This window comes from Pseudomonas sp. No.21 (assembly GCF_054558415.1).
The window spans coordinates 567,642-621,908 of record NZ_BAAJNO010000002.1 but is presented as its reverse complement, the minus strand read 5'-3'; the positions used below and the strand labels follow the sequence as shown (position 1 = coordinate 621,908).

Sequence of the window (54,267 nt, the reverse complement as noted above, 5' to 3'; positions counted from 1 at the left end):
TCAAGCGCCGCGTACTGCTCTTGCGTGAGGACATCAGCGAAGAACAGCGCCGTAATGAAGCCTTCAATGGATGCGGAAGCCTGCGAGCGGTAGCGCGATTCGCAGGTGCGCAGCGAACAGAGGCGGACGAACAGGTACCGCACAGCCATGGAGAAATTCACAGGTCGCCCTCCTTTTCCAGCATCTGCTGAGTCAGCAGCGCGACGTTGACCATCACGTACTTGCCGACCTTGTGGGACGGCACGTAGCCGTTGCGAATCCAGCCCCACACCACGTCGTGTTCGTCGCCCATGCGGATCCAGTTGGCGAACTGGCGCCACGGCATCAGGGGCGGAGGGGTCAGAAAGAATTCACGATCCATGACCTAGCGATCCTTCACAGAGGGAGATTGATGGCGGGCCAGAACATTGGCCCGGGCCCGGTGGAGCGCTTCGCGGGTGCCCAGGTACAGGGCGTTATCCACAAGCGCGGTGAGGCGGGAGGCTTGCGCGGCATCGAGGCGGCCGGCGACGCGGAACAGCAACAGCAGTTGGCGGAACCTCACCACGGCAGAAAGGGCATCGCGGGGCGAGGCGTAGCGGATGACCTTGAGCAGGCGGCACAGAAGTGCGGCGAGTGAGGGGTTGGGGTGAGCCGTCGAGAAATAGGGAGAGCTAGTAACGCTGGGCGTTAGGTTGATTCCTTCCACATCCTTGGCCTTTGCTGCACTATGTTGGACTTTGCGGGAATATCATCTGGACTATGTCCAGTAATATGTACCGACTATTGCACATGGACTATGTCCAGGCAATATTCCATGCGATGATTTAAGTGAATCAAATGAGCATCTCAGATAGAGCGCGCCTATTAATTGAGCTAACGAACCTGAACACCCTCACTCGAGCTGGTGAAACCAACTACGACAGGTGGACAAGCATTCGGAGAGGAAAGGCCCGAGTAGGCGCAGACGAGATAGAAATTCTTGGGAAGGTTTACCCGGCCTACCGCTGGTGGCTAACGACAGGGGAAGTGATGCCAGAGGTCGGGCAGACGAGCCCCGAATACGACGAAGCGCATTCCAACTTGGCCAAACCAGACGCGGTATAGAAGTCACGGCCAAAGCAGCGGCTCGCTGGTTCTCCCGGCGAGCCCGCCCGCAGCAACAGCTCGAAGAAGAAGTGATTACGGAGGAAACGCCAGCTCCTCCACGATGAGCATCCCACCCGGCGCCCTCACCGCCAGCTTCACAGCCCCTTCCCGCACCTCCAGCACCTCGACCTCGATCCCCTGAGTCAGGAGCAGCCGCATCACCCGCTCATCCGGCTCCCCATCGAGAATGTTGATCGACACTACGTCGCCTGGGCGGCAGACGCCTTCATGGGATTGCATGTGATGTACCTCACATTTTTGACGAAGTGAGAAAACCACATCGGATGGTTTCGGCGCGAGAGCAATTAGGCGGCTTCAGACGTTTCTGAAGAATCTAGAGCGCCGAGCTACCACAGAACGCACAGGAACTCAGATGAGGAGCCGAGGGAGCAACGCAGTAACCGAGGTCATACCAAAGCTAAATTGACGGATCACGCGATCAACGCCAATTTATGTCAACCTGCCTACGAAGCAGCAGAAAGGATTCTGCCAATGAAATTTCCCACCACTTCACTAGGGTTTGCTCTTTTGGCACTGACAACGATCAGCGCAGCCGAGCCCCAAGACCCAACCAAAAATGACGCGATAGATTCCGCAGGCACGGCTATCACAGACTTCATCATCAACCGATGAGCCAAGAACTCAGTGACCGGTTGATGCGTAGCTTTGCGGAAAGCGAAGACGTAATGGCCCCAGCCGCCTTCTCAAAAATCCAAAGCCAAACCAATACCAAGAACAATCAACCAATTCATTGCCCCATGCGGAACATACCAGGGTGGTAGATTTTCTCAAACTCCACCAAATCAATATTCCTACCTTCCTCAATCAAAGCATCAACCTTATCATCGATTTCAGAAAGATATTTTAGATATGATTCATGCACCTGAGTCATAAGAGACAAATCAGGCAACTTGGCGTTATCCAGATGAAAAAGAACATGCCACCTAAGAGAGGCAGCGTTTTTGTACTCCGCTCTTACTCTGTCCCCCCACTCCTCTAACCAGGGAACGGTGCTAGAGGCCAACTCTCCTCGCTGATGCGCCTTATGAACCGCCGTAAGAATGTCTCTAATCTCATCGAGCCCCTCATTGAGGTTTCTGACCAGCAAATGAATAAGTTGGTATGAGACCCTTTGATGCTGATTCAAATATAGAAGAGCGTCCTTATAATAATTAGAAAAAACAAAGTTAGAGACACCAGTACTGACCGAGTTATCAATACCTTTGGCACCATAAATCTGCAAATCTCTAGAAAGAGAAATGAGCAACCGATCGACCTCTACATCTATATCAGCTAACTCATTGAGCAGCATAGACTTAATTTTTCTTGCCCGTAACCAGTCCTTCATAAGACTCGTCACTTGCGCAAGCAACCAGCCGGTGATAGCTGCAGCAATACCTATAATTAACTTAAGAGAATTTTCTTCAAAATCCATTGACTCGCTCCACTCACTCCACTTGAAGACACACAAAGAGTAGAAGACACAAAAACAATATCTTATAAGCCTAAAAACTTATCTCGCTCTTTGATTTTGTTTTTGCAAATTTTTACTGAATCGAGAGCTATATTTCTCACTTCTACAGCTTGTCCATTAAGATTCTCCAACCTATTTTTTAACTCCTCGTGTGAGTCAGCACTCTCAAGTGCTAGAACCTGCTCTTTGAGAGACGCAAGGGAGCGACTAACTATCAACACATCTAAAGAAAGCTGCCACTCGGGTATATCAAAAACAGGCAAAGCCATTAGAGCATGATGAGTATCTTCCATAAGCGGCGGCGAGATCTGATCAATATCACTTTGGCTCTGAGACTCATAGGCCCTACAAATATCCTCAGCCAATCCATGAGAGCGAGCCATAAGTGCCATAACAACTTGAAGCTTTTGCCTCTCTAATTTAGCTTGCTTATAGTCTTCAAGCTCTCTTGCGTGATTACTTTGACGCTGAGCAATCCAAGCAGCGGCTATAATTGCAAGAATGCTACCTACAGCCTGAATCCAAGCTGGCGCTGAGTTTTCTAAAAACCCAAGCTCCTGACCTTTAAAGAATACACTCCAGCACAACAAGCAAAATAGTAGAAAGCTTGCTATTGCAGAGATAGATACTGGAACATGCCGAAGAATTTTTTCCATAACACCTAAACAGCCAAAATCTGGATAATAAAAAAGGAGGCCTAAGCCTCCTTTTATTTAAAAAATAATTAAGCAGCAATGACTCCACGGCGACGCTTCATTGCAACAGCAATAGACCGCAAGACATCATCAGCAGCGTTAATTATTTTGATGTGTTTGATAACGAAATCAAAGCCTTTTTCCAACACTAGAACGCCGAAAAGTTCGTCTGCGAAGGATTCGGATATTGACTCAACCCCAGTCAAGTCAATAACGACTTGTCCATGGTCTTTCAATTTATGGTACAGCGCGCTCCGTTCCTTCGAGGCGAGATTCCGGGAAGCTAGGTCACTGTGCCCTAAGGCAAATGTTTCCATCATTACCCCCTGAGAAGATTCATAATGTCATTTACATCTTCCGCCTCATCAGCTTTAGCGGCCATGAGGCAAGATTCCTTAATGGAAAGAGAAATCGCTACCCCTTTCCATGGGTGGGTCAAGGTTCGGAAGCGAGGTTCTCGCCCCTGACTCATGACCATCAGGCAATCGCCCGAAGCAATATTCAGCACACCAGCATAGGATTTAGCTAGCTCTACAAGCTTGGCAAGACCCAACCCCTGGTGGTGGTTACCATTTCGACCGACGGCGATCCGAGCAGCGGTGAAGGGCGCCCTCCCGACAAAGTCATCTGGCACCGCCTGAGCCCACTCATCCTCTGCCTCGGCAAGCTTAGATGAGTTTCCCTCCTGCAAACACCACTGAAGCGCCTCTCTGTGCGTCCGAATCTGGTGAATCCTAGCGATACGAGAGGTAGTGAGCTCGGCTAGAAACCCCATTCCGCAGTCCGCGAGAGAAAACTCAATGATGTGGTCATCACGTTTGCCCGAGAGTTTCTGCTTCTGGGCGACAGAAAATCCCATGTTCAGTCCATGAGACCACACGTTGTCATGCATTTCTCCAACAACATGCGTCAGCTCCTTGAACGCCGGGCTCAGGCTGTAGTTGGCGGGTCCATTCGAAGCATAGTCCCTCAAGCAACCGTTGATCTGAGCAGTCGCTTGGTCGACATCATCCTGAGAGGCTAGGCAGGTGAGCATCGCATAATTCACGCCAGCATTTCGGCGTTGGTACTGATAGTCGTCAACCCCCCAGACAGCCTTTCCCAGCCCCAGCGCTGAGAAATACCCCTCATGTTGCGGATTCTCAAAGACAAGAGACTCTCTAGGAACACCTTTGAGCGTCAAATAAGCAGCGAACGCAGCGATAAATCCAGGCGAGTAGTACTTAGAGGGGACTCTGTGCTCAGCAGCGGCATCCAGGTCGCCGTAATGCCTGGGTAGCCAATCAAGCGCGTCAACTAGGGTAGCCAAATCAGTTCCTTTGAGCAGTGCTTTGCCTACGAGCATGGTGCCATTACGATGGCATTACATCAATCAACGGAACAGATGGTGCAGTGGCACTCCCTGCACGTTAGCAAGGGTAAGAGACTGTCGAAAAAACGTCGAAACCACAGACCGCCAATGACCAGCAGAGTCCAGATCGCTTGCCTTGGGAGGCCCGGATTAACTGACATTGGCAGGCGATGACCAGCAAAGGCCCCGAGCTAAAACGGGTTCAAATCCCCCCGGCTCCACCAAACGCAAAGCCCCTGAAGATCGCGAGATCTCCAGGGGCTTTTTCTTTGGGTGTCGAAAAGCCACCAACAGCGGCAGCAAGAAGGCACGGCTACGAAGGAAAGCCCAACTCCTCCACAATCAGCATCCCGCTTGGCGCTCTCACCGCCAGCCTCACCGAATCGCCCCGCACCTCCAGCACCTCGACCTCGATTCCCTGGGTCAGCAACAGCCGCATCACCTGTGTAACCAGCTTCCCATCGAGAAGGTTGATCGACACCACATCGCCCGTCCGGCAGACACCTTCATGCAGTTGCACGTGATGCACCTCCGATTTTTACCGAGTAGAGGACAACACAGAGGACGTGCCAGGGCGAGAGCGCGAGGATGGCTTCGGAGAGTTCCCTGGCAGCAAAGAAGGCAGCGCCATGCCCGGGTACATAGGCGAAAGCGCCTGGTGCAGCTCGTGCTGGTATTTCAGCGAGCCTCTCTCTGGCCCTCTCCTTCACTCCTCCTGTGCCCCCTGCATCTCCAGGAACCGCGAAAAATCTTCGAGATTGCTACGCGACAGTTGCACCACCGCCTCCATCAGCGCCCCCTCCCGGTACTCGCCGAACCAGGGCCCGGGGAAGCCTTCCCGAAACGCAGCGTTATCCAGGATGATCTCGGCGATCACCTGAACCGTATGCAACCTCGACTCCAACCGCTCGCGCAGTTCGCGAAGGCGACGTTGTTGAGGGGTCAGTGAAAGCAGATCGGAATCGTTCATGGCAGCACCTCTCTAACATGGCCATATCTCTGCAGCAGTACTTCCAGCCTAGAAAATAACCCATTTTGGGATAAACCTGAAATAGGTTTATTCAGACCACCGGCCCTCGTTCCGGTGACCCCCCATGAAAACCATCAACTCCCCGCCCTACCAACGCCTGCTCGAATTGCTCATCGCAACGCGCAATGAGTCGGGTATGACCCAACAGCAGCTGTCAGAGAAGCTGCTGCGCCCTCAGTCCTACGTATCCAAATATGAACGCGGTGAAAGGCGGCTCGATGTGGTCGAGTTCCTGCTGGTCGTGCAGAGCCTCGGTGCGGAGCCTTTCGCGCTCCTGCGGGAGATTCAGCCTCTGCTCAAACAGCTCGGTAGGAACCCGAAAAACAATGTCGGAGATGACCAATGACGAGAAGCGTTGAACAGATATTCGATGAAGTGAGAACCGTACCTGACTGGTTCGAGCACCCCATTGCCTCCGTCCACGACAGAAATGGCTACGGCGATACGCCTCTGCACATCGTCGCCAATTGGGGCGACTGCGAAGCGATAAAGACGCTCATCGAAGCCGGCGCCGATATCAACGCCAAGGGAGAAGCCGGTTTGACGCCGCTGCATTGTGCCGTCGAGCAAGAGAGGCCCGAGGCTATCGTGTTGCTTCTGGCCATGGGTGCCGAAATCATCCCCGACTCGGATGGCTATACGCCTATGCAACTGGCTGAATTGCTGGGGCACAACGAGTTAATCAAGCTCTTCAAAGACCCGACGAACCAGCCAGCAGGTCTGCATGAGGACCTCGAGTCATCTGGTACTCGATAGCGTCAACAACAGTTCGCTGATACTTCTTCGGAGCTCCAGATCAGAAGAGCCCCGTGCTGCATCGTTAGCCTGAATCGCAAACGCCAAGGCCTTGGATGTATCACCCTGCTCCAGATGGGCCTCGGCCATTGCCAGGCAGATTGACGATATGTACTCATCCAGCCCTGCAGCCTGAGCCTTGCACAGCGCACGCTTATAGAATCCGATTGCTTTCGTTCGATCTGGGGTGAAGTCACCTAGGGTTTCCCATTGAAAAGGATGTTCATCCCCGTCCTTCTCACTGAGTTCACACAGGCTTTCGAGCCTTTGATGAGCTTCCCACTCAGCCCGCCTGTCGCCCGTATGCGATGCATGGATGATGTCCAGCACGATCTCGTGAACAGCGCCATGGAGCTTGGGTTTCATACGAAGAACTCTCGACTAAGGAGCACAGGTGGAAAGCTTGAAATGCCTCCACTCACCTGTCCATGTGTGAATCAGTGAAGAGTCCCGACCTGAGCTCACCTGAAGCGAACCAGGCGGCAAACAGGTAGGTTGGCGCCGAGCGTAGCGAGGTCCAACGGAGCGGCCTCAACCTCTGGACGTTGGGCTTCGCAAGCTCAGCACCAACCTACGATCCTCTGCGCACCAAGCGTGAACCCCCAACATAAAAAAGCGGGAGCCCCCCAAAAGGCTCCCGCTTTTCATTCCAGGCCCAGCTTCAGCCCATCACTTGTTGCCGGTCAGCGCCGCGTAGCTGGTCATCAGGTTGCGGTAGTCCGGGATATGGTTGGAGCACAGGGCAGCCAGGCCTTCCACGTCGTTGCGCCAGTCGCGGTGCAGCTCGCAGGCCACGCCGAACCAGTTCATCAGCTGCGCACCGGCCTGGCTCATGCGGTTCCACGCCGCATCGCGGGTGATTTCGTTGAAGGTGCCGGAGGCGTCGGTCACCACGAACACTTCGAAGCCTTCCTCCAGGGCGGAGAGGGCCGGGAAGGCCACGCAGACCTCGGTCACCACGCCGGCGATGATCAGCTGCTTCTTGCCGGTGGCCTTGATCGCCCTGACGAAGTCCTCGTTGTCCCAGGCGTTGATCTGGCCGGGGCGGGCGATGTAGGGCGCGTCCGGGAACAGCGCCTTCAGTTCCGGCACCAGCGGGCCGTTGGGGCCGGTTTCGAAGCTGGTGGTGAGGATGGTCGGCAGCTTGAAGAACTTGGCGAGGTCGGCCAGGGCCAGGACGTTGTTCTTGAACTTGTCCGGCTCGATGTCGCGGACCAGGGACAGCAGGCCAGCCTGGTGGTCGACCAGCAGGACGACGGCGTTGTCTTTATCGAGACGGTTGTAGGTGAAGTGGGTCATGGTGCGTTCCTCGCTTTTCGATAATGGGTGCCGGTTCGGCGTGGGTGTTCTCTGCTTCGTTGCAGTGGCTGACTGCATGGAGGAAAGATTAAATTTGGCACCCTTGATCCGCCAGACTGCGAAAATTGCCTCTAGCGTTCTATTTAAGGAACGCCCTCCCCCTTCAAACCTCGCCACCCTGCCAGGCAAGGCCGGCATACAATTGCGTGCCGGAAACAGCGATATCCGCCCCCAGCCTTGCCTGCCGATCACGAATTGAGGCCGTCATGAAAGCCACCTCCGATGAACTCCAGCACTTCGTCAGCGTCGTCGAATGCGGCTCCATCAGCGCGGCGGCCGAGCAGTTGGGCCTCACGCCCTCGGCGGTGAGCCGCACGCTGTCGCGGCTGGAGGAGAAGCTCGCCACCACGCTGCTGAACCGCACCACGCGGCGCATGGAGCTGACCGAGGAAGGCCGCTTCTTCTTCGACAACGCCAAGGAGATCCTCCAGCAGATGGAGGCCCTGGAAGAGCGCCTGGCCCTGCGCCAGCAGAAGCCCGCCGGGCGGCTGCGCATCAACGCCGCCTCGCCCTTCATGCTGCATGCGGTGGTGCCGCATATCGGTGACTTCCGTGCGCTGTATCCGGACATCCAGCTGGAGCTGAACACCAACGACCAGATCATCGACCTGCTGGAGCACCGCACGGACCTCGCCATCCGCATCGGCCCGCTGAGCGATTCGACCCTGCATGCGCGGCCTCTGGGTGCCAGCCGACTGCACCTGGTGGCGAGCCCGGAGTACCTGGCGCGCCACGGCGCGCCCGACAGTGTGGAGGCGCTCAAGGCCCACAGCCTGCTCGGGTTCACCCAGCCGGAAAGCCTCAACCAGTGGCCGGTGCGTCACGCCTGCGGAACGCAGCTATCGGTGCAGCCGAACCTGCGCGCCTCCAGCGGCGAGACCCTGCGCCAGCTGGCCCTGGCCGGCCAGGGCATCACCTGCCTGGCCAGCTTCATGACCGACCAGGACCTGGCCGAGGGCCGCCTGGTAGTGGTGCTGGCCGAACACATGAGCGACTACCGCCAGCCGATCCACGCGGTGTACTACCGCAACTCGCAGCTGGCCCTGCGCATCCAGTGCTTTCTCGATTTCATCCAGGCGCGCCTGGCCGGTGCCCGGGCCTAGCACAAATCCACTCATATTTGGGACGGGCTTCCCGAGCCCGGAAAGCCGCTAGCACGGCGTCTGACAGCGCATTCAGCTACGCAGTGCCGTACTGCTCTTCAGCATATCCAGCAGGGCATCGACCAGTTGCTCGGCCTGTTCGGCCAGGGGAAAACGCCCCGGCACCAGCAACCAGTGAGCCTGGAGTCCGTCGATATAGGCATGCAGGGTCACCGCGGCGCGGGTGCAATCCAGGCCTTCGGGCAGTTGCCCCTTGGCCACGGCATTGGCCAGGGCTCGGGCAATGCGCTGGTCACATTCCTGGCTGAAGCCCTGCATTTTCTGCCGCAGGTCGCCCAGCTCATCGGTGAACTCGCATTTGTGCTGGAGTATTTCGCTGATGCGACGGCTGCGCGGGTCCAGCTCCACGCGCTTGAGCAGCCGTACCAGGAGCTGGCGCATGCGGCCCAGGGGGTCGGGCTCGTCCTCGCTCTCGCTGGCCCGCGCCAGTTCCTCGAGCGGCGTGCGCAGGCGCTCGTGCATGGCCTGGAAGACATCGACCTTGTTCTGGAAGTGCCAGTAGATCGCCCCGCGGGATACCCCCGCCTTGCTGGCGATATCGGCCAGGGAGGTGCGCGACACCCCCTTGTCGTAGAACACGCGCTCGGCGGCATCGAGGATCTGGATGCGGGTCGCTTCGGCTTCTTCTTTGGTTCGTCTGGCCATGCCGGGGCGGACTCTGGGGGGCAGTGGAAGGAGTAAGGAATCGCCTCCCCATCGACACATTATCTGACAGAGAGTAGAGAAGAATCGTTTACAAACGTTCACGTACGTAAGTATATTCGTTAGCAGACTAAACAATCCACCCACGCTCCCTGCATGGGTATCGCCCGCCCGGGCAAACGTATCGAACGAGGTCTTTTCAGATGCAGAAGAAGCCAGCCTTCGCAGCTATGGTTTCCGCCGTCGCTCTGGCTACGCTCACACTCGCCGGCTGCAAGGAGGCCTCCGCGCCCCCGCCCGCGCAGACACCTCAGGTGGGGATCGTCACCCTGCAAGCACAGCCCTACACCCTGACCACCGAGCTGCCGGGCCGCACCACCGCGTTCCGCATCGCCGAGGTACGGCCCCAGGTCGACGGCATCATCCAGAAGCGCCTGTTCAAGGAAGGCACCGAGGTGAAGGCCGGCCAGCAGCTGTATCAGATCGACCCGTCCGTCTATCAGGCGACCTTCAAGAGCGCCGAGGCCACCCTCGCCTCCAGCCGTTCCCTGGCCGACCGCTACAAGGACCTGGTGACCGACCAGGCCGTCAGCCGCCAGGCCTACGACGAGGCCCAGGCGTCGCGCCTGTCGGCCGAAGCCGCGCTGGAGAAGGCGCGCATCGACCTGCGCTACACCAAGGTGCTGGCCCCCATTTCCGGGCGCATCGGCCGCTCCTCGGTCACCGAGGGCGCCCTGGTGAACAACGGCCAGGCCGCCGCCATGGCGACCATCCAGCAGCTCGATCCGATCTACGTCGACGTCACCCAGCCGACCAAGGACCTGCTGCGCCTGCGCCGCGACCTGGAGAGCGGCCAGCTGCAGAAGGCCGGCGACAACGCCGCCAAGGTCAAGCTGACGCTCGAGGACGGCAGCGAGTACGCGCACGAAGGCACCCTGGAGTTCTCCGAAGTCTCGGTGGACGAAGGCACCGGTTCGGTGACCCTGCGCGCGGTGTTCCCCAACCCCGACCATGACCTGCTGCCGGGCATGTTCGTGCACGCGCAGCTGAGCTCCGGGGTCAAGCAGCAGGCCATCCTCGCGCCGCAACAGGGCGTGACCCGCGACCTCAAGGGCCAGGCCACCGCGCTGGTGGTCAACGCCGAGAACAAGGTGGAGCTGCGCCAGCTGGAGGCGGACCGCACCGTCGGCGACCGCTGGCTGGTGACCAAGGGCCTCAACCCGGGTGACAAGCTGATCACCGAAGGCCTGCAGTTCGTCCGCCCCGGCGCCGAAGTGAAGACCGCCCCCGCGACCAACGTCGCCGAATCGAAGTCGGTGGACCCCGACCTGGCGAAAAGCCAATAAGGAGCGACCTTCATGTCGAAGTTCTTCATCGACCGGCCGATCTTCGCCTGGGTGATCGCGCTGGTGATCATGCTCGCGGGCGGCCTGGCCATCCTCAAACTCCCGATCAACCAGTACCCGAGCATCGCCGCGCCCGCCGTCGGCATCCAGGTCAGCTACCCCGGCGCCTCCGCGCAGACGGTGCAGGACACCGTGGTGCAGGTGATCGAGCAACAGCTCAACGGCATCGACGGCCTGCGCTACATCTCCTCGGAAAGCAACTCCGACGGCAGCATGACCATCACCGCCACCTTCGAGCAGGGCACCAACCCCGACATCGCCCAGGTGCAGGTGCAGAACAAGCTGCAGCTGGCGACCCCGCTGCTGCCGCAGGAAGTACAGCAACAGGGCATCCGCGTCACCAAGGCCGTGAAGAACTTCCTGCTGGTGATCGGCGTGGTGTCGACGGACGGTTCCATGGACAAGAACGACCTGTCCAACTACATCGTCTCCAACATGCAGGACCCGATCTCGCGCACCAAGGGCGTGGGTGACTTCCAGGTGTTCGGCTCGCAGTACGCCATGCGCATCTGGCTCGACCCGGCACGGCTGAACAACTACCAGCTGACCCCGGTCGACGTGAAGAGCGCCATCCAGGCGCAGAACGTGCAGGTCTCCTCCGGCCAGCTCGGCGGCCTGCCCGCCTCCCCCGGCACCCAGCTCAACGCCACCATCATCGGCAAGACCCGCCTGCAGACCCCCGAGCAGTTCGGCGCCATCCTGCTCAAGGTCAACCGCGACGGCTCCCAGGTGCGCCTGCGTGACGTCGCCCGCATCGAGCTCGGCGGCGAGAACTACGCCATCAGCGCCCAGTTCAACGGCAAGCCCGCCTCGGGCCTGGCGATCAAGCTGGCCACCGGCGCCAACGCGCTGGACACCGCCAAGGCCATCCGCGAAACCATCGACCAGTTGAAGCCCTTCTTCCCCGCCGGCATGGAGGTGGTCTTCCCCTACGACACCACCCCGGTGGTCTCGGCCTCCATCGAAGGCGTGGTGCACACCCTGGGCGAGGCCATCGTCCTGGTGTTCCTGGTGATGTTCCTGTTCCTGCAGAACTTCCGCGCCACCATCATCCCCACCCTCGCGGTGCCGGTGGTGCTGCTGGGCACCTTCGGCGTGCTGGCGATGTTCGGCTTCACCATCAACACCCTGACCATGTTCGCCATGGTCCTGGCCATCGGCCTGCTGGTGGACGATGCCATCGTCGTGGTGGAGAACGTCGAGCGGGTGATGGCCGAGGAAGGCCTCTCGCCGCTGGAAGCCACCCGCAAGTCCATGGGCCAGATCCAGGGCGCGCTGGTGGGCATCGCCCTGGTGCTCTCGGCGGTGTTCCTGCCGATGGCCTTCTTCGGCGGCTCCAAGGGCGTGATCTACCGCCAGTTCTCCATCACCATCGTCTCCGCCATGGCGCTCTCGGTGCTGGTGGCCCTGGTGTTCACCCCGGCCCTCTGCGCCACCATGCTCAAGCCCATCGCCAAGGGCCACCACGCCCCCAAGCGCGGCTTCTTCGGCTGGTTCAACCGCACCTTCGATCGCAGCGTGAACGGCTACGAGCGCGGCGTGCGCGCCATCCTCAAGCGCAAGGCGCCGTACATCCTCATGTACCTGGTGATCGTCGCGATCATGGCCTGGCTGTTCACCCGCATCCCCACCGCCTTCCTCCCCGAGGAAGACCAGGGCGTGCTCTTCGCCCAGGTGCAGACCCCGGCCGGCGCCAGTGCCGAACGCACCCAGGTGGTGGTCGACCAGATGCGCGAATACCTGCTCGACGCCGAGAAGGACACCGTCAAATCCGTGTTCACCGTCACCGGCTTCAACTTCGCCGGCCGCGGCCAGAGCTCGGGGATGGCCTTCATCATGCTCAAGCCCTGGGGGGAGCGTCCCGGCGCCGAGCACAGCGTGTTCTCCCTGGCCCAGCGCGCCCAGCAGCACTTCTTCAGCTTCCGCGACGCGATGGTCTTCGCCTTCGCCCCGCCGGCGGTGCTGGAGCTGGGTAACGCCACCGGCTTCAACTTCTTCCTCCAGGACCGCGCCGGCGTCGGCCACGAACAGCTCAACGCCGCCCGGGACAAGTTCCTCGAACTGGCCAACAAGAACCCGGTGCTGGCCCGCGTGCGCGCCAACGGCCTGTACGACGAACCGCAGTACCAGCTGCAGATCGATGACGAGAAGGCCCGTGCCCACGGCGTCTCCCTGGCGGACATCAACAACACCGTGTCCATCGCCTGGGGTGCCAGCTACGTCAACGACTTCATCGACCGTGGCCGGGTGAAGAAGGTCTACCTGCAAGGCGTACCGGAGGCGCGGATGAACCCCGACGACCTCGGCAAGTGGTACGTGCGCAACGACCAGGGCGAGATGGTGCCGTTCAGCGCCTTCGCCTCCGGCGAGTGGGTCTACGGCGCGCCGAAACTGGCCCGCTACAACGGCGTGCCGGCCATCGAGATCCTCGGTGAAGCGGCGCCCGGCCACAGCTCGGGCGAAGCCATGGCGGCGGTCGAGGAGATCATCAAGCAACTGCCGGCCGGCGTCGGCTACTCCTGGACCGGCCTGTCCTACGAGGAGCGCCTCTCCGGTGCCCAGGCGCCCGCGCTCTACGCGCTGTCGCTGCTGGTGGTGTTCCTCTGCCTGGCGGCGCTGTACGAGAGCTGGTCGATCCCCTTCTCGGTGATGCTGGTGGTGCCCCTGGGCATCCTCGGGGCACTGCTGTTCACCAGCATGCGCGGGCTCTCCAACGACGTGTTCTTCCAGGTGGGCCTGCTCACCACCATCGGCCTCTCGGCGAAGAACGCCATCCTCATCGTCGAGTTCGCCAAGGAGCTGCACGAACAGGGCAAGAGCCTGTTCGACGCCGCCGTGGAAGCCTGCCGCATGCGCCTGCGCCCGATCATCATGACCTCGCTGGCGTTCATCCTCGGCGTGGTCCCCATGGCCATCTCCAGCGGCGCCGGCTCGGGCAGCCAGCACGCCATCGGCACCGGCGTGATCGGCGGCATGCTCACCGCGACGGTACTGGCGATCTTCTGGGTCCCGCTGTTCTACGTACTGGTCTGCTCGCTGTTCAAGGACAAGCGCAGCAAAGACGAACTGACCAAGGAGGCCGCCGAATGAGGCAGTCCCTGCTGACCCTCGCCATCGCCAGCGTCCTGCTCGGTGGCTGCTCGCTGATCCCCGACTACCAGCGCCCCGAGGCGCCGGTGGACGGCGCCTGGCCCCAGGGCGAGGCCTACACCGCCAACGGCGCGACCCAGACCGAGGTGGCCGCGCCCGACCTCGGCTGGCGCGAGTTCTTCAAGGACCCGGCGCTGCAACGCCTGGTGGAGACCGCCCTGGCCAACAACCGCGACCTGCGCGTGGCCGCGTTGAACATCGACGCCTACCGCGCGCAGTACCGCATCCAGCGCTCCGAGCTGTTCCCCAGCGTCTCGGCCGATGGCAGCGGCACCCGCCAGCGCCTGCCGGCGGACCTCTCCAGCAGCGGCCGCGCCACCACCAGCGGCCAGTACGCGGCCACCGTGGGCGTCAGCGCCTGGGAGATCGACTTCTTCGGCCGCCTGCGCAGCCTCAACGAGCAGACCCTGGAGCAATACTTCGCCAGCGAGGAAGCCCGCCGCAGCACACAGATCAGCCTGGTGGCCAGCGTCGCCAACGCCTACCTGACCCTTCAGGCCGACCAGTCGCTGCTCAAGCTGACCCGCGACACCCTGAAGACCTACCAGGAAAGCCTCGCCCTCACCCAGCGCAGCTTCGACGTCGGCGTCGCCGATGCCCTGGCCCTGAGCCAGGCGCGCACCGCCGTGGAAAGCGCCCAGGTCACCCTTGCGCAGTACAGCCGCCTGGTGGCCCAGGACCGCAACGCCCTGGCCCTGCTGCTGGGCAACGGCGTGCCTGGCGACCTCCCGCAAGGCGAGGTGCTGGGCGACGACCAGCTCGCCGAAGTGCCCGCCGGCCTGCCGTCCGAACTGCTGCAGCGCCGCCCGGACGTGCTCCAGGCCGAACACCAGCTCAAGGCCGCCAACGCCAGCATCGGCGCCGCCCGCGCCGCGTTCTTCCCCAGCATCAGCCTCACCGCCAATGCCGGGACCAAGAGCGCCGAGCTCTCCGGCCTGTTCGACGGGGGCTCCGGCAGCTGGCTGTTCCAGCCGCAGATCAACCTGCCGATCTTCACTGCCGGCCGCCTCAAGGCCAACCTCGACTACGCCGAGGTGCAGAAGGACATCCAGGTGGCGCAGTACGAAAAAGCCATCCAGACCGCCTTCCAGGAAGTCGCCGACGGCCTCGCCGCCCGCACCACCTTCGAGGAGCAGCTCACCGCCCAGCGCAACCTGGTACGCACTTCCGAGGACTACTACCGCCTGGCCGAGCGCCGCTACCGCACCGGCGTGGACAGCTACCTGACCCTGCTCGACGCCCAGCGCCAGCTGTTCAGCGCGCGCCAGCAACTGATCAGCGACCGCCTCAACCAGCTCACCAGCGAGGTCAACCTGTACAAGGCCCTCGGCGGCGGCTGGAACGAGCGCACCACCAGCGCCCAGGCGGCACCGACCACCCCGCAATCCTGATTCGCGTGTCCAGGCCCATGGATTGGGCCACCCTTGCTGCGCGAGGCCCCCATCGGACTTGATGGGGGCTTTTTTATTGCGCGCGCAAAACCTGCGCGCACGCCCCCATCCCACCCGCCCCAAGTTGATGCAGCACTGTTCGATCGGTCAGGTAAGCGCGCCCATAACCGTGCACGGGCAAGCCTCCCGCAAGTCGGAAAAACCCATTGGTCACGAAACAACCGCTTGAAACATCGGGGTTTATCCAGATAATCCCGCGCCCGGGGAAGGTGTCGGAGAAAACTGGCTCCTTTCTTGCTCTGGCAGCCAAGCCTGACCAATCAGACAACTTCTACGCAGATAGAAAGATAACCAAGCACCAGGAGCCCAACCCGAATGAACCGTACCCTCTCCGCTCTCGCGCTCGCCGGTGGCCTGCTGGCCTGCGGCCAAGCCCTGGCCGACGGCCCGCTGCTGTGGCAGAACAACAGCGTCACCTACCTGTACGGCAAGGATTTCAAGGTCAACCCGGAAATCCAGCAGACCTTCACTTTCGAGCACGCCAGCGGCTGGACCTGGGGCGACCTGTTCATCTTCGCCGACCAGATCAACTACAACGGCAAGGCCGACGCCAACGCCGGCAACAACACCTACTACGGTGAAATCTCCCCGCGCCTGTCGTTCGGCAAGCTGTTCGACCAGAAGATCGCCTTCGGCCCGGTGACCGACGTGCTGCTGGCCGCCACCTACGAGCGTGGCGAGAACCGCACCCAGAACTACCTGCTCGGCCCGGGCTTCGACCTGGCCATCCCCGGCTTCGACTACTTCCAGCTGAACGTCTACTACCGCAAGCCCGACGGCATCACCAACAACCCCGCCGGCCAGTGGCAGGTCACCCCGGTGTGGTCGTACACCCTCCCCGTGGGCAACTCCGACATCCTCATCGACGGCTTCATGGACTGGGTGTGGAACAACAAGGACGCCACCAGCAGCCGCCCGAACGACCTGCACGCCAACCTGCACTTCAACCCGCAGATCAAGTACGACCTGGGCAAGGCCCTGGACCTGGGCGCCAAGCAGCTCTACGTCGGTGTCGAGTACGACTACTGGAGCAACAAGTACGCCATCGACGACAACAGCTTCCTCGGTGACGAGATCCTCGGCGGCACCGACCAGAACACCGCCAGCCTGCTGGTCAAAGTGCACTTCTGATCGCACCCCGCCCCGTCGCCATCCGGGCGGCGGGGAACCTCGCGCGCCGGGCTCGTGCCGGCGCCGGGTTCGGTGATATGTTTGCCCGGCTTCAGTCCGTGCAGCCCGAGGGATCGATGAGCAGCAACCGCAAGATCGGCATCCGCATCAAGAACACCGAGAAGATCCTCCTGGCCGCCGAGAAAGTCTTCGCCGAGCGGGGCTTCGCCGCCACCTCCATGCAAGACATCGCCCAGGAAGTCGGCCTCCCCAAATCCAACCTGCACTACTACTTCGCCACCAAGGAAGACCTCTACCGCGCCGTGCTGCAGAGCCTGCTGGAAGAGTGGGAGCAGGACGGCACCTGCTTCGAGATGTTCGACGACCCCAGCGTCGCGCTGACCAGCTACATCCGCGCCAAGATGAACCGTTCGCGCACCCGCCCCCACGGCTCCAAGGTCTGGGCAGCGGAGATCATCCACGGCGCCCCCCAGCTCAAGGAAGCCCTCGACGGCCCGCTCTACGAATGGGCCAAACTGAAGGAAGAGAAGATCCGCCAGTGGGTCGAGAGCAAGCGCATCCTCCCGGTCGAGCCCTCCAGCCTCCTCTACATGATCTGGGCCTCGACCCAGCACTACGCCGACTTCAGCCACCAGGTGACGGTGCTCAACAACCACCAGCCATTGAACGACCAGCAGTTCGAACGCGCCGTGCAGACCGTCACCGCCGTCATCCTGCGGGGCATTGGTCTGGCGACTTAGAAGCAGCGGCAAGCTTCACGTTGCAAGCGGCAAGAAAGGGTCCTGAGTGGCTGGGAGTGGGTGCCCAGCCTATGCATGTGAGGGGCTTGGATAGCTGGAAGCTGGAAGCGTAAAGCTGGAAGAAGAGCCCAAGCGTGGCTGGGAGTGGGTGACCCCCGTAGGGTGGGCCGGGCGGCGCTCCGCTTCAGTCCACCAGCGACGTTACCGGTGGGTTGAAGGCGGAGTCGGGCAAGAGCCAGGATGGTCACGTCGTAGCGCCCAAGCACCGCATCGATAGGTTTCGCCCCCCAGGATGCAGCAGCAGCCACAACCCCGCGTAGGGTGTGCCGCGCGCACCGAGAACGCCCCGCGCAACCAAAATCCACAGTGAGCCACCCATGGCTGCGCAGCGAAGAGCGGTGGGCTGAAGCCCACCCTACGAATTACTCTGAGTGGCTGGGAGTGGGTGCCCAGCCTATGCATTTGAGGGGCTTGGATAGCTGGAAGCCGGAAGCTGGAAGCTGGAAGAAGAGCCCAGCCTCCCCGCCCCCTACCTAATACCCAATCGATAATCAGCTCAAATCACAGCCACTCGGCGTCGCCCAGGTGCTGGTGGGTTTCTGCGCCTTGACGCTGGCCGGCACGCTGATGCCCACGGCGCTGGTGCCGATCAGGCTTTCCAGCTCGGAGATGCTCTTGATGTAGCTGTTCAGGCTGCCCAGGCCGGCCTGGTTGGGGATGTACCAGCTGATGGCCTTGGTCTGCCCGGTCGCCGTATCGGTGGTGACGATGGTCTTCCAGAAGTAATCCGGCGTGCGGATGCCGTGGGACGAGAGGAAGTAGTCGTTGGAGGTGTCGTTGTAGACCACCCCGCCATAGACGTAGACGGTGGCCAGGTCGCGGTAGCACTCGGCGACGTTCTCGGCGGCCACCCAGATGCCCTGATTGAAGCTCGCCACCTGCGGCACGATGTTGCTCATGTAGTTGGCGCGCTTGATGTAGGTGGCGTTGTAGTCCATGTGGTTGGAGGTCACCAGGTGGCCACGGTCCCAGCCCGACACCACGCTGGCATAGGACGAGGCGCTGGTCTGCCCGCCGCAGCCGCTGGGCAGGTCCGGGTCCAGGTAGAAGGACGACGGTCGCGCCGCCGAACCGGTGTCGGTGGTCAGCACGTACTCGTAGCGCACGGCGGTGTGGTTGTCGCAATCGTAGGTCAGGTTGTAGCCGCCCTTGCTCAGGGTGACGGTGGCGGCGAAGGCCGAGGTGAAGGGAACGCAGCAAAGCGACAGCAGGAGGGCGATACGTTTCATTGCTTTTTCTTCCTTGCAGGTGCGGGCCTCCCACGGCGGGAAGCGCTCGGGTGGAAAAAACGAAACCAGGCGATGTCTGTTGCGGTTGATCTACTGCTGGGCGCCCAGGGCGGGCGCACCGTGCGATGGGCTGCACGGTGGTGGACTGCGACCCGGCGGCACAGGGGCGCGCCGCCGGGCCAGGCAGCCACCGGAGCGGACGATAACCTGTCGTCAATGACAGGTTCGTGAAACCTAGAGCATGAGGGCGGAAACCGGCAAGTGCGCCTTTATTCGATTCAAACCATTGAATATCAATGACATTTTATTTTTCTCACCAAATTGGTGAGCATCGAACCAAATTGACGCAAAGGTCAATTTACTAGAAGAAACAGGGAATGGACCTTGCCTCTCAGGCACTTGGCTGCGCGAGAAAGGGGTGGCCGAGGGAGCGCGACAGGGGCGCTGCACCAGTTCGGAACCTGCGCGATCGGTCAGAAACCACGACTGGATCACAGAGCCGCGACGCAAGGGGATGGGGAAGGAGGCGGGCCCCCCCAGGACGGAGGGCCCGCTGGATCAGTGGCCTGCGGGCGCCATCATGGCGTCGGCGCTTTCACCGCGCGGGCGACTCAGCTGCGGCAGCAGGGAGCCCAGCAGCATGCCCAGCACGCTGAACAGCAGGCCCGCCAGCTGCGGCGGCCAGAAGTCGGTCTCCTGGTAGTTCATCTCCAGGAAGACCCAGGACGCCAGGCCGAAACCTATGGCGACCAGTGCGCCCTGGGTGGTGGCGCGCTTCCAGAACAGCCCGGCGAACAGCGGCACCACGGCGGCGACCAGGGTCACCTTGTAGGCGTTGCCGACCATCTCGTAGATGCTCGCGTCCGAGTACAGGGCGAACAGCGAGGTGGCCACCGTCATGCCCAGCACGCTCAGGCGCATGGCGAGGAGGAACTGGCGATCGTTCATGTCCGGCAGGAAGCGCTTGAGCACGTTCTCGGTGAAGGTCACCGAAGGCGCCAGCAGGGTGCCGGAAGCGGTGGACATGATGGCCGAGAGCAGCGCACCGAAGAACATCACCTGGGCGAACAGCGGGGTGCGCTCCATGATCAGGTGCGGGAGGATCATCTGCGCGTCCTCCGCCAGCCACTTCTGCACCATCGCCGGGTCGATCATCGAGGCCGCGTAGGTGAGGAAGATCGGCAGCATGCAGAAACCCAGGTAGAAGCAGGCGCCGGCCATGGAGGCGCGCGCGGCGATGTTCTCGGTCTTGGCCGACATCACCCGGGCATACACGTCCTGCTGCGGGATGGAGCCGAACATCATGGTCACCGCCGCGCCGAGGAAGGCGACGATGTCGCGGGGCTCGAAGCCATGCATGAAGGCGAACCTGCCCTCGCTGGCGGCGTGGCTGATCACCACCTGCGGGCCGCCGGCCATGTCGCCGATCAGCCAGGTCAGGTACAGCAGGCCGGCGACGATGATGATCATCTGCATGAAGTCGGTCAGCGCCACCGACCACATGCCGCCGAACAGGGTGTACAGCAGCACGATGCCGGTGCCGATGAGCATGCCCTCGGTGGTGGTGATGGAGCCGTCGGAGAGCACGTTGAACACCACGCCCAGCGCGGTGAGCTGCGCCGCCACCCAGCCCAGGTAGGAACCGATGATCACCAGGCTGGTGATCAGCTCCACGTTCGGCCCGAAGCGCTTCTTGAAGAAGTCGCCGATGGTCAGCAGGTTCATGCGGTACAGCGGGCGGGCGAACACCAGGCCCACCAGCATCAGGCAGCCGAAGGAGCCGAACGGGTCCTCGATGATCCCGGCGAAGCCTTCCTCGATGAAGGTGGCGGGAATGCCCAGCACCGCCTCGGAGCCGAACCAGGTGGCGAACACCATGGCCGCTACCAGCGGGAAGGACATGCTGCGGCCGCCTGCCGCGAAATCCTTGGAGTTCTTGACGCGAGTGGAAGCGTAGAAGCCGACACCGACGGTGATCAGCAGGTAGACCGCAACAAACCAGATCAGCATTTGTGAGTTCCAGTGGCTCGCCCGTCGTCTGGCTTGCCGGACCTGGGTCCAGGCTGGGGCGCCGCGACTGACAGAATTTTTGTTTTAGGCGCGTCACAACCGGGCGGGATCGACCGTCATGGCTCAAGGGGCCCTGTACGGCTACCGCGACAACCTGCCGCAACGGGCGAGCAGTCTGCCAAAGCCGTCAAATATGTCAAACAGTTACAAGGCAGATGATGACAAAAAACGACAGACGCACCACGAAATTGTCGGACAAGCCATTGATCTACTGATCAATTCTTCACCAACGCTCATTGGCCAGTTCCTTATTTTTTACAGGAGGCGTTGCAAAAGCAGAACAGCAGCCAGCCTGCAAAAGCTCTGCTAGCCTCCTCCCGTCCCCCATGGAGCCGCTTCATGCACGCCCTCAGCCCTGAGCAGACCCGCGCCTACCTGGCCCACATCGACCAGCCCCCTCCCACCCTCAGCGACCGCACCGCCCTCGACCGACTGATCAAGGCCCACCTCGACCGGGTCGCCTTCGAGAACGTCGACGTGCTGCTCGACCGCGCCATCCACATCGACACGGACGCCGTGTTCTCCAAGGTGGTGGAGCGCAATCGCGGCGGCTACTGCTTCGAGATCAACGGCCTGTTCGGGCGCCTGCTGCTGGCCCTGGGCTTTCGCGTCACCCCGCTGGCCGCGCGGGTGCGCTGGGGACTGGCGGCGGACGCGCCGCTGACCATCACCTCGCACCTGCTGCTGCGGGTGGATTTCGCCGACGAGGCGGTGATCGCCGATGTCGGCTTCGGTTCCGCCAACCCCACCCGCGCCCTGCCGCTGCAAGGCGGCGACCGGCCGGGCGAGCTGCCCTTCCGCCTGCTGGCGCCGGATGCCACGCACGATGACCATCGCCTGGAGACCTTCCTCAACGACGCCTGGGTGCCGGTCTACCACTTCGACCTGCAGCCCCAGCACTGGGTCGATTACGTGCCGCGCAACTGGTACACCTCCACCCACCCGGACAGCATCTTCCGCCAGATGCTGGTGGCCGCGCGCACCGAAGGCGCCGAACGCCTGACCCTGCGCAATGGCACCTTCAACCGCCGGGGGGCCGATGGCCAGGTGACCCAGCGCCTGCTGACGGATGCGGATGAAATCATCGCCGTGCTGCGCGAGCACTTCCTGCTCGGCATCACCGAGCAGGAAGTGCCTCGCCTGCGTGAGCGCCTGGAAGGCCTGCTGCGCGGCTGACGACGCGGCGCGCCTACCCTGGCAGGTGCGGCGCATCGCCCTCCTCGGCCTTCTTCTCGCCCGGGTTCTTGCCCTCGCGCGAATGGTGCTCGATCACCGCGTTGAGCTCGGCGCCGAACAGCAACACGGCGGCGGAGATGTACAGGTACAGCAGCAGGATGATGATGGCGCCGATGCTGCCGTACATGGCGTTGTAGTTGGCGAAGTTCTTCGCGTAGTAACTGAAGCCCAGGGACGCCACCAGCCACACCAGCACCGCCAGCACCGAGCCGGGGGTGATGAAGCGGAACTCCTGCTCCACGTCCGGCAACAGGTAGTAGACGGCGGCGACCACCATCATCAGCAGCAGCACCGCCGCCGGGATGCGCAGCCAGTTCCACAGCACCACCACCGCGTCCTCGATGCCCAGCTGGCCTGCCAGCCAGTTCATCACCTGCGGGCCGGTGACCATCAGCCCCGCCGCCGCCAGCAGGAAGGCCGCCACGCCCACCGTGTAGAGCACCGAGAGCGGGATGCGCTTCCAGGTCGGCCGGCCCTCCTGCACGTCATAGGCGCGGTTCATCGCGTCCATGCTCGAGCGGATCGCCGAGGACGACGACCACAGCGCCACCACCGCACCAATGGAGAACAGCCCCGGTTTCTGCGTCTGCAACTGCTCGATCGCCGGCAGCACCAGATCCATCGCCGCGCTCGGCAGCACCAGTGCCGCCTGGGCCTGCAGCCAATCGAAGAACTCCGGCAGTTCGAGAAAGCCGATCACCGCGATCAGCAGCAGCAGGAAGGGGAACAGCGAAAAGAACATCTGGAAGGCCAGCGCCGAAGCATAGGTCGGCAACTCGTCCTCGATGAATTCGGTCACGGTGCGCACCACGATGGTCCGCCACCCCACATCACGCAGCCCCAGGGAACCGATCATGTGCCTGCTCGCTCGCTTTCATGCCCATACACAGGCAATGGACGGCATCGCGCCGGTTGAGTTCAGGCTATGCACCGCCACGGCCGTTCCGACGGACGGCAGCGCCCCTCGCGATAGACGCCGCCGCTGCGCTCGGCGGCGGGAAATACAGGGCGAAACGGGCCGTCGCGCGGCTCGCCGCCGGGCTACTTTCGTCGGAGAGGTCGGAATGAACGGCCCTGTTGCCTGTCTCTAGCGGTGCACCACCCGTACACATCGGAAGCACGACATGAAGCCACTCATCCGCTCCATCCTGCGCCTCGGCGGCCTGCTCATCGTCCTCGGCCTGTCCGGCTGCAGCACGCTCGCGCCTCGCGACCCGGTGCGGATCGACCTGGTGGGCATGGAGCCGGTGCCCGGCCAGAGCCTGGAAATGCGCTTCATGGTCAAGCTGCGGGTGCAGAACCCCAACGACACCGCCATCCGCTACAACGGCATCGCCCTCGACCTGGACATCAACGACCAGCCCCTGGCCAGCGGCGTCAGCGACCAGGCCGGCGAAATCCCGCGCTTCAGCGAAGCGCTGGTCAGCGTGCCCGTGACCATCTCCGCCTTCTCCGCCATGCGCCAGGCCTGGGGCCTGGCCAACAGCCACAGCACCGGCCGCCAGCCCGGCGTCCCCTATACCGTGCGCGGCAAACTCGGCGGCGGCTTCTGGAATACCGTGCGCTTCAACGAGGCCGGGCTGCTCAGCCTGCCGGAGCCGGCGACGGTGTATTGATCACCCCCATCGCGAGTGAATTCGCTCCCACACTGCTCCACGCCCCCATGCCGGCCGCTGACAGCATGCGTTTGCAGGGGCGAATTTATTGGCTCTGTCTGCGTCAAGTGTTGCTAGAGGATTTGGAGCCCGGTTGATTGCCGAGCCTTGCTGATGGTTTCTGGGGTGGACGCCGTGGCTGGCGGCTTTCGTAGGAGGGTGTAGAGCGAAGCGAAACCCATGCGGTGGGTGTGTCAGGAATCCAGAATCGTCCTCGAAGAACCGTTCTTGAGCCTTTTCGTTGAATCCACAACAGCTAACGCAGACAGAGCCAACTCATTCGCCCAAGCAGACCGCTCACGCCGTAGCCCAGGCTTCATCAGCCCGGGAAGCAACGCATCCACGACTCCGGGACTCCGAGCGCGGCTCGGAATCACCCTGTTGGGCTTCGTACCTCAGCCCAACCTACGGCCGCGGTAATGGGCATGGCATCGCCTGCGGTGCCTACTCCCCCACCACCAGCGCCACCAGCCACGAGGTCGCCTCGATCACGTCCACCTCGTCGGTGTCGATCTCGCAATCGGCGTCGGTGGGCGCTTCGTAGGGGCTGTCGAGGCCGGTGAAGTTCCGGATGCGCCCCTGCAGCGCCGCCTCGTAGAGGCCCTTGGGATCGCGACGGGCACAGGTTTCGAAGCTCGTGCTGACGTAAACGCTGTGGAACTCGTCGGCGCCGAACAGCGCCCGCGCCGCCTCGCGATCGGCGCGGAAGGGCGAGATGGCGGCGACGATCACCACCAGCCCCGCGTCCACCATCAGGCGCGCCACCTCGGCGATGCGCCGGATGTTCTCGCGGCGTGACGCATCGTCCATGCCCAGGTCGCGGCACAGGCCCTTGCGCACGTTGTCGCCATCGAGCACGAAGGTGTGCACGTTGCGCGCGTTCAGCTCCACTTCCAGGGCGTTGGCCAGGGTCGACTTGCCGGCACCGGAGAGCCCGGTCAGCCAGATGCAGCAGGGGCGCTGGTGCTTGATCGCCGCCCGCGCCTGGCGCGTCAGGGCCTGGCCAGGAGCGGGGGCCTCGGGCGACGAGGCAGTGGGATTGTGCTTTTGCATAGCCGAGCAACTCGCAGTCACGTGGGTAGGCCCGGCGCACGCTCTCCCGCGTGCATACCGGGCGGATGTCTTTCACCGGCAACGCCTCGCGCCACGGCGAGGGGCAGAGCCGCTGGCAGCCTAGCAGCTCGCGGGGCGCCGTAAAATCGCGCGCCGGGTGTTCACGGTGGCCGCGTCAGCGCGTCGGGAAACAGGCCCGCGACAGGTCGGCAAGCGGCCCCATACACAGGCCCCCTTGCGCCAGCCCGGCAAAGCGAGGGAAAACCCTATACAATCTGCGGTCTTTTTCTTCACCCGATTGCGAGATATGCCGTGAGCACCCTGCCTCCCTGCCCCCAATGCAACTCCGAATACACCTATGAAGACGGCCAGAACCTGGTCTGCCCGGAGTGCGCCCACGAATGGTCCGCCAACGCCGCCGAAGCCCCGGCCGATGAAGGCAAGGTGATCAAGGATTCCGTCGGCAACGTGCTGCAGGACGGCGACACCATCACCGTGATCAAGGACCTCAAGGTCAAGGGCTCGTCCCTGGTGGTGAAGGTCGGCACCAAGGTCAAGGGCATCCGCCTGGTGGACGGCGACCACGACATCGACTGCAAGATCGACGGCATCGGCGCGATGAAGCTGAAGTCGGAATTCGTGCGCAAGGTCTGAGCCTTCCGCAGACGAGAAAGCCCGGCACATGCCGGGCTTTTTCATGCCTGCAGAAACCGCCGCCGGGACGCCGGGCTACTCGCCCGGGCTGAAGTGCCCCATGAAGATCACTTCCTTGATCTCGCGCATGTAGGGCTGGAAGCGCGGATCGGCTCCGATGAAGGCGCGTGCCGCGCTGAGCGCGTTCTCGTGGGACGACCACTCGGCGAGGTCGGCGAACACATGGCTGCCTTCCACCGAGATGAAGCTGCGAAAGCCCAGGAAGCCGTCGCAGGTCTTCAGCGCCTCGCGCACACCGGCACGGATCTCGGCGATGCGCTCTTCGCGGCCGGGTTTAGTCTTGAACAGCACCAGTTCCAATACCGAAGAATCTTGCATGGCGATCGCCCTTCCGTTGGTTGAGACGGCCCAGCCTATGCCTCCTCTGCTGACAACGTTCTGTCAGTGGCCTGCGCCTCTTGCACCTGCGCCTCGCAACTGCGGTGGCGCATGTAGCTGGCCAGGCTGAGGCCCTCCGGCAGCGGCGGCGCGTCGGCCAGGCGCGCCAGATTGCGGATGCGGTCGACCCGGAAATCGCGGTACTCGCCGCGCAGCTCGCACCAGGCGCCCACCGTCCACTTGCCCACCCAGTAGAACAGGCCGAGGGGGAAGATCACCCGCTGCGAGGCGCGTTCATCCAGGCTCAGGTAATCGATGCGCACCGCCGCCTGCTCGCCGATGGCGCGACGCAGGCTGTCCCAGTGACGCAACTGCTCCGGGGTGAAGGGGCTGACGAAGGCCCGCACCGGTGCGCTCTGCGGGTCGAGGGCATGTTCCGGCACCGCCGCCTGGATCTTGCTCAGCAGCGAACGCGCGGCATCGGCCATCTCGTCGCCCACGGTGCGCGAGATCAGCTCCACGCCCAGCAGCAGGGCGTCCAGCTCGTCGCGGTTGAGCGCCAGCGGCGGTAGCTCGAAATGCTCGTCAAGCGCATAGCCCACGCCCGCCTCGCCGTAGATCGGGATGCCGCTCAGGGACAGGTCATCGACATAGCGATAGATGGTCCGCGTGGACACCCCCAGCCGCTCCGCCAGGCGCTGCGCGGTGATGGGCTGGTGGGTGCGGATCAGGTTGACGACCTGGAACAGACGATCGGCCTTGCGCATGGAAAGGAGCCGTATGGTGTGGGAAGTCGGCAGGCATTTGCGCATAGCGCCCGGGGAAAAACCAGCGCCGCCGAGCCGCTCCGCGCCCCGGCACCTTCACGGCGTCAGCCTCGCGAACGCGCGGGCCCACTGCACGACCCGAACGGGAACACCCGCGCGCTGCGCTCGTAGGAGCCTGGCCTCGGCTGAATCCCGCCTCTTCCACTCACCACCTGCCCTACTTGCCGCCTGGCGCAACCCAGCTTGCCATCGCGGTGATGTTGTCCCGCACGCCACCCCTCCTATCCTCGCCAGACCCGCCGTCAGGGCGGACCCGAACTAGAAAAACAACAAAGGAGCAGCACCATGGCGGTCGACTACGTGACGATGTTGATTTACGTGCTGGTGATGGCGGGCCTCGGCTGGTGGGGCATGCGCAAGGCCAGGACCCGTGATGATTTTCTCCTGGCCGGGCGACGCCTCGGGCCAGTCCTCTACCTCGGCACGCTCTCGGCGGTGATGCTGGGCGGGGCGTCCACCATCGGCTCGGTGCGCCTGGGCTACCAGTACGGGGTATCCGGTCTCTGGCTGGTCTTCATGCTGGGGCTGGGCATCATCGTACTCAGCCTGGTGTTCTCGCGGCAGATAGCCCAGCTGAGGGTCTTCACCGTCACCCAGATCCTCGAACAGCGATACCAGGCCTCCTCGCGCCTGATCGGCGGCATCGTCATGGTGGCCTACGACCTGATGGTGGCCGTAACCGCCACCATCGCCATCGGCTCGGTCACCGAGGTGGTATTCGACATCCCGCGCATCCCCGCCATCCTCTGCGGCGGCGGACTGGTGATCTTCTACTCCGTGATCGGCGGCATGTGGTCGCTGACGCTCACCGACATCATCCAGTTCGTGATCATGACGCTGGGCATCTTCTTCGTCCTGCTGCCCATCAGCGTGGGCGAGGCCGGTGGCCTGGCGGCGATGCAGGCCAACCTGCCGGCGGGCTTCTTCGAGCTGGGCAACATCGGCCTGGACACCATCGCCGCCTACTTCCTGCTCTACTTCTTCGGCGCGCTGATCGGCCAGGACATCTGGCAGCGCCTGTTCACCGCCCGCAGCGAGGGCGTGGTGCGCTACGCCGGCCTCGGCGCAGGGGTCTACTGCATGCTCTATGGCGGCGCCTGCGCGCTCATCGGTGCCGCCACCCGGCTGCTGCTGCCGGACCTGTCGGTGGCCGAGAACGCCTTCGCCGAGATCACCCGCAACCTACTCCCAGCAGGCCTGCGCGGCCTCGTGGTGGCTGCCGCCCTGGCCGCCATCATGTCCACCGCCAGCGCCTGCCTGCTGGCCGCAGCGACCGTACTCAAGGAAGACATATACAGCCGCTTTCTCAATCGCAACGGCGAAGACCACCTGGCCAGCAGCCGGTGGATAACCTTCACCCTCGGCGCGGCGATGCTGGCCATGGCCTGCCTGGTCAACGACGTCATCGCCGGCCTCTCCATCGCCTACAACCTGCTGGTGGGCGGCCTGCTCGTACCGATCATGGGCGCCCTGATGTGGCGCCGCGCATCCGCCGTGGGCGCCATGGCCTGCATGGTCACCGGCAGCCTCACCGTCATCGCCTTCATGGTCCGTGACGGCATCCTGGCCAACACCCCCATCTACTACGGCCTCCTCGTCAGCCTGCTGACCTTCGTGGCCACCAGCCTGCTGACCCAACCCGCTCCTGCCCTGCGCACCGCAACCGATTGAAACCATCCAGGGCGCCCACGTGGCGCCCTCTACCCGTGAGATAGAGCCCATGACCCATGACTTCCCGCAGCCGCTCGATGCCGCGCTCATACCACGCTTCGCCGGCATCCCGAGCTTCATGCGCCTGCCGATCTTCGATAACCCGGCCGACCTGCAACTCGCCCTGGTGGGTGTCCCCTGGGACGGCGGCACCACCAACCGCGCCGGCGCCCGTCACGGGCCGCGCGAAGTGCGCAACATGTCCAGCCTGATGCGCAAGGTGCACCACGTCAGCCGCATCGCACCCTATGACCTGGTGCGCATCGGCGACCTCGGCGATAGCCCCGTCAACCCCATCGACCTGCTCGATTCGCTCAAGCGCATCGAGGGCTTCTTCCGAGAAATCCACCAGGCGGGGACCGTGCCCCTGTCGGTGGGCGGAGACCACCTGGTGACCCTGCCGATCTTCCGCGCCCTGGCCCACCATCGCCCCATCGGCATGATCCACTTCGACGCGCACTCCGACACCAACGACCGCTACTTCGGCGACAACCCCTACACCCATGGCACCCCCTTCCGCCGCGCCGTGGAGGAGGGCCTGCTGGACCCCAAGCGCACCGTGCAGATCGGTATTCGCGGCTCCATCTACTCCGCCGAGGACGAAGCCTTCGCCGAGGAATGCGGCATCCGCGTGATCCACATGGAGGAGTTCGCCGAACTCGGCGTCCAAGCCACCCTGGCGGAGGCACGCCGGGTCGTGGGTGACGGCCCCACCTACATCAGCTTCGACGTCGACGTCCTCGACCCGGCCTTCGCGCCCGGCACCGGAACCCCGGAAATCGGCGGCATGACCACCCTCCAGGCCCAACAGATGATCCGTGGCCTGCGTGGCCTGAACCTGATCGGTGCCGACGTCGTGGAAGTCTCCCCGCCGTTCGACCAGGGCGGGGCGACAGCCCTGGTGGGCGCCACCATGATGTTCGAACTGATGTGCATCCTCGCCGACGCCATCGCCACCCGCTGACCCCACCGCCACGAGTTGGTAGGCTCATGCCGGGACCGCGCCACAGACGGCCCCGGCAACCGGCCTGGAGGTGGGCATGCTGGGCAACATTTCCGATATCGACCTGCGCATGCTGCGGGTCTTCTGCGCCATCGTCGACGCGGGAGGCTTCACCGCAGCCCAGGCCAGCCTCAACACCAGCCTGTCGCGCCTGAGCGTGGTGGTCCGCGATCTGGAAGAACGCCTCGGATGCTCCCTGTGCCGGCGCGGCAACAGCGGCTTCCAGCTGACCGAGGAAGGCCAGGAACTGTTCGACCTGGCACAACTGCTGTTCGGCGATATCGAACGCTTCCGCACCCAGGCTAACCGCCTCGGGGGGATGGCCAGGGAAAGCCTGCAGATCGGCACGGTGGACAGCCTCATCAGCTTCGAGCGCGCCCCCCTGCCGCTGGCCATAAGGCTGTTCCGCCAGCGCCTGCCCGAGGTACGCCTGAACCTGCACATGCTGCGCCCCGATGAACTGGAACGCGCGGTCCTGGAAGAACGCCTGCACCTGGCCATCGGCGCGTTCCATCACCAGTTGTCAGGCCTCAACTACCAGCCACTGTTCGAGGAAGAGCAGAATCTCTACTGCTCCGCCGGCCACCCCCTGTTCCACCGCGCCGAAGCGGACCTGAGCCTGGCGGACATTTGCGCGGCGGAGTACGTGGGCCGTGGCTACCTGACGGAAAACCAGCGGCCCCACGGCCTGCACTTCACCCAAACGGTCAGCGCCTACGCAATGGAAGCCATCGCCACCCTGATTTTCTCCGGCACCTACCTGGGCTACCTGCCCACGCACTACGCCGCTCACTGGGTGGACCGAAACCAACTGCGTGCGCTGCTGCCCGGGCAACTGGCCTATCGCTCGGCCTTCCACTGCATCACCCGCCAGGGCCAGGCCCCCAAGGCCGCCCTGGCAGGCTTTCTCGATGCACTGGAGAAGGCACAGCGCCAGCTGGCCAATCAAGCGTAGGTTGGACGGGGCTCGGCGAAGCCCGACAGCAGGGTCGCCCCTGTCCAGCAGCGCCGTCCCCCAGCATCCAGGAAGGCCGAACGGCAGTTCTGCCCCGGGTGGGCATATACCTGAGCGTCGGTACGGCTGAGCGGGCAACCGATCAGCGGGGCGTCGCGCTTGTCGGCCGCGCCCATCGGCGGGCTGCGGGGCGATGCCTTGCCCCTTGGAACGCCACCCGCCGCACGGAAAAATCCCCCCCGCCCTTCTATGCTCCCTGGCGCCGCCAACCGGGGAACGCCCATGTCCAGCAAGACGGAAATCATCCAGCAGTTCATCGCTTCCGGCGAAGCCGACTTCGCCGAGGCCAACAGCTCCAATGCCTACTACTGCAGCCACCACCCCAGCATCACCCCGCTGGTGAAGAAGCCGCCGAAGGAGCTCGATGACGCCACCCTGCAAGCCTTCTACTACCACCTGCTGCTCAACGGCGGCACGCCACCCGCCGCCAGCGAACACCACCTGCAGCTGCTCTTGCGTGCGGCGAAGGACGCCGCCGGGGTGCTGGCCGAGCACGGCTACCCCCGCTGCCGCCTCAATCGCTGGGAGATGGTCCTGCTGTTCGACGGCGAGATGAGCCTCGACGCCCATGCCCGCCGCCTCGCGCTGCTGGCCCAGGTCAGCCGCTTCGCCCACCAGCCCGGCATGCTGGCCAAGAAGCAGAAGCTCAAGGACGAATTCGCCGGCGACGCCTGGCTGCACGGCGAGATCGCCCGCGTACTGCGCACCGTGCCCTTCGCCCGCCTGACCTTCGACCGCGACAACTTCGACCTCAGCCTGCCCCTGGTCGGCCTGCTCTTCATCTACCTGCTCGGCGCCGACGAAGCCGACCAGCGCGAACTCTTCGCCTGGTTCAAACAGGCCACCGACGCCATCCACGACATCCCCAACTACAAGACCCGCGAGCAACTCGTGCGCTCGCTCGCCTGGGTGCTGTTCCGCTTCGCCGAAGCCGCCAAGGCCAAGGTGCTGGAACAGGCCCTGCTCGCCGAGTACGGCGAAACCTGGTGCCGTAAATACACGTGATGGCGGAAAAACGACCAGCCGCCTGAACACCACGGGCGGCCTGCTCCACAGCCAACCATTCAGAACTTATCCACAGCTTGCCCCACAGAAATTGTGGGCAGCCCATCGGGGTTCCACACCCGTAGCCCGGGGAAGGCATCGGACGCAATCGGAGCCGATCGCGCCACGCATGCCTTAACCTGCTCTCTCCAACTTCGAGCCGGAACGCAAGCGACATGACCGCCGACCAAGGCTTCTCCCCTAATACCCGCGCCCGACTGGTAGCCCTCAAAGGCGTCGGCCCGACCGTGGTCAACCGCCTGGAACAGATCGGCTTCCGCACCCTGGAACAACTGGCCGGTTGCGAAGCCGCCGATCTCACCCGGCAGATTGCCCAGATGATGGGCTCCACCTGTTGGCACAACAGCCCGCAAGCGCGAGCGGCCATCCAGGCGATAATCGACTTCGCCCGGCAGCCTCCGCAGAGCGATTGGCGAAAAACCGAGCGGCCGGGCGCAGCCACCACAGGGCCTGGCTCGCAGGAATCAGCCCAGAAGATATCCACAGGCTGGTCCACAGAAATTGTGGGCAGTACGCAGTGGCAGGCGGAGCCCTCAATGCTCCTGCAACACCCGCAACGCAGCAGCCGCCAGAAAGCCTGAACGGCTCTTCTGCTCCGGGTGGGTGCGCACGTACTCGTCGATGCGATTGAGCAGATGACCGGGCAGCGTGATGTTGAGCTTCTCGGCCTTGCCCATGTAGCGGGTCACGTCGATATCCACCAGCGCCCAGGTGCATCCGGCATAGCGGGGATCCTCCGCATGGAAGGTCACCTTGCGCGCCATCGGGATCGGCGCGCCCTCCTCCGCCAACAACTCCAGATGCCCCTCGATGGCCTCGCGCGCCATGGCCATCGCCTCGTCCAGGTCATCCCCCGCCGAGAAGCAGCCGGGCAGGTCCGGCACCTCAACGCCCCAGGCGTGTGCGTTATCACCAGGAAGAATTGCGATCGGGTATAGCATCGTGTGGCCTCCTTTGATCGAAGCCGGGAACAGGCTCTGGATGCCCCTACAAGCCGAATCGAGTCAGCCTTTGCGGCTTCACGAGCAAACTCGCCGAGGAATTTTCCCAAACCCTCCGCAACCCCTTGTTTGCCCCCGAGCGGCTCCCTAAGTTCGCCCGGTCGCGGTATACCGTGACCGGGTTTGGCGACCCGTAACCACAAATGCATGTGCTCCATGCACGTGCGTAAGGACCCGTCGTGTGAACGGCGAACTTATTGATGGCTACGGGTGAAAACCATGACTGACGCATACATCCCCACCACCTTCCTCCGCCACAACCGCCCCCTGCGCGGCGTGATGATCGACAACCAGCCCTGGTTCTCCACCTACGACTTCGCCCGCCTGCTCGGCCTGCACCATCCACAGGCCCTGCACCGCCGCCTCAAGCCCCACGAGACCCGCCGCATCCGCCTGTACCACCGCCGCAGCGGCGCCGAAGAGACGATCGACGCGATGAGCGAAGCCGGCCTCTACAAGGCGCTGATCCGCTTCGGCCATCCCGAATGCCAGCAACTCGATGAATGGCTGACCCGCGAGGTGATCCCCACCCTGCGCGACCAGCAGGACACCCGCGCCCACACGCCCCGCCGCGTGCTGATCGGCTGGCAGAACGAGCGGCTGCTGTTGCTGGAATGGCAGGGCGAGTTGTGGATGCAGTGGGAGAAGGTGCCGCGTTACCTGGGGCTCTAGCGAGTACCAGGCCATTCCTCGGCAGCGTTGAGGCACCTTCGTAGGATGGCGTAGAGCGAAGCGAAACCCATCAATGCCGGGCACAGACCTGACTCCGGTGCCAGACCGGGCAGCATGGGTTTAGCGGGGCTCTACCCATCCTACGAAGACATCGAGGCACCGAGACACCTCCGTAGGATGGCGTAGAGCGAAGCGAAACCCATCAGCCACAAGGTTTCAGGACGAATCGGTCACGCCCACCGGCCCCTGAGAGAACTAGGCGTTCTTAGGATGGACACTTCCATCCTCAGGCAAGGACGCTGGCCGATGACCAACTACCGTCGCGACCACACACCAGGCGCCACCTGGTTCTTCACCCTCAACCTGGCCGACCGCAGCAGCACCCTGCTGACCGATCACATCGACCTGCTGCGGGCCAGTTTCCGCGCCGGCATGAAGCGCCACCCGTGGCGCATCGACGCCATCGTCATCCTCGCGGACCACCTGCATGCGCTGTGCACACTGCCGCCGGGTGATGCCAACTACGCCCTGCGCTGGCGCCTGATCAAGGGCGGCTTCTCTCGGGCACTGCCCTATGGCGAGCCGCGCTCCGACAGCCGCAAGAACAAGGGCGAGCGCGGCATCTGGCAACGGCGGTTCTGGGAGCACCGCATCCGTGACGACACAGACTTCGCCCGCCACGTGGATTACATCCACCACAACCCACGCAAACACGGCCACGTCGAGCGGGTGGCCGACTGGCCCTGGTCGTCCTTCCATCGCTACGTGAAGGAAGGCCTGCTGCCACAGGATTGGGCGGGAGACGGAGAGGGGATGGAAGGCGGCGTCGGGGAGCGTTGAAAGGACGGGCATCGGCCATCAATGCACCTTCGTAGGATGGTGTAGAGCGAAGCGAAACCCATCAATTCCGGGCACAGACCTGGCTCCAGTGCCGGGCCGGCAGCATGGGTTTCGCGGTGCTCTACCCATCACTCAATGAGCAGGCAAATGCCGCATTGGAGAGGAAACAAAAAAGGCCAGTCTCTCGACTGGCCTTTCTCTCACCTCACCCGATCACTCAGGCGTTGTTGCTCGGGAACGCGAACTGCGCGGCCTCGTGGCTGGCGCGTTGCGGCCAGCGTTGGGTGATGGCCTTGCGGCGGGTGTAGAAGCGCACGCCGTCCGGGCCGTAGGCGTGCAGGTCGCCGAACAGGGAGCGCTTCCAGCCGCCGAAGCTGTGGTAGCTGACCGGCACCGGCAGCGGCACGTTGACGCCGACCATGCCCACTTCGATCTCGTCGCAGAACAGGCGGGCGGATTCGCCGTCGCGGGTGAAGATGCAGGTGCCGTTGCCGTACTCGTGGTCGTTGATCAGCTGCATGGCTTCTTCCAGGCTGCCGACGCGGACGATGCACAGCACCGGGCCGAAGATCTCTTCCTGGTAGATGCGCATGTCGGCGGTGACGTTGTCGAACAGGGTGCCGCCGACGAAGTAGCCGTCTTCATGGCCGGCAACGCGGTAGCCGCGGCCGTCCACCACCAGCTTGGCGCCGGCAGCGACGCCGTCGTCGATGTAGCCGACCACCTTGTCGCGGGCGGCGGCGGTGACCAGCGGGCCCATGTCGAGGCCGCAGTTGGTGCCGGCGCCGATCTTCAAGCCCTTGATCTGCGGGACGATCTTCTGCACAAGCGCGTCGGCGATCTGGTCGCCCACGCACACGGCCACGGAGATGGCCATGCAGCGCTCGCCGCAGGAGCCATAGGCAGCGCCCATCAGCGCGCTGACGGCGTTGTCGAGGTCGGCGTCGGGCATCAGCACGGCGTGGTTCTTGGCGCCGCCCAGGGCCTGGACGCGTTTGCCGCGCTTGGTGCCTTCGGCGTAGATGTATTCGGCGATGGGGGTCGAGCCGACGAAGCTGATGGCCTTCACTTCCGGCGCTTCGATCAGGGCGTCCACGGCCTCCTTGTCGCCGTGCACCACGTTGAGCACGCCCTTGGGCAGGCCGGCGTCGTGCAGCAGCTGGGCGATCAGCAAGGTGGAGCTGGGGTCGCGCTCGGAGGGCTTGAGGATGAAGCAGTTGCCGCAGGCGATGGCCAGCGGGTACATCCACAGCGGCACCATGGCGGGGAAGTTGAACGGGGTGATGCCGGCGACCACGCCCAGCGGCTGGAAGTCGCTCCAGGCGTCGATGTTGGGGCCGACGTTGCGGGTGTATTCGCCCTTGAGGATTTCCGGGGCGGCACAGGCGTACTCGACGTTCTCGATGCCGCGCTTGAGTTCGCCGGCGGCGTCCTCGAGGGTCTTGCCATGTTCTTCGCTGATCAGGCGGGAGATTTCCGCTTCGTTCTGCTCCAGCAGTTGCTTGAAGCGGAACATCACCTGGGCGCGCTTGGCCGGCGGGGTGTTGCGCCAGGCCGGGAAGGCGGCCTTGGCCGAGTCGATGGCCTGTTGCACGGTGGCGCGGCTGGCCAGGGCGACCTTGCGGGTGGATTCGCCGGTGGACGGGTTGAACACGTCGGCAGTGCGGCCTTCGCCGGTAACGAGCTCACCGTGGATCAGGTGCTGGATGGTGCTCATGGTCATCTCTCTTGTAGGGCTTTGTCGGGGTGGTCCCTGGGGCGCGGGCATCGGCTCGCGCCAGGCCTCTCCTCACGGGGAGAGGGTGGGACGTCACTTGATTTCGGTTTCGATGAAGACGATCTCGTGGTCGCTGGCGTTGATCACGTTGTGCTCGACGCCGGCCTTGCGGAAGTAGCTCCGGCCGGCCACCAGGGGGGCGTGCCTGTCGCCCTCCGGGGTTTCCAGCAGCAGGGTGCCATCGGTCATCGGCACCACCACGTAGTCATGGCCATGCAGGTGGCGACCGGTCTCGGCACCGGGGGCGAAACGCCACTCGGTGACGATGACCTCGTCGGTGTCCACCTGCACGGTGGGCACAGCCTGGGGCCGTGCGCTCATCAGTTGACGCCTTGCAGGGCCTGGCCGACGGCGTCGAACACGCGGTCGAGCTCTTCCGGCTTGGCGTTGAAGGTCGGCCCGAACTGCAGGGTGTCGCCGCCGAAGCGGACGTAGAAGCCGGCCTTCCACAGGGCCATGCCGGCCTCGAACGGGCGGACGATGGCGTCGCCGTCACGCGGGGCCAGTTGCAGGGCGCCGGCCAGGCCGCAGTTGCGGATGTCGACCACATGCTTGGCGCCCTTCAGGCCGTGGATGGCCTTCTCGAAGTGCGGGGCCAGCTCGGCGGCCTGCTGGATGAGGTTTTCCTTCTCCAGCAGCTCCAGGGCGGCGAGGCCGGCGGCGCAGGCGACCGGGTGGGCGGAGTAGGTGTAGCCGTGGGTGAACTCGACGGCGTATTCGGGCGTCGCCTGGTTCATGAAGGTCTGGTAGATCTCGCGGCTGGCGATCACCGCCCCCATGGGGATGGCGCCGTTGGTGATCTGCTTGGCCACGTTCATGATGTCCGGGGTCACGCCGAAGAACTCGGCACCGGTGGCCTTGCCCATGCGGCCGAAGGCGGTGATGACCTCGTCGAAGATCAGCAGGATGTTGTTGGCGTCGCAGATTTCGCGCAGGCGTTGCAGGTAGCCCACCGGCGGCACCAGCGCACCGGCGGAGCCGGCCATGGGCTCGACGATCACGGCGGCGATGTTCGAGGCGTCGTGCAGTTCGATCAGCTTCAGCAGCTCGTTGGCCAGCTCCACGCCGCCGGTCTCGGCCATGCCCCTGGTGAAGGCCAGGCCCGGTTGCAGGGTGTGCGGGAGGTGGTCGACGTCCATCAGCTGGCCGTACATCTTGCGGTTGCCGTTGATGCCGCCAAGGCTGGTGCCGGCGACGTTCACGCCGTGGTAGCCACGGGCGCGGCCGATCAGCTTGGTCTTGGTGGCCTGGCCTTTCAGGCGCCAGTAGGCGCGGGCCATCTTCACCGCGGTGTCGGCGCACTCGGAGCCCGAGCCGGTGAAGAACACGTGGTTCAGCTCGCCCGGGGTCATGTCGGCGATCTTCTCGGCCAGCTTGAACGACAGCGGGTGGCCGTACTGGAAGCCCGGGGAGTAGTCGAGGGTGCCGAGCTGCTTGGCCACGGCCTCCTGGATTTCCTTGCGCGAGTGGCCGGCGCCACAGGTCCACAGGCCCGACAGGCTGTCGTAGATGCGACGGCCCTGGTCATCGATCAGCCAGCTGCCTTCGGCGGCCACGATCAGGCGCGGGTCACGCTGGAAGTTGCGGTTGGCGGAGAACGGCATCCAGTGGGCGTCCAGCTTCAACTGGCTGGCCAGGGAGGGGGTGGCGGTCTGCGGCATGTTCATTCTTGTCTGCCTCGCGATGGGGCGTGGGTTGTGGGGGAGAACCCGGTGGTTCTTGCAGTCGACATTGCCACGGGCATAAAGTCATGAAAATTCAACTTTTCATATCTTCAGATCACGGACCACTAAACTGATGAGCACCCGTCGCCCGGAAGCGCTGGCCCAGGTCAGCGACTTCGATATCCGCCTGCTGCGCATCTTCCGCAGCGTCGTCGAGTGCGGTGGCTTCTCGGCCGCCGAGAGCGTGCTGGGGATCAGCCGCTCGGCCATCAGCCAGCAGATGAGCGACCTGGAGCAGCGCCTCGGCCTGCGCCTGTGCCAGCGCGGCCGCGCCGGCTTCGCCCTGACCGAGGAGGGGCGCGAGGTGTACCAGTCGTCGCTGCAGTTGCTCAGCGCCCTGGAGAGCTTCCGCACCGAGGTCAACGGCCTGCACCAGCACCTGCGCGGCGAGTTGAACATCGGCCTCACCGACAACCTCGTCACTCTCCCCCACATGCGCATCACCCACGCCCTGTCGCGCCTCAAGGAGCGCGGGCCGGACGTGGTGATCAACATCCGCATGACCCCGCCCAGCGAGGTGGAGCAAGGCGTGCTCGACGGCCGCGTGCACGTCGGCGTGGTGCCGCAGACCGTGGCGCTCTCGGGGCTGGAATACCAGCCGCTGTACGACGAGCGCTCGCTGCTGTATTGCGCCGTGGGCCACCCGCTGTTCTACGCCGACGACGCCCAGCTCAGCGACGCGCGCCTCAACGAGCAGGAGGCCATCGCCCCCACCTTCCGCCTGCCGGCCGATATCCAGGCCCACTACCAGGCGCTGCATTGCACCGCCAGCGCCTCCGACCGCGAGGGGATGGCCTTCCTCATCCTCACCGGGCGCTACATCGGCTACCTGCCGGACCACTACGCCACCTTCTGGGTGCAGCAGGGCCGGCTGCGCGCCCTCAAGCCGGCGAGCCGCTTCTACGACCTCAGCCTCGCCACCGTCACCCGCAAGGGCCGCCGCCCGCACCTGGTGCTGGAGAGCTTCCTGGAGGCGCTGGCAGCGACGGGCTGAGGTGTGTTCGCGGGGAATAGCGGGCTGGCGGAGCGCTTGAGTTCCCCTTCCACTCCGCCTGGTGGACCGGTGAAGCGTGGTCCACCCTACGAAGCCGCACTCTGAACTGAATCGTAGGATGGGTAGAGCGGAGCGAAACCCATCATCGGAGCGATGGGTTTCGCGGGGCTCTACCCATCCTACGGAGAGAATGAGCGTCACCGAACGCCCAGCAATGAAGCGGGCGACCCCGATTTGGTGCAGGAGACCCCCTTCGGTCATACCCAGCGCAGCTCACACGCCTATCCCGTAGCGCCCGCCACCCCTGGGCCTTGCAGGGTGGAAAGCAAAAAACCTGCGCACCTGGTCAATTTTTTGCAATGAGCCGGCATCTGCTCCGGCGAACCGCCCCGGTCCGTCGCTCCCACCTGCCGAGGCCAGCATGCACGCTGAAGAACCCAGCAATTCCGAACTCATCTACGGCCTGGACGACAAGCCGAAACCGCTGCTGGCGTTCTGCGCCGCGTTGCAGCATGTGCTGGCCAGCTTCGTCGGCATCATCACGCCGCCGCTGGTGATCGGCGCGGCGCTGGGCCTGGGCGAGCACCTGCCCTACCTGATCAGCATGGCGCTGATGGTTTCCGGCGTCGGCACCTTCCTCCAGGCGCGGCGCCCGCTGGGCATCGGCGCGGGGATGATCTGCCTGCAGGGCACCAGCTTCGCCTTCCTCGGTGCGGTGCTGTCGGCGGGCTTCCTGGTGAAGAGCCGCGGCGGCAGCCCGGAGGACATCCTGGCGATGATCTTCGGCGTGTGCTTCTTCGGCGCCTTCGTGCAGGTCGTTCTGAGCCGCTTCATCGGCCACCTGCGCCGGGTGATCACCCCGCTGGTGACCGGCATCGTCATCACCCTGATCGGCGTCAGCCTGATCAAGGTCGGCATCACCGACATCGGCGGCGGCTTCAAGGCGCCGGACTTCGGCGCGCCGGGCAACCTGGCCCTGGGCGGCCTGGTGCTGGCGACCATCATCCTGCTCAACCGCTCGCGCAATCCCTGGGTGCGCCTGTCGTCGATCCTCATCGGCCTGGCGGTGGGCAGCGTCGTGGCCTTCTTCAGCGGCAAGCTGGTGCCCCAGGCGCTGCCCGACCTGCCGCTGGTGAGCGTGCCGGTGCCCTTCAAGTACGGCTTCGCCTTCGACTGGACGGCCTTCGTCCCCGTGGCGCTGATCTACCTCATCAGCACCATCGAGACCGTGGGCGACCTGACCGCCAATTGCATGATCTCGCGCAAGCCCTTCAAGGGGCCGGAGTACGAGGCGCGACTCAAGGGCGGCGTGCTCGGCGATGGCATCAGCTGCCTGCTGGCGGCCACCTTCAGCGCCTTCCCCAACACCACCTTCGCGCAGAACAACGGGGTGATCCAGCTGACCGGCGTCGCCAGCCGCCATGTCGGCCTGTACATCGGTGCCCTGCTGTTCATCCTCGGCCTGTTCCCGCTGATCGGCGCCGTGCTGCAACAGATTCCCAAGCCGGTGCTCGGCGGCGCCACCCTGGTGATGTTCGGCAGCGTGGCGGCGGCGGGCATCCGCATCCTCGCCCAGGCGCACCTGGACCGCCGCAGCCTGCTGGTGATCGCCGGCTCCTTCGGCGTCGGCCTGGGCATCGCCGCGCAACCGACCCTGCTGCACCAGCTGCCGCCTATCGTGCAGAACCTGTTCGACTCGGCCATCACCTGCGGCGGCATCACCGCCATCCTGCTCAGCCTGGTGCTGCCGGAAGAGCAGCACGCCGCCCGGACGGACGGTGCCGCCGAGCGAGCCTGAGGGCCGCCGCACCAGGCCCCGGACGGGGTCTGGCGCGGTGCGCAACGGGGAAAAACCGACCCATCATGGTGCAGGCCCGACAAAACCTGTGGATAACCTGACCGCCGCAACAGTTTTGTCTTGTCGGCGGCCCCACGCTTGGGTTATCAGTGCATTCGCCCGCTTCCTGATACCTCTGGATGACCTATGACTGTCCTGGTCCCCGCCCACAGCCCCAGCTCCACCGGCAAGCCCGCCGGCCGCATCCGCCAGAAGAACGAAGAGACCATCCTCGCCGCCGCCGAGGAGGAATTCGCCAAGCACGGTTTCAAAGGCACCAGCATGAACACCATCGCGCTGCGTGCCGGCCTGCCCAAGGCCAACCTGCACTACTACTTCAGCAACAAACTGGGCCTCTACGTGGCGGTGCTGAGCAACATCCTCGAACTCTGGGACAGCACCTTCAACACCCTGACGGTCGATGACGACCCGGCCGAGGCACTGGCCCGCTACATCCGCGCCAAGCTGGAGTTCTCGCGACGCTTCCCGCTGGCCTCGAAGATCTTCGCCATGGAGGTGATCAGCGGTGGTGCCTGCCTGGAGAAGCATTTCGATCAGGACTACCGCGACTGGTTCAGGGGCCGCGCCGCCGTGTTCGAAGCCTGGATCGCCGCCGGCAAGATGGACGCCGTCGACCCCACGCACCTGATCTTCCTGCTCTGGGGCAGCACCCAGCACTACGCCGACTTCGGCTCGCAGATCTGCCGCGTCAGCGGGCGCAAGCGCCTGACCAAGGACGACTTCGAAATCGCCGCGCAGAGCCTCACCCACATCATCCTCAAGGGCTGCGGCCTCACCCCGCCGACACCCGCCAGCTGATGCCCTTCACCCTTGCCGCGCCCTGCGAATACCGCGAGGAAATCCGCAAAAGCCGCTTCATCGCCCTCGCCGCGCCGGTCACCAGCGCGGCCGAGGCCCAGGCCTTCATCGCCGCCGCCAGCGACCCCGCCGCCTCGCACAACTGCTGGGCCTGGAAGGTGGGCGCGCAGTACCGCTTCAGCGACGACGGCGAACCCGGCGGCACCGCCGGGCGCCCCATACTGGCGGCCATCGAGGGCCAGGACATGGACCGGGTCGCGGTGCTGGTGATCCGCTGGTACGGCGGTATCCAGCTCGGCACCGGCGGCCTCGCCCGTGCCTACGGCGGCAGCGCCGCCAAGTGCCTGCAAGGGGGCGAGCGCCTGCCGCTGCTGCGCCTGTCGCACTTCCGCTGCCACCTGGCCTTCGCCGAGCTGGCGCTGTTCAAGGCGCGCCTGGCCGACCTCCAGGCCCAGCTCGAAAGCGAGGACTACGACGCCGAAGGCGCCTGGCTGCAGCTGGCCCTTCCGGAAGCCCAGCGCGAACCGCTGCAGCGCCTGCTCGGCGACATCAGCCGCGGCCGCAGCCAGCTCGCCGCCATCGAGGCCCCGGCGCCATGACCGGCAAGCTGCGCATCCACTCGCCCGCGATCCACTATTTCGACATGGTGCGCCGCTGCAACTCCATCCGCGAGGCGGCGCGCCGGCTCAACGTCGCCTCCTCGGCGGTGAACCGGCAGATCCTCAAGCTGGAAGACGAGATCGGCGCACCCTTGTTCGACCGCCTGCCCGCCGGCCTGCGCCTGACACCGGCCGGGGAGATCCTCACCCGCCACATCACCGTGGTGCTGCAGGACGTCGAGCGCGTGCGCTCGGAACTGGACGCCATGCAGGGGCTGCGCACCGGCCACGTGGAGATCGCCACCGTCGAAGGCGTGACCATCGACCTGCTGCCCCGGGTGCTCAAGGCCATGCACGAGCGCTATCCACGGGTGACCATCGGTGTCACCGCCATGGGTTCGCAAGCCATCCCCGAGGCGGTACTGAGCGGCGCCGCCGACCTCGGCCTGGCCTTCTTCCTGCCCCGCAGCGCCGAGTTGCAACAGCTCAGCGTCGGCCACTTCCGCCTCGGCGCCATCGTCCCGCGCGGGCATCCGCTGGCCTCGCTGCACGAGGTGAGCTTCGCCGCCTGCGTCGAGCACGGCCTGATCCTGGCCAAGCGCGAGCTATCCATCCACCACCTGCTCGGCCCGCTGCAGAAGCGCATGAGCCTGGCCGACAGGCCCGTGCTGGAAAGCAGCTCGGTGGAGTTGGCCCGACAGCTGGTCAAGCGCGGCATGGGCGTGGCATTCCAGACCCGCATCGGTATCGAGGCCGATCTCGAGGCCGGCGACCTGGTGCACCTGCCGCTGACCGACAATGGCGGCATCTTCAACGACCTCGGCCTTTATGTGCGGGGCGGCCGCTACCTGCCCGTCGCGGTGGATGCGCTGGCTCGACAATTGACCGAGGAAATCACCCTGCGTGAGCGCGAAGAGCGGCCACAGCCTCGGAGCACCTCGGGCAACCGCCCGTAGGACAGGTCCCGCCCATTTTTTCATGCCCCCGGCCCGCCACGGGCTCTCGAAGGGTGTACGGCTGCAGCCCGCGCGCTAGAGCCATCTACGTTCGCGCTTTGTACACAATCCCGATAAAGCCCTGAAAATACTGACTTTCAGGTCAATCAAGTGATGCCGTATCGGCATCGGGATGCTCTACATTCTGTTCTTTGGTGATCAATCCGGATGTGCTGATACTTGCGCCCTCGGTGCACGAGCCACGGCATCGAGATCCCAGGAACAGGAGCCATAACAATGAAAAAAGCACTGCAGGGAGCCACGGTCGCTCTCGCCCTATTCACGGTCGGGGAAGCCTCCGCACTGGAGTGGATGAACAACAGCATCGGGTTCCGCTACGGACAACAGTTCACCAACCCGAACAACCCGAACAAGTTCGCCAAGCGCATCTACAGCCTCACCCACGCCAGCGGCTACCAGTACGGCAGCAACTTCTTCAACCTGGATGTGTTCCTCTCCGACAACCGCGACCCGCGCAAGGGCACCGACCACGGCGGCAGCGAGGTCTACGCGGTGTACCGCCACCAGCTGTTCGCCTCGCGGGTGTTCGACCAGAAGCAGGGCGACGGCCTGATCAAGGACTACGCCTTCACGGCCGGCTTCGACGTCAACCGCAACAACAACCGCGCCTCCTCCAACAAGCGCGCCATCGTGTTCGGCCCCACCCTCAAGTTCAACACCGTCGGCGTGCTCGACCTGAGCCTGCTCTACTACCGCGAGCGCAACCAGACCGGCATCCCCGGCGCGCGCCACGAGGAGATGACCTTCGACGGCACCTACAACCTCAACCTCACCTGGCTGCGCCCCTTCCAGGTCGGCGACCACGCCGCCAAGTTCCAGGGCTACATCAACCACGTGGGTGAAAAGGGCGAGGACTACAACGACAGGGACACCGCCGCCGAAACCCTGATGCGCACCTCGCTGATGGTCGCCGCGCGCCCAGGCAAGAACATCAAGCCCAACCTCTGGTTCGGAGTCGGCTACGAGTACTGGCACAACAAGTTCGGCGTCGACGGCGGCCGTGGCAGCCGCACCTCCACCCCGACCCTGAACATGGAATTCAGTTTCTAAGCGCTCCCCGGGCCACCAGCACCTCTAAGGTCCCAAGTCAGCTCGGGCCACCGCTCCCGGGCTGAAGCCCGGGCTACGGCTCCCCTGGTGGACATGAAAAGCGATGTCCACCCTATATGGCGACAACCTCCTCCCAAGCTGGAGGCTTCGTAGGGTGGACCCCGCTTCACCGGTCCACCAAGCGGGGCTGAATGTGCACGAATAGTGTTCTCCAGCACGAGGCTCAGCACCGCAGCACAGGATCGACTCCGCCGGTGGACAGAAAGAGCGATGTCCACCCTACCGGGAGCCGGCCGATGGAGGCTGAATCCGCTGCCTGAACCACCCACACAAAGCGTGGACAAGCCTGTGGATAACCTTTTGAGCAATCGCCCGGGGCGCCGCCGGCCGCCGCTTGCCCGGAACTGTTCGTTTCGTGACCAGCCCCCGTGGGGCCCCGTGTCTACCGCGTAAGCACCTGAAGGGTCTAGCTTTATTTTTCCCACTTGTGGAGCTTGACGCCGGAATACCGGCGCGACGCACCGCCATTGTCCACACGGACCGTGGACAGTCCTGTGGATAACCTTGGGAACAACTTCTCCAGGCCAGTGCCCATGGGCGCTGCGCCGGGCTGGTCGAATTTCGATCAGGCATCGCTGCGCCATTGGGAACCACGCCGCCCCGAAAGCGTGCAGGAAAATGCCCTCGCAATGCCCATTCCACCCATGGATTTCCCGCAGGCGCTTACGCACGCGAGCCCGCGCGGACCTTCCTGACCCGGTGGCCAGCTTTTTGCTTTGTCTGGCCAGCACTCTTTCCGGGAAAGACCACGATGAACAGCCCCACTCCCCCACCGCGCCTGGAGATGCTCGGCATCACCAAGCGCTACCCCGGCTGCCTGGCCAACGACCGCGTCGACCTGCGCATCGAGCCCGGCGAGATCCACGCCCTGCTGGGCGAGAACGGTGCCGGCAAGAGCACGCTGATGAAGATCATCTACGGCGTGGTGCAGCCCGATGCCGGCGAGATCCGCTGGCAGGGCGAGGCGCTGCGCGTGCGCGACCCGGCGCAGGCCCGGGCGCTGGGCATCGGCATGGTCTTCCAGCACTTCTCCCTGTTCGAAACCCTCACCGTGGCCGAGAACATCGCCCTGGCCCTCGGCCGCGAGGCCGGCACGCCCCGGCAGCTGGAGCCGCGCATCCGCGAGGTGTCGCAGCGCTACGGCATGGCCCTGGAGCCCGGGCGCCTGGTGCATGCGCTGTCCATCGGCGAGCGCCAGCGGGTGGAGATCGTCCGCTGCCTGATGCAGGACATCCGCCTGCTGATCCTCGACGAGCCCACCTCGGTGCTCACCCCACAGGAGGCCGACGAACTGTTCGTCACCCTGCGCCGCCTGGCGGCCGAGGGCTGCAGCATCCTCTTCATCAGCCACAAGCTGGGCGAGGTGCGAGCCCTCTGTCATAGCGCCACGGTACTGCGCGGCGGTCGCGTGTCCGGCCACTGCGTGCCGGCCCGGTGCAGTGACCTGGAGCTGGCACGGCTGATGGTGGGCGACGCAGAAGGCCTGGTCGCCAGCTACCCCAAGGTCAGCGGCGGCGCGCCCTTCCTCAGTCTGCAGGGCCTCGACTGGCGCAATCCCGACCCGTTCGGCATGTCGCTGAAGAACCTCGGCCTGGATGTGCGCAGCGGCGAGATCCTCGGCATCGCCGGGGTCGCCGGCAATGGCCAGGACGAGCTGCTCGCCCTGCTTTCCGGCGAGCGTCGCCTGCCCGCCGGCAACGCCGGCGCCATCCGTTTCGCCGGCCAGCCGGTGGGCCAGTTGCCACCGGATGCGCGCCGCGCCCGGGGCCTGGCCTTCGTCCCCGCCGAACGCCTGAGCCACGGCGCGGTGCCGGACCTGAGCCTGGCCGACAACGCCCTGCTCACCGGCTTCCAGCGTGGGCTGCTGAGCCGCGGGATGATCCGCCGCGGCCAGGTGCTGGCCTTCGCCAACGAGATCATCCAGCGCTTCGCGGTGAAGACCCCGGACGCCCATACCGCCGCCCGCAGCCTCTCCGGCGGCAACCTGCAGAAGTTCATCCTCGGCCGCGAAATCCTCCAGCAACCCAAGCTGCTGGTGGCCGCCCACCCCACCTGGGGCGTGGACGTCGGCGCCGCTGCCGCCATCCACCGCGCGCTGATCGCCCTGCGCGATGCCGGCGCGGCGATCCTGGTGATCTCCGAAGACCTCGACGAGCTGTTCCAGATCAGCGACCGCATCGGCGCCCTGTGCAGCGGCGAGCTGTCGGCGCAGAAACCGGTGGCGGACACCAGCCCGCAGGAGGTCGGCCGCTGGATGGCCGGCCAGTTCGACTCGACCCAAGCCGCCTGAGCGCCCGGAGCCTTTCATGTTGCTATCCCTGGAACCCCGCACGCAGCAGTCGCGCGCGATGCTCCTGCTGTCCCCGGTACTGGCCGGCCTGCTGACCCTGGCCTGCGGCTCGGCGCTGTTCGTGGCCCTCGGCCATGACCCGCTGGAAACCCTGCACGCGCTGCTGGTGGCGCCCATCAGCGACCTCTACGGCCTCTCCGAGCTGCTGGTGAAGGCGCTGCCGATCCTGCTCTGCGCCCTGGGCCTGGCGGTGGCCTACCAGGCGCGCATCTGGAACATCGGCGCCGAGGGCCAGCTGCTCATGGGCGCCCTGGCCGGCAGCGCCGTGGCGGTGCACATCATCGACTGGGAAAGCCGCTGGGCCCTGGCCCTGGTGCTGGCTGCCGGCATCCTCGCCGGTGCCGCCTGGGGCGGCCTGGCGGCCTGGTTGCGCACGCGCTTCAACGCCAACGAGATCCTCACCACCATCATGCTCAACTACGTGGCGCTGAACCTGCTGCTGTTCGCCGTGCACGGCCCGCTGAAGGACCCGGCCGGCTTCAACTTCCCCGAGTCGGCCATGTTCGGCGACGCCTCGCGCCTGCCTCCGGTGGTCGAGGACCTGCGCCTGCACATCGGCCTGTACTTCGCCCTCCTCGCCCTGGTGGCGGTGTGGGTGCTGCTGCACAAGAGCTTCCTCGGCTTCCAGATCAAGGTGCTGGGCCTGGACAAGCGCGCCGCCGGCTTCGTCGGCTTCCGCGAAAAGCGCCTGGTCTGGCTGGCGCTGCTGGTCAGCGGCGGCCTGGCGGGCCTGGCCGGCGTCGGCGAAGTCACCGGCCCCATCGGCCAGCTGGTGCCGCAGGTGTCGCCGGGCTACGGCTACGCGGCCATCACCGTGGCCTTCCTCGGTCGCCTCAACCCCTTCGGCATCCTCGTCGCCGGGCTGCTGATGGCGCTGCTGTTCCTCGGCGGCGAGAACGCACAGATGGCGCTGAACCTGCCGCAATCGATCACCCAGCTGTTCCAGGGAATGATGCTGTTCTTCCTGCTCGCCTGCGATGTGTTGATTCTTTATCGGCCACGCTTGGCGTGGAGCTGGAAGCCGAAAGCCGGAAGCTTGAAGACGGTGCAACAGACATGAACGGCGTGCAACAGACATGAACGACGCTTTTTCTTCCAGCTTCGAGCTTCCAGCTTCCCGCTACAAAACCGAGGTTTCCCAATGGACATCGATCTAATCACAAACATCCTCTACGCCATGGTCCGCTGCGGCACGCCGCTGCTGCTGGTCGCCCTGGGCGAGCTGGTGTGCGAGAAGAGCGGCGTGCTCAACCTCGGCCAGGAAGGGATGATGCTGTTCGGTGCGGTGGTGGGCTTCATCGCCGCCATCAGCACCGGCAACCTGTGGCTCGGCGTGCTGCTGGCCATGGCCGCCGGGATGCTGCTGTCCGCCCTGTTCGCCCTGGTGGCCCTGGGCTGCAACGCCAACCAGGTGGCCACGGGCCTGGCGCTGACCATCTTCGGCATCGGCCTGTCGTCCTTCGTCGGTGCCGCCTGGGTGGGCAAGCCGCTGCACGGTTTCGAGCCGGTGGCCATCCCGCTGCTCAGCGGCATTCCGCTGCTGGGCAAGATGCTGTTCAGCCAGGACCTGATGGTCTACCTGTCCTTCGCGCTGTTCGTGCTGATCGCCTGGGCGCTGCTCAAGAGCCGCATCGGCCTGGTGCTCCAGGCCGTGGGCGAGAATCCCGACGCGGCCAGCGCCATGGGCCTGCCGGTGCTGCGCGTGCGCACCCTGGCGGTGCTCTTCGGCGGGGCGATGGCGGGCATGGCGGGGGCCTACCTGTCCCTGGCGTACACGCCGATGTGGGCGGAGAACATGACCGCCGGGCGCGGCTGGATCGCCCTCGCCCTGGTGGTGTTCGCCAGCTGGCGGGTGTTCCGCGTGCTGCTGGGCGCCTACCTCTTCGGCCTGGCCAGCATCCTCCACCTGGTGGCCCAGGGCGTCGGCCTGGCCATCCCGGCCAACCTGCTGGCGATGCTGCCCTACGTGGCGACCATCCTGGTGCTGGTGCTGCTCTCCCGCGATGCCGTGCGCACCCGCCTGTTCGCCCCCGTGTCCCTGGGCCAGCCGTGGAAGGGTGGGCACTGACCTGACATCACTCCCGGGCTGAAGCCCGGGCTACAGGGTTGGGCCGTGCGAAGCGTAGCCCGGACTTCAGTCCGGGAAGCCCAGGCACACGCACTCAATAAACGGCTACTCTTGCCGGTCTTCACATGCAGAGGACCGCACATGAGCAGCACACAAACCGCATTGATCATCGGCGCCTCCCGGGGCATCGGCCTGGGCCTGGTCAAGCAACTGCAGGCCGCCGGCTGGCAGGTCACCGCCACGGTGCGCAACCCGCAGGGCGCCGGCGACCTGGCCGCGCTGGAGGGCGTCGAGGTGAAAACCCTGGACCTGGACAGCGTCGCCGGCCTGGAGACCCTGGCCGGTGAGCTGGACGGCCGCGCCTTCGACCTCATCCTGGTCAACGCCGGGGTCTACGGCCCGGCGCACCAGTCTGCGGTGCAGGCCACCGAGGCCGAGATCGCCCAGCTGTTCCTCACCAACGCCGTGGCCCCCATCCGCCTGGCCCAGCGCCTGAAGAGCAACCTGCTGCCCGGCGGCACCCTGGCCTTCATGAGTTCGATACTGGGCAGCGTGGCCGGCAACGATGCCGGCGGCCTGGCGCTGTACCGCGCCAGCAAGGCGGCGCTGAACACCCTGACCCGCAGCCTGGTGGCCGAATGGGGCGACGCGTCGCCCACGGTGCTGAGCCTGCACCCGGGCTGGGTGAAGACCGACATGGGCGGGGAGTCCGCCGAGATCGACGTCGCCACCAGCGTCCAGGGCCTGGTGCGGCAGGTCGAGGCGTACGCCGGACGCGGCGGCCACCACTACATCGACTACCAGGGCCAGACCATTCCCTGGTGACGCACCAGCAGGCGGCGGGGACCGCCCCTCGTGCACCATCCGCGCTCGCGGGCGGTGCACATCGCCTGCCTCGATGGGCCTGGCACGCGGCTTTGCGCGCCGCCTGTCCAGTTGGTCAATTTTTTGCAATCGCCTGGTCAGCCCACAGGGCACAGCACAGAACAACAGACCAGGAGCCCCATCCCCCATGTTCGATTCCAAGAAGAACCTGCTGCGCACGCTCGTCGCCGCCATCGGCTTCAGCGCCACCCTCGGCGCCTCCGCCGCCGACCCGCTGAAGGTCGGCTTCGTCTACGTCGGCCCCATCGGCGACCACGGCTGGACCTACCAGCACGAGGAGGGCCGCAAGGCGCTGGTGGCCAAGCTGGGCGACAAGGTCGAGACCAGCTTCGTCGAGAACGTCGCCGAAGGCGCCGACGCCGAGCGGGTCATCCGCAACATGGCCAAGGGCGGCTACGACCTGATCTTCACCACCTCCTTCGGCTACATGAACCCCACCGCCAAGGTGGCCAAGCAGTTCCCCAAGGTCACCTTCGAGCACGCCACCGGCTACAAGCAGGACAAGAACCTCGGCACCTACCTGTCGCGCTCCTATGAAGGCCGCTACGTCGGCGGCTACCTGGCGGCGAAGATGACCAAGAGCCACAAGATCGGCTACATCGCCTCCTTCCCCATTCCCGAGGTGATCCGCGACATCAACGCCATCCAGCTGGCGCTGAACAAGTACGACCCGCAGGCCGAGATCAAGGTGGTCTGGGTCAACTCCTGGTTCGACCCGGGCAAGGAAGCCGACGCCGCCAACGCGCTGATCGACCAGGGTGTCGACGTGGTCTTCCAGCACACCGACAGCCCGGCGCCCATCCAGGCCGCCGAACGCCGTGGCGTGTACTCCGTTGGCTACGCCTCGGACATGGCGCACTTCGGGCCCAAGGCCGTGCTCACCTCCATCGTCAACAACTGGGGCCCGCACTACATCCAGGCCGCCGAAGGCGTGATGGCCGGCACCTGGAAATCCCAGGACTACTGGGGCGGCCTGGCCGAAGACACCATCCAGCTGCCCATCAGCGACCTGGTGCCGGCCGACGTGAAGGCCGAGGCGGAGAAAATCATCGCCAGCATCAAGAGCGGTGAGTTCCACCCCTTCACCGGCCCGATCAAGGACCAGGGCGGCGCCCTCAAGCTGGCCGACGGCGTGACCGCCACCAACGCCGACCTGGCGGGCATGAACTACTACGTCGAAGGCATCAAGGCGGAACTGCCGAAGTAAGCAACGCCCTCTCCCCTGGCGCCAGGGGAGAGGGTATTGAACCCTGTGCTCCAAGGATCACCCGATGAACCAGCTTCCCCTCATCGACATCGCCGCGCTCTACGGCGACGACCAACAGGCCTGGCAGCAGGTCGCGGCGCAGATCGACGCCGCCTGCCGCGACTGGGGCTTCTTCTACATCACCGGGCACGGCATCGCGCCCGAGCGCATCGAGGCGTTGACCCGCGCGGCCAAGACCTTCTTCGCCCTGCCCGATGCCGAGAAGCTGCAGATAGACATCACCCGCACCGCGCACCATCGCGGCTACGGCGCCATCGCCACCGAGCAGCTCGACCCGAGCAAGCCGAGCGACCTGAAGGAAACCTTCGACATGGGCTTCCACATGGCCGCCGACCACCCCGAGGTGCTGGCCGGCAAGCCCCTGCGCGGGCCCAACCGCCACCCCGACCTGCCCGGCTGGGCGGCGCTCATGGAACAGCACTACGCCGACATGCAGGCGCTGGCGCAGACCCTGCTGCGGGCCATCGCCCTGGCCCTGGGCATCGAGCGCGACTTCTTCGATGCGCGCTTCGCCGACCCCATTAGCGTGTTCCGCATGATCCACTACCCGCCGCGCCACACCGCCAGCTCCGCCGAGCAACAGGGCGCCGGTGCGCACACCGACTATGGCTGCGTCACCCTGCTCTACCAGGACGACGCCGGCGGCCTGCAGGTGCAGGACGTGCGCGGCCAGTGGATCGACGCACCGCCGATCGCCGGCAGCTTCGTGGTCAACATCGGCGACATGATGGCGCGCTGGAGCAACGACCGGTACAAATCCACGCCGCACCGGGTCATCAGCCCCCTGGGCGTGCACCGCTACTCCATGCCCTTCTTCGCCGAGCCGCACCCGGATACGGAGATCAGCTGCCTGCCCAACTGCTCCAGCGCCGACAACCCGCCGAAATACCCGCCGGTGAGCAGCGCCGAGTACCTGCTCTCGCGCTTCGCCGACACCTACGCCTACCGGCGGGAGGAGACGGCCTGAGCGACGCCCGATGAACACGAGCGCCCCTGCCGTACAGGCGCTCGCTCGGCGAAATCCTGTCCGGGAAGTTAAACTTGCCGTCGACCTTGCCTGATAACGAGAAACCACCATGTACGACTGGCTCAATGCCTTGCCCAAAGCCGAACTGCACCTGCACCTGGAAGGTTCGCTCGAGCCCGAGTTGCTGTTCGCGCTGGCCGAACGCAACAAGGTCACCCTGCCCTGGCACGACGTCGAGACCCTGCGCCGCGCCTACGACTTCGGCAACCTGCAGGAATTCCTCGACCTCTACTACGCCGGTGCCGACGTGCTGCGCACCGAGCAGGACTTCTACGACCTGACCTGGGCCTACCTGCAGCGCTGCAAGGCGCAGAACGTGATCCACACCGAGCCATTCTTCGACCCGCAGACCCACACCGATCGCGGCATTCCCTTCGAGGTGGTGCTCGATGGCATCCGCCACGCCCTGGACGATGGCCGCAAGCAGCTCGGCATCAGCTCCGGGCTGATCCTCAGCTTCCTGCGTCACCTCTCCGAGGACGAGGCGCAGAAGACCCTCGACCAGGCGCTGCCCTTCCGCGACGCCTTCGTCGCCGTGGGCCTGGACAGCTCCGAGATGGGCCACCCGCCGAGCAAGTTCCAGCGCGTGTTCGACCGCGCCCGCGCCGAAGGCTTCCTCACCGTCGCCCACGCCGGCGAGGAAGGCCCGCCGGAATACATCTGGGAGGCCCTGGACCTGCTGAAGATCGAGCGCATCGACCACGGCGTGCGCGCCATCGAGGACGAGCGCCTGATGCAGCGCATCATCGACGAGCAGATCCCGCTGACCGTCTGCCCGCTGTCCAACACCAAGCTGTGCGTGTTCGACCACATGAGCCAGCACAACATCCTCGACATGCTCGAACGTGGCGTGAAGGTGACGGTGAACTCCGACGACCCGGCCTACTTCGGCGGCTACGTCACCGAGAACTTCTTCGCCCTGCACGAACACCTGGGCATGAGCGAGGAACAGGCCCGGCGCCTGGCGCAGAACAGCCTGGATGCACGCCTGGTGAAGTAACCGGAAAGGGCCGCTAAGCGGCCCTTTTTGCGGGTGGACACCGAAGCCTTGCCTGTATGGACCGGGCATCGATGGGTTTCGCTTCGCTCTACCCATCCTACGGGGCTACGGGGCGTCGAGGCCTTGATGCCGGAGGTCAGGCGGCGCGTTCGCTGCGCGGCGTGATGGCGCGGAGGATGCCGTTGAGCAGCACGCCGTACAACGGCACGAACAGCACCAGGCTCACGCCGAGTTTCACGCCGTAGTCCACCGTGGCGATCTCCACCCAGTGCTCGGCCATGAAGGGGTTGTCGCTTCGCCAGAAGGCCACCGAGAAGAAGGTGAAGGTGTCCAGCAGGTTGCCGGCGATGGTGGAGACCACCGGGGCGATCCACCACTGGCGCATCTTGCGCAGGCGATCGAAGACCTGGATGTCGAGAACCTGCCCCAGCACGTAGGCGAGGAAACTGGCCAGGGAGATGCGCGCGACGAACAGGTTGAACTCGCCAAGGGCGGCGAAGCCCTGGAACGCCGCGTCCTGGAACAGCACCGAGACGACGTAGGAAGCCGCCAGCGCCGGCAGCATGACCCGGGCGATCACCTGGCGCGCCGCCTGCTTGCCGAGCAGGCGCACGGTCAGGTCGGTGGCGAGGAAGATGAAGGGGAAGCTGAAGGCGCCCCAGGTGGTCTGCCAGCCGAACAGGGTCATGGGCAACTGCACCAGGTAGTTGCTGGCGATGATGATCAGGATGTGGAACGCGATGAGACCGGTCAGCGCGGGGCGCCAGACCTTGGGAAGAGCTGCGGGCATGGTGGTTCACGTCCTTTTTGCCGATGGGGTGAGGGAACCCATGTCGCAGCCCCATGGCCACGACGGCGCGCATTCTAACTTGACCCGCGCGTCAAAAAAAGCATCCGCGCGGTGGTTTCGTCGGCGGCTTTCTCAGCCGTGCTCCAGTGCCTCGACATACACCGCCATGCGCCCGCGCCCGCCATGCTTGGCCCGGTAGCAGGCGATGTCGGCCTGGCGCAGCAGCTCGGCCGGCTCGCTGTTGCCAGCATGCAAGGGGGCCAGGCCGATGCTGGCGCCGACCTGGAAGGTGCGGCCTTCCCACTCGAAGCGCAGGCCGCGTACCTGCTCGATCAGCCGATCGGCGAGGATTTCCGCCTGGGCCAGGGGGCAGCTGCGCAGGATCATGGCGAACTCGTCGCCACCCAGGCGCGCCACCCGATCGCCGCTGCGCACCTGCTCCTGCATCAGCCGCGAGATGCGCCGCAGCAGTTCGTCGCCGGCGGCATGGCCCGCGCTGTCGTTGACCTGCTTGAAGAGGTCCAGGTCAATGAAGAACAGCACGCTGTGCCCGGCGTTCTGCTCCACCTCGCGGCAGCTTTCCGCCAGCGCGTCCTCGAAGGCCGAGCGATTGAGCAGCCCGGTCAGGGCGTCGTGGCTGGCGGCGTAGCGCAGGTGCTTCTGCATCGCCCGCGCCTCGCTGACGTCGGTGAACACCAGCACGCTGCCGAGCAGCTCGCCCTCGGCGCTGCGTACCGGCGCCGCCTGGCCCCGCAGGGCGATCAGGCCGCCGGCGGCATGCCGCAGGGACGAGAGCCCGGGGATGCTTTCCTCCGTGCCGCGCTCCAGGCACAGGCGCACCGGGCTCGGCACTGGCCGGCCGTCCTCGCTCTCCAGCGGCAGCACCCGTTCGATCTCCTGGTTGCGCGCCGCGGCCGTGCTCCAGCCACTGAGGCGCTCGGCCACCGGGTTGAGGAAGCGCACGCGGCCATCCAGGTCCGTGGTGATCACCCCGTCGCCGATGCAGTTGAGGGTCACCTGC

At 64.6% G+C, this 54,267-nt stretch carries 56 protein-coding genes (1 of these 56 cut by a window edge); 32 read left to right on the top strand and 24 right to left on the bottom strand.

What is annotated here, in order from left to right; genetic code table 11:
• Window positions 1-157 precede the first annotated feature (157 nt).
• The 3 genes from ACYJSS_RS05550 to ACYJSS_RS05540 form a co-directional block, all read right to left on the bottom strand.
• Window positions 158-361, bottom strand: coding sequence for a DNA-binding protein (locus ACYJSS_RS05550; protein ID WP_236206615.1), 204 nt, complete (start codon window positions 359-361; stop codon window positions 158-160).
• 3 nt (window positions 362-364) lie between these two features.
• The gene (locus ACYJSS_RS05545) at window positions 365-688 is read right to left on the bottom strand and encodes a hypothetical protein (protein WP_236206614.1); all 324 of its coding nucleotides are present in this window, start codon (window positions 686-688) and stop codon (window positions 365-367) included.
• Window positions 689-1,161: 473 nt separating this feature from the next.
• Window positions 1,162-1,368: a carbon storage regulator gene (locus ACYJSS_RS05540; protein ID WP_236206613.1), complete on the bottom strand. Its 207-nt coding sequence runs from the start codon at window positions 1,366-1,368 to the stop codon at window positions 1,162-1,164.
• Between the two features lie 252 nt (window positions 1,369-1,620).
• On the opposite strand from ACYJSS_RS05540, the gene ACYJSS_RS05535 reads away from it, so the two are divergent.
• Window positions 1,621-1,761 carry a hypothetical protein gene (locus ACYJSS_RS05535; RefSeq protein ID WP_236206612.1) on the top strand — a complete coding sequence of 47 codons (141 nt, stop codon included), beginning with the start codon at window positions 1,621-1,623 and terminating at the stop codon, window positions 1,759-1,761.
• A 115-nt stretch (window positions 1,762-1,876) separates the two neighbouring features.
• Here ACYJSS_RS05535 and ACYJSS_RS05530 read toward each other — a convergent pair whose 3' ends face one another.
• The 6 genes from ACYJSS_RS05530 to ACYJSS_RS05505 all read right to left on the bottom strand — a co-directional run bounded on the left by ACYJSS_RS05530 (window position 1,877) and on the right by ACYJSS_RS05505 (window position 5,618).
• Window positions 1,877-2,563, bottom strand: a complete 687-nt coding sequence (locus tag ACYJSS_RS05530; protein ID WP_236206611.1) for a hypothetical protein — start codon at window positions 2,561-2,563, stop codon at window positions 1,877-1,879.
• Window positions 2,564-2,625: 62 nt separating this feature from the next.
• Complete coding sequence (locus ACYJSS_RS05525; protein ID WP_236206610.1) at window positions 2,626-3,258, bottom strand: hypothetical protein; 633 nt, start codon at window positions 3,256-3,258, stop codon at window positions 2,626-2,628.
• Window positions 3,259-3,326: 68 nt separating this feature from the next.
• Window positions 3,327-3,614: an STAS-like domain-containing protein gene (locus ACYJSS_RS05520; protein WP_236206609.1), complete on the bottom strand. Its 288-nt coding sequence runs from the start codon at window positions 3,612-3,614 to the stop codon at window positions 3,327-3,329.
• Window positions 3,615-3,616: 2 nt separating this feature from the next.
• Window positions 3,617-4,642: a hypothetical protein gene (locus ACYJSS_RS05515; protein ID WP_236206608.1), complete on the bottom strand. Its 1,026-nt coding sequence runs from the start codon at window positions 4,640-4,642 to the stop codon at window positions 3,617-3,619.
• A gap of 319 nt (window positions 4,643-4,961) precedes the next feature.
• Window positions 4,962-5,168: a carbon storage regulator gene (locus ACYJSS_RS05510; RefSeq protein WP_146602991.1), complete on the bottom strand. Its 207-nt coding sequence runs from the start codon at window positions 5,166-5,168 to the stop codon at window positions 4,962-4,964.
• 186 nt (window positions 5,169-5,354) lie between these two features.
• Window positions 5,355-5,618 carry a hypothetical protein gene (locus ACYJSS_RS05505; RefSeq protein ID WP_111260193.1) on the bottom strand — a complete coding sequence of 88 codons (264 nt, stop codon included), beginning with the start codon at window positions 5,616-5,618 and terminating at the stop codon, window positions 5,355-5,357.
• A 124-nt stretch (window positions 5,619-5,742) separates the two neighbouring features.
• Here ACYJSS_RS05505 and ACYJSS_RS05500 point away from each other — a divergent pair, with 124 nt between their 5' ends.
• Together ACYJSS_RS05500 and ACYJSS_RS05495 are read left to right on the top strand one after the other, a co-directional pair.
• Window positions 5,743-6,024, top strand: coding sequence for a helix-turn-helix domain-containing protein (locus tag ACYJSS_RS05500; RefSeq protein WP_111260194.1), 282 nt, complete (start codon window positions 5,743-5,745; stop codon window positions 6,022-6,024).
• Window positions 6,021-6,434: an ankyrin repeat domain-containing protein gene (locus ACYJSS_RS05495; RefSeq protein ID WP_111260195.1), complete on the top strand. Its 414-nt coding sequence runs from the start codon at window positions 6,021-6,023 to the stop codon at window positions 6,432-6,434. The genes ACYJSS_RS05500 and ACYJSS_RS05495 overlap by 4 nt, the downstream gene beginning before the upstream one ends.
• Here the strand turns inward: ACYJSS_RS05495 and ACYJSS_RS05490 are convergent.
• Both ACYJSS_RS05490 and ycaC read right to left on the bottom strand, forming a co-directional pair.
• The gene (locus tag ACYJSS_RS05490; protein ID WP_111260196.1) at window positions 6,417-6,839 is read right to left on the bottom strand and encodes a hypothetical protein; all 423 of its coding nucleotides are present in this window, start codon (window positions 6,837-6,839) and stop codon (window positions 6,417-6,419) included. The genes ACYJSS_RS05495 and ACYJSS_RS05490 overlap by 18 nt on opposite strands.
• A 303-nt stretch (window positions 6,840-7,142) precedes the next feature.
• Window positions 7,143-7,772, bottom strand: a complete 630-nt coding sequence (gene ycaC, locus ACYJSS_RS05485) for an isochorismate family cysteine hydrolase YcaC (protein WP_111260197.1) — start codon at window positions 7,770-7,772, stop codon at window positions 7,143-7,145.
• A 266-nt stretch (window positions 7,773-8,038) separates the two neighbouring features.
• Here ycaC and ACYJSS_RS05480 point away from each other — a divergent pair, with 266 nt between their 5' ends.
• Complete coding sequence (locus ACYJSS_RS05480) at window positions 8,039-8,935, top strand: LysR family transcriptional regulator (protein WP_111260198.1); 897 nt, start codon at window positions 8,039-8,041, stop codon at window positions 8,933-8,935.
• 72 nt (window positions 8,936-9,007) lie between these two features.
• Here ACYJSS_RS05480 and ACYJSS_RS05475 read toward each other — a convergent pair whose 3' ends face one another.
• A complete protein-coding gene (locus ACYJSS_RS05475; protein ID WP_111260199.1) occupies window positions 9,008-9,640 on the bottom strand; it encodes a TetR family transcriptional regulator in 633 nt (210 codons plus the stop codon).
• Window positions 9,641-9,840: 200 nt separating this feature from the next.
• On the opposite strand from ACYJSS_RS05475, the gene ACYJSS_RS05470 reads away from it, so the two are divergent.
• The 5 genes from ACYJSS_RS05470 to ACYJSS_RS05450 all read left to right on the top strand — a co-directional run bounded on the left by ACYJSS_RS05470 (window position 9,841) and on the right by ACYJSS_RS05450 (window position 17,515).
• Entirely contained in the window at window positions 9,841-10,983 is a 1,143-nt protein-coding gene (locus tag ACYJSS_RS05470; RefSeq protein WP_111260200.1) for an efflux RND transporter periplasmic adaptor subunit, read from the top strand.
• A 12-nt stretch (window positions 10,984-10,995) separates the two neighbouring features.
• The gene (locus tag ACYJSS_RS05465; RefSeq protein WP_459479412.1) at window positions 10,996-14,133 is read left to right on the top strand and encodes an efflux RND transporter permease subunit; all 3,138 of its coding nucleotides are present in this window, start codon (window positions 10,996-10,998) and stop codon (window positions 14,131-14,133) included.
• Window positions 14,130-15,584, top strand: coding sequence for an AdeC/AdeK/OprM family multidrug efflux complex outer membrane factor (locus tag ACYJSS_RS05460; RefSeq protein WP_111260202.1), 1,455 nt, complete (start codon window positions 14,130-14,132; stop codon window positions 15,582-15,584). Before ACYJSS_RS05465 ends, ACYJSS_RS05460 begins: the two co-directional genes overlap by 4 nt.
• A 375-nt stretch (window positions 15,585-15,959) precedes the next feature.
• Window positions 15,960-16,775: an outer membrane protein OmpK gene (locus ACYJSS_RS05455; RefSeq protein WP_111261971.1), complete on the top strand. Its 816-nt coding sequence runs from the start codon at window positions 15,960-15,962 to the stop codon at window positions 16,773-16,775.
• A 116-nt stretch (window positions 16,776-16,891) separates the two neighbouring features.
• On the top strand, window positions 16,892-17,515 hold the full coding sequence (locus ACYJSS_RS05450) for a TetR/AcrR family transcriptional regulator (RefSeq protein ID WP_111261972.1): 624 nt from the start codon (window positions 16,892-16,894) through the stop codon (window positions 17,513-17,515).
• Between the two features lie 551 nt (window positions 17,516-18,066).
• Here the strand turns inward: ACYJSS_RS05450 and ACYJSS_RS05445 are convergent.
• Together ACYJSS_RS05445 and ACYJSS_RS05440 are read right to left on the bottom strand one after the other, a co-directional pair.
• Window positions 18,067-18,804: a DNA/RNA non-specific endonuclease gene (locus ACYJSS_RS05445; RefSeq protein WP_111261973.1), complete on the bottom strand. Its 738-nt coding sequence runs from the start codon at window positions 18,802-18,804 to the stop codon at window positions 18,067-18,069.
• 558 nt (window positions 18,805-19,362) lie between these two features.
• Window positions 19,363-20,814, bottom strand: coding sequence for a high affinity choline transporter 1 (locus tag ACYJSS_RS05440; protein ID WP_111261974.1), 1,452 nt, complete (start codon window positions 20,812-20,814; stop codon window positions 19,363-19,365).
• A gap of 399 nt (window positions 20,815-21,213) precedes the next feature.
• On the opposite strand from ACYJSS_RS05440, the gene ACYJSS_RS05435 reads away from it, so the two are divergent.
• Entirely contained in the window at window positions 21,214-22,050 is an 837-nt protein-coding gene (locus ACYJSS_RS05435; RefSeq protein ID WP_111261975.1) for an arylamine N-acetyltransferase family protein, read from the top strand.
• Between the two features lie 13 nt (window positions 22,051-22,063).
• Here the strand turns inward: ACYJSS_RS05435 and ACYJSS_RS05430 are convergent, their stop codons facing one another.
• Complete coding sequence (locus tag ACYJSS_RS05430) at window positions 22,064-22,966, bottom strand: YihY/virulence factor BrkB family protein (protein ID WP_111261976.1); 903 nt, start codon at window positions 22,964-22,966, stop codon at window positions 22,064-22,066.
• Between the two features lie 280 nt (window positions 22,967-23,246).
• Between ACYJSS_RS05430 and ACYJSS_RS05425 the strand changes: the two genes are divergently transcribed.
• The gene (locus ACYJSS_RS05425; RefSeq protein WP_371921699.1) at window positions 23,247-23,726 is read left to right on the top strand and encodes an LEA/WHy family protein; all 480 of its coding nucleotides are present in this window, start codon (window positions 23,247-23,249) and stop codon (window positions 23,724-23,726) included.
• A gap of 483 nt (window positions 23,727-24,209) precedes the next feature.
• Here the strand turns inward: ACYJSS_RS05425 and cysC are convergent, their stop codons facing one another.
• The gene (gene cysC, locus ACYJSS_RS05420) at window positions 24,210-24,818 is read right to left on the bottom strand and encodes an adenylyl-sulfate kinase (protein WP_111261978.1); all 609 of its coding nucleotides are present in this window, start codon (window positions 24,816-24,818) and stop codon (window positions 24,210-24,212) included.
• A gap of 312 nt (window positions 24,819-25,130) precedes the next feature.
• On the opposite strand from cysC, the gene ACYJSS_RS05415 reads away from it, so the two are divergent.
• A complete protein-coding gene (locus ACYJSS_RS05415; RefSeq protein WP_111261979.1) occupies window positions 25,131-25,472 on the top strand; it encodes a zinc ribbon domain-containing protein YjdM in 342 nt (113 codons plus the stop codon).
• A gap of 75 nt (window positions 25,473-25,547) precedes the next feature.
• On the opposite strand, the gene ACYJSS_RS05410 is transcribed toward ACYJSS_RS05415, so the two are convergent.
• Complete coding sequence (locus tag ACYJSS_RS05410; protein WP_111261980.1) at window positions 25,548-25,850, bottom strand: antibiotic biosynthesis monooxygenase family protein; 303 nt, start codon at window positions 25,848-25,850, stop codon at window positions 25,548-25,550.
• Between the two features lie 35 nt (window positions 25,851-25,885).
• Window positions 25,886-26,617, bottom strand: coding sequence for a helix-turn-helix transcriptional regulator (locus ACYJSS_RS05405; protein ID WP_111261981.1), 732 nt, complete (start codon window positions 26,615-26,617; stop codon window positions 25,886-25,888).
• Between the two features lie 345 nt (window positions 26,618-26,962).
• Here ACYJSS_RS05405 and ACYJSS_RS05400 point away from each other — a divergent pair, with 345 nt between their 5' ends.
• The 5 genes from ACYJSS_RS05400 to ACYJSS_RS05380 all read left to right on the top strand — a co-directional run bounded on the left by ACYJSS_RS05400 (window position 26,963) and on the right by ACYJSS_RS05380 (window position 32,051).
• Window positions 26,963-28,348, top strand: coding sequence for a sodium:solute symporter family protein (locus ACYJSS_RS05400; RefSeq protein ID WP_236204276.1), 1,386 nt, complete (start codon window positions 26,963-26,965; stop codon window positions 28,346-28,348).
• A gap of 49 nt (window positions 28,349-28,397) precedes the next feature.
• Complete coding sequence (speB, locus tag ACYJSS_RS05395) at window positions 28,398-29,351, top strand: agmatinase (RefSeq protein ID WP_111261983.1); 954 nt, start codon at window positions 28,398-28,400, stop codon at window positions 29,349-29,351.
• Window positions 29,352-29,427: 76 nt separating this feature from the next.
• The gene (locus tag ACYJSS_RS05390; protein ID WP_236204277.1) at window positions 29,428-30,345 is read left to right on the top strand and encodes a LysR family transcriptional regulator; all 918 of its coding nucleotides are present in this window, start codon (window positions 29,428-29,430) and stop codon (window positions 30,343-30,345) included.
• A gap of 282 nt (window positions 30,346-30,627) precedes the next feature.
• Complete coding sequence (locus ACYJSS_RS05385) at window positions 30,628-31,410, top strand: hypothetical protein (RefSeq protein WP_111261984.1); 783 nt, start codon at window positions 30,628-30,630, stop codon at window positions 31,408-31,410.
• Between the two features lie 215 nt (window positions 31,411-31,625).
• On the top strand, window positions 31,626-32,051 hold the full coding sequence (locus ACYJSS_RS05380) for a DUF4332 domain-containing protein (RefSeq protein WP_111261985.1): 426 nt from the start codon (window positions 31,626-31,628) through the stop codon (window positions 32,049-32,051).
• On the opposite strand, the gene ACYJSS_RS05375 is transcribed toward ACYJSS_RS05380, so the two are convergent.
• Window positions 32,004-32,411: a type II toxin-antitoxin system HicB family antitoxin gene (locus tag ACYJSS_RS05375; RefSeq protein ID WP_111261986.1), complete on the bottom strand. Its 408-nt coding sequence runs from the start codon at window positions 32,409-32,411 to the stop codon at window positions 32,004-32,006. The genes ACYJSS_RS05380 and ACYJSS_RS05375 overlap by 48 nt on opposite strands.
• Window positions 32,412-32,690: 279 nt before the next feature.
• On the opposite strand from ACYJSS_RS05375, the gene ACYJSS_RS05370 reads away from it, so the two are divergent.
• Together ACYJSS_RS05370 and ACYJSS_RS05365 are read left to right on the top strand one after the other, a co-directional pair.
• Complete coding sequence (locus ACYJSS_RS05370) at window positions 32,691-33,143, top strand: BRO-N domain-containing protein (RefSeq protein WP_111262035.1); 453 nt, start codon at window positions 32,691-32,693, stop codon at window positions 33,141-33,143.
• Between the two features lie 306 nt (window positions 33,144-33,449).
• Entirely contained in the window at window positions 33,450-33,983 is a 534-nt protein-coding gene (locus ACYJSS_RS05365) for an REP-associated tyrosine transposase (RefSeq protein ID WP_111261987.1), read from the top strand.
• Between the two features lie 217 nt (window positions 33,984-34,200).
• Here the strand turns inward: ACYJSS_RS05365 and ACYJSS_RS05360 are convergent, their stop codons facing one another.
• The 3 genes from ACYJSS_RS05360 to aptA form a co-directional block, all read right to left on the bottom strand.
• A complete protein-coding gene (locus ACYJSS_RS05360; RefSeq protein WP_111261988.1) occupies window positions 34,201-35,700 on the bottom strand; it encodes a CoA-acylating methylmalonate-semialdehyde dehydrogenase in 1,500 nt (499 codons plus the stop codon).
• 93 nt (window positions 35,701-35,793) lie between these two features.
• The gene (locus ACYJSS_RS05355) at window positions 35,794-36,081 is read right to left on the bottom strand and encodes a cupin domain-containing protein (RefSeq protein WP_111261989.1); all 288 of its coding nucleotides are present in this window, start codon (window positions 36,079-36,081) and stop codon (window positions 35,794-35,796) included.
• Window positions 36,081-37,427, bottom strand: a complete 1,347-nt coding sequence (aptA, locus tag ACYJSS_RS05350) for an omega-aminotransferase AptA (RefSeq protein WP_111261990.1) — start codon at window positions 37,425-37,427, stop codon at window positions 36,081-36,083. Before aptA ends, ACYJSS_RS05355 begins: the two co-directional genes overlap by 1 nt.
• Window positions 37,428-37,557: 130 nt before the next feature.
• Between aptA and ACYJSS_RS05345 the strand changes: the two genes are divergently transcribed.
• The 13 genes from ACYJSS_RS05345 (at window position 37,558) to ACYJSS_RS05285 (ending at window position 52,456) form a co-directional block, all read left to right on the top strand.
• Entirely contained in the window at window positions 37,558-38,478 is a 921-nt protein-coding gene (locus tag ACYJSS_RS05345) for a LysR family transcriptional regulator (RefSeq protein ID WP_111261991.1), read from the top strand.
• Between the two features lie 421 nt (window positions 38,479-38,899).
• Window positions 38,900-40,276 carry a uracil-xanthine permease family protein gene (locus ACYJSS_RS05340; RefSeq protein ID WP_111261992.1) on the top strand — a complete coding sequence of 459 codons (1,377 nt, stop codon included), beginning with the start codon at window positions 38,900-38,902 and terminating at the stop codon, window positions 40,274-40,276.
• Window positions 40,277-40,462: 186 nt separating this feature from the next.
• Window positions 40,463-41,134 (top strand): TetR/AcrR family transcriptional regulator, encoded by a 672-nt coding sequence (locus tag ACYJSS_RS05335; RefSeq protein ID WP_111261993.1) that lies wholly within the window; start codon window positions 40,463-40,465, stop codon window positions 41,132-41,134.
• Complete coding sequence (locus ACYJSS_RS05330; protein WP_111261994.1) at window positions 41,134-41,733, top strand: IMPACT family protein; 600 nt, start codon at window positions 41,134-41,136, stop codon at window positions 41,731-41,733. Before ACYJSS_RS05335 ends, ACYJSS_RS05330 begins: the two co-directional genes overlap by 1 nt.
• On the top strand, window positions 41,730-42,689 hold the full coding sequence (locus tag ACYJSS_RS05325; RefSeq protein ID WP_111261995.1) for a LysR family transcriptional regulator: 960 nt from the start codon (window positions 41,730-41,732) through the stop codon (window positions 42,687-42,689). Before ACYJSS_RS05330 ends, ACYJSS_RS05325 begins: the two co-directional genes overlap by 4 nt.
• Window positions 42,690-42,965: 276 nt before the next feature.
• Window positions 42,966-43,799 (top strand): nucleoside-binding protein, encoded by an 834-nt coding sequence (locus tag ACYJSS_RS05320; RefSeq protein WP_111261996.1) that lies wholly within the window; start codon window positions 42,966-42,968, stop codon window positions 43,797-43,799.
• An 811-nt stretch (window positions 43,800-44,610) separates the two neighbouring features.
• Window positions 44,611-46,149, top strand: coding sequence for an ABC transporter ATP-binding protein (locus ACYJSS_RS05315; RefSeq protein WP_236204278.1), 1,539 nt, complete (start codon window positions 44,611-44,613; stop codon window positions 46,147-46,149).
• Window positions 46,150-46,165: 16 nt separating this feature from the next.
• Window positions 46,166-47,269 (top strand): ABC transporter permease, encoded by a 1,104-nt coding sequence (locus ACYJSS_RS05310; protein WP_111261998.1) that lies wholly within the window; start codon window positions 46,166-46,168, stop codon window positions 47,267-47,269.
• An 81-nt stretch (window positions 47,270-47,350) separates the two neighbouring features.
• Window positions 47,351-48,277, top strand: a complete 927-nt coding sequence (locus ACYJSS_RS05305; RefSeq protein ID WP_236204279.1) for an ABC transporter permease — start codon at window positions 47,351-47,353, stop codon at window positions 48,275-48,277.
• A 141-nt stretch (window positions 48,278-48,418) separates the two neighbouring features.
• On the top strand, window positions 48,419-49,102 hold the full coding sequence (locus ACYJSS_RS05300; protein ID WP_111262000.1) for an SDR family oxidoreductase: 684 nt from the start codon (window positions 48,419-48,421) through the stop codon (window positions 49,100-49,102).
• Window positions 49,103-49,289: 187 nt separating this feature from the next.
• On the top strand, window positions 49,290-50,369 hold the full coding sequence (locus tag ACYJSS_RS05295; protein WP_236204280.1) for a BMP family ABC transporter substrate-binding protein: 1,080 nt from the start codon (window positions 49,290-49,292) through the stop codon (window positions 50,367-50,369).
• Between the two features lie 64 nt (window positions 50,370-50,433).
• A complete protein-coding gene (locus ACYJSS_RS05290; RefSeq protein WP_236204281.1) occupies window positions 50,434-51,396 on the top strand; it encodes a 2-oxoglutarate and iron-dependent oxygenase domain-containing protein in 963 nt (320 codons plus the stop codon).
• A gap of 109 nt (window positions 51,397-51,505) precedes the next feature.
• On the top strand, window positions 51,506-52,456 hold the full coding sequence (locus ACYJSS_RS05285; protein WP_111262003.1) for an adenosine deaminase: 951 nt from the start codon (window positions 51,506-51,508) through the stop codon (window positions 52,454-52,456).
• Between the two features lie 136 nt (window positions 52,457-52,592).
• Here the strand turns inward: ACYJSS_RS05285 and ACYJSS_RS05280 are convergent, their stop codons facing one another.
• Both ACYJSS_RS05280 and ACYJSS_RS05275 read right to left on the bottom strand, forming a co-directional pair.
• Window positions 52,593-53,246 carry a 7-cyano-7-deazaguanine/7-aminomethyl-7-deazaguanine transporter gene (locus ACYJSS_RS05280; RefSeq protein WP_236204282.1) on the bottom strand — a complete coding sequence of 218 codons (654 nt, stop codon included), beginning with the start codon at window positions 53,244-53,246 and terminating at the stop codon, window positions 52,593-52,595.
• A gap of 132 nt (window positions 53,247-53,378) precedes the next feature.
• Window positions 53,379-54,267, bottom strand: the 3' portion of a protein-coding gene (locus ACYJSS_RS05275) for a PAS domain S-box protein (RefSeq protein WP_111262005.1). The gene runs 1,727 nt beyond the window's last position; 889 of the gene's 2,616 nt are visible here — the last part of the coding sequence; its start codon lies off the right edge, out of view; the stop codon is at window positions 53,379-53,381.

Excerpts from the sequence above, each read along its gene's own strand:
- ACYJSS_RS05445 (WP_111261973.1), bottom strand. The coding sequence starts at position 18,804 with ATGAAACGTATCGCCCTCCTGCTGTCGCTTTGCTGCGTTCCCTTCACC.
- ACYJSS_RS05480 (WP_111260198.1), top strand. The coding sequence starts at position 8,039 with ATGAAAGCCACCTCCGATGAACTCCAGCACTTCGTCAGCGTCGTCGAA.
- ACYJSS_RS05325 (WP_111261995.1), top strand. The coding sequence starts at position 41,730 with ATGACCGGCAAGCTGCGCATCCACTCGCCCGCGATCCACTATTTCGAC.
- ACYJSS_RS05335 (WP_111261993.1), top strand. The coding sequence starts at position 40,463 with ATGACTGTCCTGGTCCCCGCCCACAGCCCCAGCTCCACCGGCAAGCCC.
- ycaC (WP_111260197.1), bottom strand. The coding sequence starts at position 7,772 with ATGACCCACTTCACCTACAACCGTCTCGATAAAGACAACGCCGTCGTC.
- ACYJSS_RS05450 (WP_111261972.1), top strand. The coding sequence starts at position 16,892 with ATGAGCAGCAACCGCAAGATCGGCATCCGCATCAAGAACACCGAGAAG.
- ACYJSS_RS05360 (WP_111261988.1), bottom strand. The coding sequence starts at position 35,700 with ATGAGCACCATCCAGCACCTGATCCACGGTGAGCTCGTTACCGGCGAA.
- speB (WP_111261983.1), top strand. The coding sequence starts at position 28,398 with ATGACCCATGACTTCCCGCAGCCGCTCGATGCCGCGCTCATACCACGC.
- ACYJSS_RS05345 (WP_111261991.1), top strand. The coding sequence starts at position 37,558 with ATGAGCACCCGTCGCCCGGAAGCGCTGGCCCAGGTCAGCGACTTCGAT.
- ACYJSS_RS05410 (WP_111261980.1), bottom strand. The coding sequence starts at position 25,850 with ATGCAAGATTCTTCGGTATTGGAACTGGTGCTGTTCAAGACTAAACCC.
- ACYJSS_RS05365 (WP_111261987.1), top strand. The coding sequence starts at position 33,450 with ATGACCAACTACCGTCGCGACCACACACCAGGCGCCACCTGGTTCTTC.
- ACYJSS_RS05385 (WP_111261984.1), top strand. The coding sequence starts at position 30,628 with ATGTCCAGCAAGACGGAAATCATCCAGCAGTTCATCGCTTCCGGCGAA.
- ACYJSS_RS05320 (WP_111261996.1), top strand. The coding sequence starts at position 42,966 with ATGAAAAAAGCACTGCAGGGAGCCACGGTCGCTCTCGCCCTATTCACG.
- ACYJSS_RS05490 (WP_111260196.1), bottom strand. The coding sequence starts at position 6,839 with ATGAAACCCAAGCTCCATGGCGCTGTTCACGAGATCGTGCTGGACATC.
- ACYJSS_RS05430 (WP_111261976.1), bottom strand. The coding sequence starts at position 22,966 with ATGATCGGTTCCCTGGGGCTGCGTGATGTGGGGTGGCGGACCATCGTG.
- ACYJSS_RS05465 (WP_459479412.1), top strand. The coding sequence starts at position 10,996 with ATGTCGAAGTTCTTCATCGACCGGCCGATCTTCGCCTGGGTGATCGCG.
- ACYJSS_RS05455 (WP_111261971.1), top strand. The coding sequence starts at position 15,960 with ATGAACCGTACCCTCTCCGCTCTCGCGCTCGCCGGTGGCCTGCTGGCC.
- ACYJSS_RS05285 (WP_111262003.1), top strand. The coding sequence starts at position 51,506 with ATGTACGACTGGCTCAATGCCTTGCCCAAAGCCGAACTGCACCTGCAC.
- ACYJSS_RS05370 (WP_111262035.1), top strand. The coding sequence starts at position 32,691 with ATGACTGACGCATACATCCCCACCACCTTCCTCCGCCACAACCGCCCC.
- ACYJSS_RS05355 (WP_111261989.1), bottom strand. The coding sequence starts at position 36,081 with ATGAGCGCACGGCCCCAGGCTGTGCCCACCGTGCAGGTGGACACCGAC.
- ACYJSS_RS05290 (WP_236204281.1), top strand. The coding sequence starts at position 50,434 with ATGAACCAGCTTCCCCTCATCGACATCGCCGCGCTCTACGGCGACGAC.
- ACYJSS_RS05475 (WP_111260199.1), bottom strand. The coding sequence starts at position 9,640 with ATGGCCAGACGAACCAAAGAAGAAGCCGAAGCGACCCGCATCCAGATC.
- ACYJSS_RS05470 (WP_111260200.1), top strand. The coding sequence starts at position 9,841 with ATGCAGAAGAAGCCAGCCTTCGCAGCTATGGTTTCCGCCGTCGCTCTG.
- ACYJSS_RS05405 (WP_111261981.1), bottom strand. The coding sequence starts at position 26,617 with ATGCGCAAGGCCGATCGTCTGTTCCAGGTCGTCAACCTGATCCGCACC.
- ACYJSS_RS05520 (WP_236206609.1), bottom strand. The coding sequence starts at position 3,614 with ATGGAAACATTTGCCTTAGGGCACAGTGACCTAGCTTCCCGGAATCTC.
- ACYJSS_RS05300 (WP_111262000.1), top strand. The coding sequence starts at position 48,419 with ATGAGCAGCACACAAACCGCATTGATCATCGGCGCCTCCCGGGGCATC.
- ACYJSS_RS05330 (WP_111261994.1), top strand. The coding sequence starts at position 41,134 with ATGCCCTTCACCCTTGCCGCGCCCTGCGAATACCGCGAGGAAATCCGC.
- ACYJSS_RS05400 (WP_236204276.1), top strand. The coding sequence starts at position 26,963 with ATGGCGGTCGACTACGTGACGATGTTGATTTACGTGCTGGTGATGGCG.
- ACYJSS_RS05500 (WP_111260194.1), top strand. The coding sequence starts at position 5,743 with ATGAAAACCATCAACTCCCCGCCCTACCAACGCCTGCTCGAATTGCTC.
- ACYJSS_RS05535 (WP_236206612.1), top strand. The coding sequence starts at position 1,621 with ATGAAATTTCCCACCACTTCACTAGGGTTTGCTCTTTTGGCACTGACA.
- ACYJSS_RS05530 (WP_236206611.1), bottom strand. The coding sequence starts at position 2,563 with ATGGATTTTGAAGAAAATTCTCTTAAGTTAATTATAGGTATTGCTGCA.
- aptA (WP_111261990.1), bottom strand. The coding sequence starts at position 37,427 with ATGAACATGCCGCAGACCGCCACCCCCTCCCTGGCCAGCCAGTTGAAG.
- ACYJSS_RS05315 (WP_236204278.1), top strand. The coding sequence starts at position 44,611 with ATGAACAGCCCCACTCCCCCACCGCGCCTGGAGATGCTCGGCATCACC.
- ACYJSS_RS05540 (WP_236206613.1), bottom strand. The coding sequence starts at position 1,368 with ATGCAATCCCATGAAGGCGTCTGCCGCCCAGGCGACGTAGTGTCGATC.
- ACYJSS_RS05440 (WP_111261974.1), bottom strand. The coding sequence starts at position 20,814 with ATGCTGATCTGGTTTGTTGCGGTCTACCTGCTGATCACCGTCGGTGTC.
- ACYJSS_RS05505 (WP_111260193.1), bottom strand. The coding sequence starts at position 5,618 with ATGAACGATTCCGATCTGCTTTCACTGACCCCTCAACAACGTCGCCTT.
- ACYJSS_RS05435 (WP_111261975.1), top strand. The coding sequence starts at position 21,214 with ATGCACGCCCTCAGCCCTGAGCAGACCCGCGCCTACCTGGCCCACATC.
- cysC (WP_111261978.1), bottom strand. The coding sequence starts at position 24,818 with ATGCAAAAGCACAATCCCACTGCCTCGTCGCCCGAGGCCCCCGCTCCT.
- ACYJSS_RS05515 (WP_236206608.1), bottom strand. The coding sequence starts at position 4,642 with ATGCTCGTAGGCAAAGCACTGCTCAAAGGAACTGATTTGGCTACCCTA.
- ACYJSS_RS05375 (WP_111261986.1), bottom strand. The coding sequence starts at position 32,411 with ATGCTATACCCGATCGCAATTCTTCCTGGTGATAACGCACACGCCTGG.
- ACYJSS_RS05305 (WP_236204279.1), top strand. The coding sequence starts at position 47,351 with ATGGACATCGATCTAATCACAAACATCCTCTACGCCATGGTCCGCTGC.
- ACYJSS_RS05390 (WP_236204277.1), top strand. The coding sequence starts at position 29,428 with ATGCTGGGCAACATTTCCGATATCGACCTGCGCATGCTGCGGGTCTTC.
- ACYJSS_RS05310 (WP_111261998.1), top strand. The coding sequence starts at position 46,166 with ATGTTGCTATCCCTGGAACCCCGCACGCAGCAGTCGCGCGCGATGCTC.
- ACYJSS_RS05340 (WP_111261992.1), top strand. The coding sequence starts at position 38,900 with ATGCACGCTGAAGAACCCAGCAATTCCGAACTCATCTACGGCCTGGAC.
- ACYJSS_RS05525 (WP_236206610.1), bottom strand. The coding sequence starts at position 3,258 with ATGGAAAAAATTCTTCGGCATGTTCCAGTATCTATCTCTGCAATAGCA.
- ACYJSS_RS05460 (WP_111260202.1), top strand. The coding sequence starts at position 14,130 with ATGAGGCAGTCCCTGCTGACCCTCGCCATCGCCAGCGTCCTGCTCGGT.
- ACYJSS_RS05550 (WP_236206615.1), bottom strand. The coding sequence starts at position 361 with ATGGATCGTGAATTCTTTCTGACCCCTCCGCCCCTGATGCCGTGGCGC.
- ACYJSS_RS05295 (WP_236204280.1), top strand. The coding sequence starts at position 49,290 with ATGTTCGATTCCAAGAAGAACCTGCTGCGCACGCTCGTCGCCGCCATC.
- ACYJSS_RS05495 (WP_111260195.1), top strand. The coding sequence starts at position 6,021 with ATGACGAGAAGCGTTGAACAGATATTCGATGAAGTGAGAACCGTACCT.
- ACYJSS_RS05380 (WP_111261985.1), top strand. The coding sequence starts at position 31,626 with ATGACCGCCGACCAAGGCTTCTCCCCTAATACCCGCGCCCGACTGGTA.
- ACYJSS_RS05280 (WP_236204282.1), bottom strand. The coding sequence starts at position 53,246 with ATGCCCGCAGCTCTTCCCAAGGTCTGGCGCCCCGCGCTGACCGGTCTC.